General features: G+C 69.4%; 53 protein-coding genes and 2 tRNA genes. 24 read left to right on the top strand and 31 right to left on the bottom strand.

Annotated features, from left to right (window positions below; all coding sequences use genetic code 11):
• Positions 1-554: 554 nt before the first annotated feature.
• Positions 555-1,115: a TATA-box-binding protein gene (locus tag AC4NMM_RS11320; protein ID WP_049932645.1), complete on the top strand. Its 561-nt coding sequence runs from the start codon at positions 555-557 to the stop codon at positions 1,113-1,115.
• A 102-nt stretch (positions 1,116-1,217) separates the two neighbouring features.
• Here the strand turns inward: AC4NMM_RS11320 and AC4NMM_RS11325 are convergent, their stop codons facing one another.
• From AC4NMM_RS11325 to AC4NMM_RS11340, 4 genes are all read right to left on the bottom strand, one after another.
• Positions 1,218-2,423 (bottom strand): Cdc6/Cdc18 family protein, encoded by a 1,206-nt coding sequence (locus tag AC4NMM_RS11325; RefSeq protein WP_096392838.1) that lies wholly within the window; start codon positions 2,421-2,423, stop codon positions 1,218-1,220.
• A gap of 726 nt (positions 2,424-3,149) precedes the next feature.
• Entirely contained in the window at positions 3,150-3,965 is an 816-nt protein-coding gene (locus AC4NMM_RS11330) for a DUF7839 domain-containing protein (RefSeq protein WP_096392837.1), read from the bottom strand.
• A 66-nt stretch (positions 3,966-4,031) separates the two neighbouring features.
• The gene (locus AC4NMM_RS11335; protein ID WP_096396055.1) at positions 4,032-6,284 is read right to left on the bottom strand and encodes an NADP-dependent malic enzyme; all 2,253 of its coding nucleotides are present in this window, start codon (positions 6,282-6,284) and stop codon (positions 4,032-4,034) included.
• A gap of 160 nt (positions 6,285-6,444) precedes the next feature.
• A complete protein-coding gene (locus tag AC4NMM_RS11340; RefSeq protein WP_491924302.1) occupies positions 6,445-7,566 on the bottom strand; it encodes a DUF7544 domain-containing protein in 1,122 nt (373 codons plus the stop codon).
• 110 nt (positions 7,567-7,676) lie between these two features.
• Here AC4NMM_RS11340 and AC4NMM_RS11345 point away from each other — a divergent pair, with 110 nt between their 5' ends.
• The gene (locus AC4NMM_RS11345) at positions 7,677-8,537 is read left to right on the top strand and encodes a DUF7117 family protein (RefSeq protein ID WP_491924303.1); all 861 of its coding nucleotides are present in this window, start codon (positions 7,677-7,679) and stop codon (positions 8,535-8,537) included.
• 36 nt (positions 8,538-8,573) lie between these two features.
• Here the strand turns inward: AC4NMM_RS11345 and AC4NMM_RS11350 are convergent, their stop codons facing one another.
• From AC4NMM_RS11350 to AC4NMM_RS11395, 10 genes are all read right to left on the bottom strand, one after another.
• Positions 8,574-9,299, bottom strand: coding sequence for a fumarylacetoacetate hydrolase family protein (locus AC4NMM_RS11350; RefSeq protein WP_491924304.1), 726 nt, complete (start codon positions 9,297-9,299; stop codon positions 8,574-8,576).
• Between the two features lie 54 nt (positions 9,300-9,353).
• A complete protein-coding gene (locus tag AC4NMM_RS11355) occupies positions 9,354-9,875 on the bottom strand; it encodes a DUF8048 family protein (RefSeq protein ID WP_231899183.1) in 522 nt (173 codons plus the stop codon).
• The gene (locus AC4NMM_RS11360) at positions 9,875-10,267 is read right to left on the bottom strand and encodes a MoaD-like domain-containing protein (protein WP_096396046.1); all 393 of its coding nucleotides are present in this window, start codon (positions 10,265-10,267) and stop codon (positions 9,875-9,877) included. The genes AC4NMM_RS11355 and AC4NMM_RS11360 overlap by 1 nt, the downstream gene beginning before the upstream one ends.
• Complete coding sequence (locus AC4NMM_RS11365) at positions 10,264-10,545, bottom strand: ubiquitin-like small modifier protein 1 (RefSeq protein ID WP_096396043.1); 282 nt, start codon at positions 10,543-10,545, stop codon at positions 10,264-10,266. Before AC4NMM_RS11365 ends, AC4NMM_RS11360 begins: the two co-directional genes overlap by 4 nt.
• Positions 10,546-10,622: 77 nt before the next feature.
• Positions 10,623-11,006 carry a DUF7971 family protein gene (locus tag AC4NMM_RS11370; RefSeq protein ID WP_096396041.1) on the bottom strand — a complete coding sequence of 128 codons (384 nt, stop codon included), beginning with the start codon at positions 11,004-11,006 and terminating at the stop codon, positions 10,623-10,625.
• 88 nt (positions 11,007-11,094) lie between these two features.
• Positions 11,095-12,093 carry a phosphate signaling complex PhoU family protein gene (locus tag AC4NMM_RS11375; RefSeq protein WP_096396039.1) on the bottom strand — a complete coding sequence of 333 codons (999 nt, stop codon included), beginning with the start codon at positions 12,091-12,093 and terminating at the stop codon, positions 11,095-11,097.
• 191 nt (positions 12,094-12,284) lie between these two features.
• Positions 12,285-13,232 carry a D-2-hydroxyacid dehydrogenase gene (locus AC4NMM_RS11380; protein ID WP_096396037.1) on the bottom strand — a complete coding sequence of 316 codons (948 nt, stop codon included), beginning with the start codon at positions 13,230-13,232 and terminating at the stop codon, positions 12,285-12,287.
• Positions 13,233-13,308: 76 nt separating this feature from the next.
• Positions 13,309-14,517: a cystathionine gamma-synthase gene (locus AC4NMM_RS11385; protein WP_096396035.1), complete on the bottom strand. Its 1,209-nt coding sequence runs from the start codon at positions 14,515-14,517 to the stop codon at positions 13,309-13,311.
• A 107-nt stretch (positions 14,518-14,624) separates the two neighbouring features.
• A tRNA-Glu gene (locus AC4NMM_RS11390) sits at positions 14,625-14,733 on the bottom strand.
• Positions 14,734-14,860: 127 nt separating this feature from the next.
• Complete coding sequence (locus AC4NMM_RS11395; RefSeq protein ID WP_096396033.1) at positions 14,861-15,427, bottom strand: peptidylprolyl isomerase; 567 nt, start codon at positions 15,425-15,427, stop codon at positions 14,861-14,863.
• A 213-nt stretch (positions 15,428-15,640) separates the two neighbouring features.
• Here AC4NMM_RS11395 and AC4NMM_RS11400 point away from each other — a divergent pair, with 213 nt between their 5' ends.
• Positions 15,641-16,156, top strand: a complete 516-nt coding sequence (locus AC4NMM_RS11400) for a universal stress protein (RefSeq protein WP_096396031.1) — start codon at positions 15,641-15,643, stop codon at positions 16,154-16,156.
• A complete protein-coding gene (gene truA, locus AC4NMM_RS11405) occupies positions 16,153-17,079 on the top strand; it encodes a tRNA pseudouridine(38-40) synthase TruA (protein WP_096396029.1) in 927 nt (308 codons plus the stop codon). The genes AC4NMM_RS11400 and truA overlap by 4 nt, the downstream gene beginning before the upstream one ends.
• Before the next feature lie 36 nt (positions 17,080-17,115).
• Here the strand turns inward: truA and AC4NMM_RS11410 are convergent, their stop codons facing one another.
• The gene (locus tag AC4NMM_RS11410) at positions 17,116-17,649 is read right to left on the bottom strand and encodes an HTH domain-containing protein (protein WP_096396027.1); all 534 of its coding nucleotides are present in this window, start codon (positions 17,647-17,649) and stop codon (positions 17,116-17,118) included.
• Between the two features lie 421 nt (positions 17,650-18,070).
• Here AC4NMM_RS11410 and nadE point away from each other — a divergent pair, with 421 nt between their 5' ends.
• Positions 18,071-18,994, top strand: a complete 924-nt coding sequence (gene nadE, locus AC4NMM_RS11415) for an NAD(+) synthase (RefSeq protein ID WP_096396025.1) — start codon at positions 18,071-18,073, stop codon at positions 18,992-18,994.
• A 33-nt stretch (positions 18,995-19,027) separates the two neighbouring features.
• Here nadE and AC4NMM_RS11420 read toward each other — a convergent pair whose 3' ends face one another.
• Complete coding sequence (locus AC4NMM_RS11420; RefSeq protein WP_096396023.1) at positions 19,028-20,509, bottom strand: M28 family metallopeptidase; 1,482 nt, start codon at positions 20,507-20,509, stop codon at positions 19,028-19,030.
• Positions 20,510-20,625: 116 nt separating this feature from the next.
• Here AC4NMM_RS11420 and AC4NMM_RS11425 point away from each other — a divergent pair.
• A tRNA-Gly gene (locus AC4NMM_RS11425) sits at positions 20,626-20,696 on the top strand.
• A 58-nt stretch (positions 20,697-20,754) separates the two neighbouring features.
• Here AC4NMM_RS11425 and AC4NMM_RS11430 read toward each other — a convergent pair.
• Both AC4NMM_RS11430 and AC4NMM_RS11435 read right to left on the bottom strand, forming a co-directional pair.
• On the bottom strand, positions 20,755-20,925 hold the full coding sequence (locus AC4NMM_RS11430) for a hypothetical protein (RefSeq protein WP_157746005.1): 171 nt from the start codon (positions 20,923-20,925) through the stop codon (positions 20,755-20,757).
• 113 nt (positions 20,926-21,038) lie between these two features.
• Positions 21,039-22,481, bottom strand: coding sequence for a KaiC domain-containing protein (locus AC4NMM_RS11435; RefSeq protein ID WP_491924305.1), 1,443 nt, complete (start codon positions 22,479-22,481; stop codon positions 21,039-21,041).
• A gap of 148 nt (positions 22,482-22,629) precedes the next feature.
• On the opposite strand from AC4NMM_RS11435, the gene AC4NMM_RS11440 reads away from it, so the two are divergent.
• Together AC4NMM_RS11440 and AC4NMM_RS11445 are read left to right on the top strand one after the other, a co-directional pair.
• Entirely contained in the window at positions 22,630-23,457 is an 828-nt protein-coding gene (locus tag AC4NMM_RS11440) for an NAD(+)/NADH kinase (protein WP_491924306.1), read from the top strand.
• Between the two features lie 121 nt (positions 23,458-23,578).
• Positions 23,579-24,271, top strand: coding sequence for a VTT domain-containing protein (locus AC4NMM_RS11445; RefSeq protein WP_491924307.1), 693 nt, complete (start codon positions 23,579-23,581; stop codon positions 24,269-24,271).
• A gap of 342 nt (positions 24,272-24,613) precedes the next feature.
• Here the strand turns inward: AC4NMM_RS11445 and AC4NMM_RS11450 are convergent, their stop codons facing one another.
• The 3 genes from AC4NMM_RS11450 to aspS form a co-directional block, all read right to left on the bottom strand.
• Entirely contained in the window at positions 24,614-25,360 is a 747-nt protein-coding gene (locus AC4NMM_RS11450; RefSeq protein ID WP_096396015.1) for a DUF4382 domain-containing protein, read from the bottom strand.
• A gap of 1 nt (position 25,361) precedes the next feature.
• Positions 25,362-25,664, bottom strand: coding sequence for a hypothetical protein (locus AC4NMM_RS11455; protein WP_491924308.1), 303 nt, complete (start codon positions 25,662-25,664; stop codon positions 25,362-25,364).
• A gap of 215 nt (positions 25,665-25,879) precedes the next feature.
• Entirely contained in the window at positions 25,880-27,184 is a 1,305-nt protein-coding gene (gene aspS, locus AC4NMM_RS11460; protein ID WP_096396011.1) for an aspartate--tRNA(Asn) ligase, read from the bottom strand.
• Between the two features lie 574 nt (positions 27,185-27,758).
• On the opposite strand from aspS, the gene AC4NMM_RS11465 reads away from it, so the two are divergent.
• Positions 27,759-28,106, top strand: coding sequence for a hypothetical protein (locus AC4NMM_RS11465; RefSeq protein ID WP_096396009.1), 348 nt, complete (start codon positions 27,759-27,761; stop codon positions 28,104-28,106).
• A gap of 27 nt (positions 28,107-28,133) precedes the next feature.
• Here AC4NMM_RS11465 and larC read toward each other — a convergent pair whose 3' ends face one another.
• Positions 28,134-29,594, bottom strand: coding sequence for a nickel pincer cofactor biosynthesis protein LarC (larC, locus tag AC4NMM_RS11470; RefSeq protein WP_491924309.1), 1,461 nt, complete (start codon positions 29,592-29,594; stop codon positions 28,134-28,136).
• Between the two features lie 329 nt (positions 29,595-29,923).
• A complete protein-coding gene (locus tag AC4NMM_RS11475) occupies positions 29,924-30,115 on the bottom strand; it encodes a hypothetical protein (protein ID WP_096396005.1) in 192 nt (63 codons plus the stop codon).
• Between the two features lie 229 nt (positions 30,116-30,344).
• On the opposite strand from AC4NMM_RS11475, the gene AC4NMM_RS11480 reads away from it, so the two are divergent.
• The 6 genes from AC4NMM_RS11480 to AC4NMM_RS11505 all read left to right on the top strand — a co-directional run bounded on the left by AC4NMM_RS11480 (position 30,345) and on the right by AC4NMM_RS11505 (position 38,700).
• The gene (locus AC4NMM_RS11480) at positions 30,345-32,567 is read left to right on the top strand and encodes a CDC48 family AAA ATPase (RefSeq protein WP_096396003.1); all 2,223 of its coding nucleotides are present in this window, start codon (positions 30,345-30,347) and stop codon (positions 32,565-32,567) included.
• An 83-nt stretch (positions 32,568-32,650) separates the two neighbouring features.
• Complete coding sequence (locus AC4NMM_RS11485) at positions 32,651-32,875, top strand: hypothetical protein (RefSeq protein WP_096396001.1); 225 nt, start codon at positions 32,651-32,653, stop codon at positions 32,873-32,875.
• A gap of 81 nt (positions 32,876-32,956) precedes the next feature.
• Positions 32,957-33,490: a DUF5815 family protein gene (locus AC4NMM_RS11490; protein WP_096395999.1), complete on the top strand. Its 534-nt coding sequence runs from the start codon at positions 32,957-32,959 to the stop codon at positions 33,488-33,490.
• A 142-nt stretch (positions 33,491-33,632) separates the two neighbouring features.
• Entirely contained in the window at positions 33,633-33,857 is a 225-nt protein-coding gene (locus tag AC4NMM_RS11495; RefSeq protein WP_096395997.1) for a hypothetical protein, read from the top strand.
• A 238-nt stretch (positions 33,858-34,095) separates the two neighbouring features.
• Entirely contained in the window at positions 34,096-37,323 is a 3,228-nt protein-coding gene (gene carB / locus AC4NMM_RS11500; protein ID WP_491924310.1) for a carbamoyl-phosphate synthase large subunit, read from the top strand.
• A gap of 144 nt (positions 37,324-37,467) precedes the next feature.
• Entirely contained in the window at positions 37,468-38,700 is a 1,233-nt protein-coding gene (locus AC4NMM_RS11505; RefSeq protein WP_491924311.1) for an RNA-guided endonuclease InsQ/TnpB family protein, read from the top strand.
• A 12-nt stretch (positions 38,701-38,712) separates the two neighbouring features.
• Here AC4NMM_RS11505 and AC4NMM_RS11510 read toward each other — a convergent pair whose 3' ends face one another.
• Positions 38,713-39,306 carry a nitrous oxide reductase accessory protein NosL gene (locus AC4NMM_RS11510; protein ID WP_491924312.1) on the bottom strand — a complete coding sequence of 198 codons (594 nt, stop codon included), beginning with the start codon at positions 39,304-39,306 and terminating at the stop codon, positions 38,713-38,715.
• 105 nt (positions 39,307-39,411) lie between these two features.
• On the opposite strand from AC4NMM_RS11510, the gene AC4NMM_RS11515 reads away from it, so the two are divergent.
• Genes AC4NMM_RS11515 through AC4NMM_RS11525 form a run of 3 tightly spaced genes read left to right on the top strand, consistent with a single transcriptional unit; the run spans position 39,412 to position 43,177 of the window.
• Complete coding sequence (locus tag AC4NMM_RS11515; protein ID WP_491924313.1) at positions 39,412-41,490, top strand: NosD domain-containing protein; 2,079 nt, start codon at positions 39,412-39,414, stop codon at positions 41,488-41,490.
• Positions 41,487-42,317, top strand: coding sequence for an ABC transporter ATP-binding protein (locus AC4NMM_RS11520; RefSeq protein WP_491924314.1), 831 nt, complete (start codon positions 41,487-41,489; stop codon positions 42,315-42,317). The genes AC4NMM_RS11515 and AC4NMM_RS11520 overlap by 4 nt, the downstream gene beginning before the upstream one ends.
• Positions 42,314-43,177 (top strand): ABC transporter permease subunit, encoded by an 864-nt coding sequence (locus AC4NMM_RS11525; RefSeq protein WP_096395987.1) that lies wholly within the window; start codon positions 42,314-42,316, stop codon positions 43,175-43,177. Before AC4NMM_RS11520 ends, AC4NMM_RS11525 begins: the two co-directional genes overlap by 4 nt.
• 42 nt (positions 43,178-43,219) lie before the next feature.
• Here AC4NMM_RS11525 and AC4NMM_RS11530 read toward each other — a convergent pair whose 3' ends face one another.
• Positions 43,220-43,573 carry a DUF7471 family protein gene (locus tag AC4NMM_RS11530; RefSeq protein WP_096395985.1) on the bottom strand — a complete coding sequence of 118 codons (354 nt, stop codon included), beginning with the start codon at positions 43,571-43,573 and terminating at the stop codon, positions 43,220-43,222.
• A gap of 111 nt (positions 43,574-43,684) precedes the next feature.
• Between AC4NMM_RS11530 and AC4NMM_RS11535 the strand changes: the two genes are divergently transcribed.
• Together AC4NMM_RS11535 and AC4NMM_RS11540 are read left to right on the top strand one after the other, a co-directional pair.
• Positions 43,685-44,197 carry a winged helix-turn-helix transcriptional regulator gene (locus AC4NMM_RS11535; protein WP_491924315.1) on the top strand — a complete coding sequence of 171 codons (513 nt, stop codon included), beginning with the start codon at positions 43,685-43,687 and terminating at the stop codon, positions 44,195-44,197.
• A gap of 141 nt (positions 44,198-44,338) precedes the next feature.
• Complete coding sequence (locus AC4NMM_RS11540) at positions 44,339-44,995, top strand: DJ-1/PfpI family protein (protein WP_491924316.1); 657 nt, start codon at positions 44,339-44,341, stop codon at positions 44,993-44,995.
• Positions 44,996-45,019: 24 nt separating this feature from the next.
• Here the strand turns inward: AC4NMM_RS11540 and AC4NMM_RS11545 are convergent, their stop codons facing one another.
• A complete protein-coding gene (locus tag AC4NMM_RS11545; protein WP_491924317.1) occupies positions 45,020-45,484 on the bottom strand; it encodes a universal stress protein in 465 nt (154 codons plus the stop codon).
• Positions 45,485-45,621: 137 nt separating this feature from the next.
• Here AC4NMM_RS11545 and AC4NMM_RS11550 point away from each other — a divergent pair, with 137 nt between their 5' ends.
• Complete coding sequence (locus tag AC4NMM_RS11550) at positions 45,622-46,059, top strand: hypothetical protein (RefSeq protein ID WP_491924318.1); 438 nt, start codon at positions 45,622-45,624, stop codon at positions 46,057-46,059.
• 10 nt (positions 46,060-46,069) lie between these two features.
• Here the strand turns inward: AC4NMM_RS11550 and AC4NMM_RS11555 are convergent, their stop codons facing one another.
• The 3 genes from AC4NMM_RS11555 to AC4NMM_RS11565 all read right to left on the bottom strand — a co-directional run bounded on the left by AC4NMM_RS11555 (position 46,070) and on the right by AC4NMM_RS11565 (position 48,389).
• Positions 46,070-46,423 (bottom strand): DUF8062 family protein, encoded by a 354-nt coding sequence (locus tag AC4NMM_RS11555; RefSeq protein WP_491924319.1) that lies wholly within the window; start codon positions 46,421-46,423, stop codon positions 46,070-46,072.
• A gap of 57 nt (positions 46,424-46,480) precedes the next feature.
• A complete protein-coding gene (trmB, locus tag AC4NMM_RS11560) occupies positions 46,481-47,533 on the bottom strand; it encodes an HTH-type sugar sensing transcriptional regulator TrmB (protein ID WP_491924320.1) in 1,053 nt (350 codons plus the stop codon).
• 97 nt (positions 47,534-47,630) lie between these two features.
• On the bottom strand, positions 47,631-48,389 hold the full coding sequence (locus AC4NMM_RS11565) for a proteasome assembly chaperone family protein (RefSeq protein ID WP_491924321.1): 759 nt from the start codon (positions 48,387-48,389) through the stop codon (positions 47,631-47,633).
• Between the two features lie 141 nt (positions 48,390-48,530).
• Between AC4NMM_RS11565 and AC4NMM_RS11570 the strand changes: the two genes are divergently transcribed.
• The 3 genes from AC4NMM_RS11570 (at position 48,531) to AC4NMM_RS11580 (ending at position 51,917) form a co-directional block, all read left to right on the top strand.
• Positions 48,531-49,622, top strand: a complete 1,092-nt coding sequence (locus AC4NMM_RS11570) for a mechanosensitive ion channel family protein (protein WP_491924322.1) — start codon at positions 48,531-48,533, stop codon at positions 49,620-49,622.
• 44 nt (positions 49,623-49,666) lie between these two features.
• The gene (locus tag AC4NMM_RS11575; RefSeq protein WP_092924209.1) at positions 49,667-51,301 is read left to right on the top strand and encodes an MATE family efflux transporter; all 1,635 of its coding nucleotides are present in this window, start codon (positions 49,667-49,669) and stop codon (positions 51,299-51,301) included.
• A 154-nt stretch (positions 51,302-51,455) separates the two neighbouring features.
• Positions 51,456-51,917 (top strand): hypothetical protein, encoded by a 462-nt coding sequence (locus AC4NMM_RS11580; protein WP_157746001.1) that lies wholly within the window; start codon positions 51,456-51,458, stop codon positions 51,915-51,917.
• A gap of 632 nt (positions 51,918-52,549) precedes the next feature.
• Here AC4NMM_RS11580 and AC4NMM_RS11585 read toward each other — a convergent pair.
• On the bottom strand, positions 52,550-52,777 hold the full coding sequence (locus AC4NMM_RS11585) for a DUF7385 family protein (protein ID WP_491924323.1): 228 nt from the start codon (positions 52,775-52,777) through the stop codon (positions 52,550-52,552).
• An 85-nt stretch (positions 52,778-52,862) separates the two neighbouring features.
• Positions 52,863-54,065 carry a DUF418 domain-containing protein gene (locus AC4NMM_RS11590; protein WP_096395966.1) on the bottom strand — a complete coding sequence of 401 codons (1,203 nt, stop codon included), beginning with the start codon at positions 54,063-54,065 and terminating at the stop codon, positions 52,863-52,865.
• Positions 54,066-54,361: the final 296 nt, after the last annotated feature.

The raw sequence follows: 54,361 nt of genomic DNA on the forward strand, positions 1-54,361 counted from the left end.
GCTTGGATGACACCGAACGACCACGGCTCACATCAGATCACCGCTTACGCCGGAGCGCAGGGGGCGTGATCCTCATCGGATGAGTCGGACGAGCCGACTCTGCGAAACCGGGCCGAGTTGAACGGCCCGAGTCCGCGGTGCGTTCTTCGCGTATTGACCGAACGGGCTTGTACACTTAAGCACGTCGGAACGCTTCGACCGGCCGCGTCAACGGCCGGTCGGTGCCCCCTCGGCGGGGGCGCCTCGCATCTCATCGAATGCCCGGGTTGTACTTAACCCCGTCGAACTAACTACGCCACGTCATGCGGTTTCACGGAGCAGTTTACAACGAGTTGATCCGTCAACGACTGGCCGTACTCGGAGAGAGACGGCGTCATCGAGCGGTTGGAGTGAAACTCGCGATCGGACAATCTATCAGAATAATTTCATAGTGTTCTCGCACTACGTCGGGAGCTCGCGCGTACGCGGGGACAGGTAATATTTCGTTTCGGGACGAGCCGGTCGTTTATACCACGGGCGTTTATAAGGGAGGGGGACACATATAAAAGCGAACGATGACGAACCCTGCAGACTCGATCGAGATTCAGAACGTTGTTGCATCGACGGGTATCGGCCAGGAGCTCGATTTGGAGGCGCTCGCGGAAGACCTCCCGGGCGCGGATTTCAACCCGGACAACTTCCCCGGCCTCGTGTACCGGACCCAGGAGCCGAAAGCGGCCGCGCTCATCTTCCGCTCGGGGAAGATCGTCTGTACGGGCGCGAAGAGCATCGACGACGTCCACGACGCGCTCGGTATCATCTTCGAGAAGCTTCGCGGCCTCCAGATCCCCGTCGAAGACGACCCGGAGATCACCGTTCAGAACATCGTGTCGAGCGCGGACCTCGGGCACAACCTCAACCTCAACGCCCTCGCGATCGGGCTCGGCCTCGAGGACGTGGAGTACGAGCCGGAGCAGTTCCCCGGGCTCGTCTACCGGATGGACGAACCCGAAGTCGTCATCCTGCTCTTCGGGAGCGGAAAGATCGTTATCACCGGCGGCAAGCGGACCGACGACGCCGAGGAAGCGGTCGAGGAGATCGTCGAGCGCATCGAAGGGCTCGGCCTGCTCGGCTGAGGGTGAATCGATCGGTCTGTTCGGTTACCACCGCCTCGGTATGAGGCGGTAATCGGTGTCGAGCGGCCGTCAGTCAGTGTCGAGCGGGCGAGTACGGTTCGGCTACGTTTCGGCGTCGTCTTCGGTGAGGACCTCTTTGACGACGCTCGGATCCTCGAGGAGCTGGTGTTTGGTGTAGCTTCCCTCGGCGCTGCCGCCGCTGTGTTTCGACTGTTCGATGATGTCGAGGAACGCGTGTTCCTTCAGCAGGTCGCGGACGCGTCGCAGCGAGAGGCTGTCGGAGCCCTCCTGTCGACAGATGTTCTCGTAGATCTCGTACACGCGGCTCGTCCGGAACCCGTCCTGTCGACCGTTCGAGAGCGATAGCAGCGCGAGCGCCTGGAGCACGTACCGCGAGTGGGGTGTGGACCCGCGGATGAGCTCTCGGAACCGGTCGGTCTCGGCCCGCTCGCGCGCCTGCGTGACGAACTCCTCGCGGACGGTGGGCTCGTCGTTCCCCTGTGCGATCTCGCCCGCGTATCTGAGGATGTCGATGGCCTTCCGCGCATCACCGTGCTCACGTGCCGCGAGCGCCGCAGCGCGCGGGATAGTTGACGGGTCGAGAACGTCGTCGTGGAACGCGTCCGCACGCGCCTGCATGATCTCTCGTAGCTGATTCGCGTCGTACGGCGGGAAGACGAACTCGCGCTCGCAGAGGCTCGACTTGACGCGCTCGTCCATCCGGTCTTTGTACTGGATCTTGTTGCTGATCCCGACGACGCCCAGCTTACAGTCGGTGATCTTCCCGGCCTCGCCCGCGCGGGACAGCTGCATCAGGATTGCGTCGTCGTCGAGCTTGTCGATCTCGTCGAGCAAGATTAGGACGACGTCGTACCGCTGGTCGAGGATCCGCCAGAGCCGCTTGTAGTACGTGGAGGTGGAGAGTCCCTTGTCGGGGACGTTGATCCCGGTCTCTTCGGGGTCGTTGACGCCCTCGGCGATCGTCTGGACCGCCTGCGTCTCCGTGGTGTCCTGCGCGCAGTCGACGTAGGCGAACGTCGCCGTGACGCCCTCCTCGCTCGCGGTCGAGACGAGTCGCTTGGAGACGTACTTCGCACACAGCGACTTCCCCGTACCCGTCTTCCCGTAGATGAGTACGTTGCTCGGGCTCTGTCCGAAGATGGCCGGATTGACCGCCGTCGCCAAGTCGGCGATCTCGTCGTCTCGGCCGACGATTCGCCCCTCGCCCGGCAGGTGACTGATCTCGAGGAGTTCCTTGTTTGCGAAGATGGGATCCTCCCTCGTGAAGAGGTCGTCCGCTGCGTCCATGAGAGAGACACCGGGTTTCCGGTGAAATGCGTTCTGTTTCGTGGCCGGGTGTGGGGCGCGGTCGTGGGGGAGGTCGGGGGACGGGTTGGTCGGTCGAGACACACACCGTGTTTCCGGTGAAAGCGGGGATTGGGGAGAGGTAGGTCGGGGAGGAACGGGTTGAGGTGGTTTGGGGTAGGTCGGGGAGGAACGGGTTGAGGTGATTTGGGGTAGGTCGGGGCGAGACCCTCGGAGGAGCGAGGTCGACGCGATAAGAACGACAGAGAGAACGGACGACGAGAATAGGCACCGATCAGCGAGAGTGCGACAGGAGTGAGACGAGTGTGCCACAAGACCAACAACGGGGAGGCGATTGCCAGCCTATTTCACCGGAAACCCGGTGTTCGATGGAGTGTTAGACGACTCCATCACGAGGGAGACCACGTTTCCGATGAAACGGGCTGTATGGCTCGGCGAGCCTTCGCCAATGTGGCTTGGCGAGCTTTACTCTGGATTAGGTAATAAAACCTGTTGTTTTGAATCGGACAGGATGTTCGGTTTCTCGGACAAGATACCCAGCCCACCCAACAACCGCACCCAGCCAGACCCCGATTTCACCGGAAACACGGTGTGTCTCTCCGCTCGTATCGTTCACTACTCGTTTCGCCCCCGAATCGAACCCATCCCCACACGTGATTCTCCCCGCACCCGGTCTTCACGGCATCGCGCTCTGGCTTTGTGACCGACTCAGCGGTCGAGGGAGTCGCGAACCTCGTACCGAACGCCGTCTTCGCGCAGCCGCGTCGTGTGCCGAGAGAGTTCGTCGGTCGACACGAGCAAGAGCACGTCCAAGCCGCGAAGGGCGGCCTGTGAGACGCCCGTCGCCGATCCGAACCGGACGTCGGGCCGCAGTCCGGTACGGGTCACGAGCGCGTAGGCCTCGGTCCCACCGACCGCGACGAGGTCCGCCTCGGTGGCTCGATCCCTGATCACGTCCGGAGAAGGGGGCTCCCCCTCCGTCACGGCCGGAACGGGGACGACCGTCACCACGCCCGGGTCGTACTCGACGACGCCTTCGAAGTCGGTGACGCCGACGGCCTCTCCCGCCTCGCCGCCGGTGACGACGACCGCCGTCGCCGCCGCACCGCCCTCGGGGACGGCGTGTAACACCCCGTCGCGCATCTCCAGTCCGACGTCGTCCCCCTCTTCGAGCGCGTCGGTCGCCACCGCGGCGTCAACGTCGACGCTTCCCAGGACGTCGTCGGACACCCGAGAGACGAACTCCGAGAGGGCGTCGGTTCGCGTGATGATCCAGTCGACTCCCTCCTTCGTCACCTCGTACCGACCGCGACCGCGTTTCTCCACGAACCCGCCGTCGACCAGATCCCGGACGTAGTCGCTCACGGCCTGCGATGTCACGCCGATGACGTCGGCGATCTCCTCTTGGCTCACCGCCGGCTGTCGCGCGGCGATCTCGACGAGGACCCGGTAGCGAGTCGCGTCGCGCCTGTTGTCGAGCACTCGCGGCCCGGTCGCTTCGTCCGGATCCTCGCTCGGTCCCATGTCAATACTGTCGTAGTTGGAAACAAGTAAAATTGGTGTGACGAGCGCCGGGCTGCGGCCGACGAACTACTCTTGCGCGTCCACGACCGCGACGCTGGCGAGGTTGACGATGTCTTTCACCTCGTCGCCCCGCTGGAGCACGTGGACCGGCTCGTCCATGCCGACGAGCATCGGTCCGATGGCCTCGGCGCCGCCGAGCCGCTGGAGGAGCTTGTACCCGATGTTCCCGGCTTCGAGGTTCGGGAACACGAGGACGTTGCCGGCCTCGTCGAGCTGGGAGAACTCGTAGGTCCCGTTGAGGATGTCGTCGACGACCGCGGTGTCGGCCTGCATCTCCCCGTCGACCGGGAAGTCGACCGCGTCGTCGGACTGGAGGATGTCGACCGCGTCGCGCGGCTTTCGTGTCCCCTCGTTGTCGACGCTCCCGAAGTTGGAGTACGACAGCATCGCCGCGCGCGGCTCGACGTTGAACCGGCGCGCGAGGTCGGCGGTGTGTCGCGTGACCTCCGCCAGCGTCTCGGCGTCCGGGTCCTGATTGACGGTCGTGTCCGCACAGAAGATGACCCGGTTCTTGAACGTGAGCATGTACACGCCGGCGACGGTGTCGGTGTCGGCCGCGGATCCGACGATCTGGAGCGGCGGCCGGAGCGCGGACGGGTAGTGGTGGGTGAGCCCGGTGAGCATCGCGTCGACGTCGCCGGTCTCGACCATCACGCTCCCGAGGTAGTTCGTGTCCCGCTTCACCAAGTCGTCCGCTTCGCGCTTCGTGATTCCCTTGCGCTTCCGGAGCTCGTACAGCCGATCGCCGTAGTCGGAGACGTCCCGGTCGTCGGGGTCGACCACTTCGGGGCGGAAGGATAGGCCGAGTTCGGCCGCAGTCTGGGAGATGGTGTCGGCGTCGCCGAGCAACACCGGCTCCGCGATCCCCTGCTCGGAGAGCTGGTAGGCGGCGCGGATCATCTTCTCGTCGGTGCCCTCCGCGAGCGCGATCCGCTTCGGGTCGCTCTTCGCTTTGTTCAACACGACCCGCATCATCTCACGGGACTTCCCGAGCCGCGCTTCGAGCCGCTCCCGGTACTTCTCTAAGTCGATCTCGGCCCGCGCGGACCCGGACTCCATCGCCGCCTCCGCGACGCGCGGCGCCACCTCGAACAGCACGCGGGGGTCGAGCGGCTTCGGGATGACGTAGTCGGGGCCGAACTGGAGGGGCTCGTCGCCGTACGCCTTCACGACCGCGTCCGGGACGTCCTTGCGCGCGAGGTCGGCGAGCGCCTCCGCGGCGGCCGCCTTCATCTCCTCGTTGATCTCGGTCGCGCGCACGTCGAGCGCCCCGCGGAACAGGAAGGGGAACCCGAGCACGTTGTTCACCATGTTCGGGTAGTCGGACCGGCCCGTCGCCATGATCACCGTGTCGTCGCGCGCGTCCTTCGCGTCCTCGTAGGTGATCTCCGGGTCGGGGTTCGCCATCGCGAAGATGATCGGGTCGTCGCCCATCGAGCGGACCATCTCCTGCGAGACGATCCCCCCCACCGAGAGTCCGACGAACACGTCTGCGCCCTCCATCGCGTCCGCGAGGTCACCGCCCTCGACGGGCGTGGCGAACTGGCTCTTGTACTCGTTGACCTCGCCGGCCTCGACGCGCTCCTCGGTGATGATCCCCGAGGAGTCGCACATCGTGATGTTCTCCTTGCGCGCGCCGAGCGAAACGTAGAATCGGGCCGTCGCGATGGCCGACGCGCCGGCGCCCGAGAAGACGATATCGAGCTCTGAGAGCTCCTTCCCGGATATGTCGACCGCGTTCATCAGCGCCGCGCCGGAGATGATCGCGGTGCCGTGCTGGTCGTCGTGGAACACCGGGACGTCCATCTCCTCGCGGAGTCGCTCCTCGATCTTGAAGCACTCGGGAGCCTTGATGTCCTCGAGGTTGATCCCGCCGAACGTCGGCTCCATCGCCTTCACCGCCTCGCAGAACGGGTCGACGGAGTCGATGTCGAGCTCGATGTCGAACACGTCGATGTCGGCGAACCGCTTGAACAGCACCCCCTTCCCCTCCATGACGGGCTTCGAGGCGGCGGCGCCGATGTCGCCGAGCCCGAGGACGGCCGAGCCGTTCGAGACGACGGCGACGAGGTTCCCCTTCGCCGTGTACTCGAAGACGGACTCGGGATCGGCCGCGATGTCGCGACACGGCGCCGCGACCCCCGGCGAGTACGCCAGCGAGAGGTCTCGCTGCGTGTTCGTGGGCTTCGTCGTCTCGATCTCGATCTTTCCGGGCGGCTCCTGTCGGTGGTACTCCCGCGCGTCGTCGTCCAGTCCCATATCTCCCTCCATTCGTGAACGGAGTAAAAAGGTATCCTATGGTGTCGAATATGCGATTCGACGTTCGACGATCATCCGACGATCGCGATACGGTGCCGAGAGCCCTGACGCCGCACGACCACCGCCGAATCGCCTACAGTGACGCACGACCACCGCCGAATCACTCACTCACTGATGCCGATTCCTCGGGCGCGACGAGCGCCGGCGACAAGGGGGCCAAGTCGGGATCGATCCCGGCGAGCGTCGAGACCTCGTACGCGGTCAGGTACGTCCCCACGAGCAAGGTGACCGGGAGCGTCAGGACCACGACCGCGACGACCGCGCAACCCAGAACGGTCGCGAGAACGATCAGTCCCGCAGTCGTCCCGATCAGCGCCTCGACGCCGCCGAGGGGGACCGCCGCGAGGAGGAGCGCGACGAGACCCGTCACCGCGACGACGCCGCCGGCGAACGCGACGACGATGGCCTGAACGATCCCGACGCCCGCCGCGACGACGGCGTGAACCACGAAGTAGGCGACGACCTGCCCCCACGATCCGCGGAACGATGCCCAAACTGCTCGCCATCCGTCGAGCACGCCGACGTCGCGGGCGACCATCGCCGGCGCGACGAACTCGAACGTGAGTCGGGACGCGACGGTCCCGATCAGTGCGGTCCCGAGCGCAACCACAGCGAGCGCCCCGAGCGCTGCGGTCACGATCGTCGACGAACCAGTGAGACCGCCGAACGAAACCCCGACCGCGCGCAACGCCGCGGGGTCGACGGCGACGACGAACGCGAGTACGGGGACTCCGGTCGCGACCGCGAGGACCGCCGAAAAGGCGAGCAGTCCCAGCGCCTGCCGGAACCGATCGCGGAACGGCCGCCAGAGCGCGACCTCGGTCGTCGCGAGCGCGTCGTAGAAGACCAGCCGGAAGGCGATCGAACACGCGAGGAGCGCGACTGCGACGAGCACCGCACCGACCGCGATTCCGACCAGCAGCACGGCGTCGAGCCCGGCGAGCAGCTCGGCGGCCGTACTCACGGCGCGCTCGACCTCCGCCGGCACCGACTCAGATTCCGTGGCGGCGAACTCACTCCAGGCGCCGGCTCGGCCGGACGAGGCGCCGAACGACGACGAAGCGGCGCCCGGCACACCAACGCCCGACACTCCGGCGCCACCGCCCGCCATCACGAGCGCGAGGAACGCGAGCTTCGCCCACCGCACCGCCTCGAACGGGAAGAGAAAACGCCGCGTCGTGTCGACGGCGCGGTCGAGCGCGTCGACGGCGTGCCAGGTCATACCGACCGTTCGCCGGAGGGCGTGAAATATGCTGGCAACTGAACGATCGTCTCCCGAGCCCCCACCGCCGACCCGCAGTCGTTTAGGGCGGACGCGACGAACCGCCTCGCATGAAAGTCCGCGGCGAACGCGAGTGCCAGTCCTGCGGCGCGCGGTGGTCGTACTACGAGACGGGCTCCGTCGCGTGTCCGAGCTGCGGCGACTTACGCAGCGTCGGCGTCGACGACCGCACCGCACACACCGACGCGCCCGTCTCCCTCGACCTCTCCCCGCACCGCGAGCGGTTCGGGGACGCCCCCGAGACCCTCCCGCGGTCGGGGACCGACGACCTCCAGTCCGACCTCCGGGAGTACTGCCGGAAGCGCGGGTTCATCGACGGCGGCCGGCTCGCCCCGCTCGACGGAACGTACCTCGCGACCCGCGAACTGCTGGAGGCGGTCGACTGCTTCGAGCGACTGCGCGACCCGACCGATGCCGACCGCGAGTACCTCCTCGCGCTGCTCGCCGGCGCCGACGACGGCGACCGACCGGCGCCCGACGAGGTCCCGACCGCGCTCCGCGAGGCCCGGGGGATGGCGGCCGTGCGCGCGGTCGAGGCGTTCCGGAGCGACGCGCTCGACTTCCTCGACGAACTCGAAGCGGGCGCCGAGCGGAGCGAAACCGAAGACAGCGACACCGAAAGCGACGACGACAAAGACACCCACGACGACGCCCCGACGGTCACCGTCGACGGAGCGGATCCGGAGGACAGGATCGGTCCCGCCCGCGACGCCTTCGAACGCCTCCGCGACCGCGTCACGCGCGTCGACGCGCTCGGCGGTGACGTGCCGCCCGCGGCCGCGGACGCGCTCGTCGAGGCCGCCGACGCGCTCGGTGCGTACGTCCGGACCGGCGACGAGACGGATCTGCGGACCGCCGACGACCTGATCGACGACGCGAGCGTCGACGACCTCGACCCGGCGGGCGGCTGATCTCGGTCGACGCCCGCCCGGCTGAACTCGGAGACGCTACTCCGCGTCCGGCGCGACCACCGCGTTCGAGAGCGTGCCGACCCCCTCGTAGGTGATCTCGACGCGCTCGCCGGGCTCGACGAGGCCGGGGTTCGCCGGGCTCCCGAAGGCGACGCAGTCGCCCGGTTCGAAGGTGAACCGCTTGGAGAGGTACGAGACCACCTCGTGCGGGCCGAACAGCATCAGTTCGGTGTTCGCGTCCTGACGCGTCTCGCCGCCCACGGTCGTCTCGATATCGAGCCCCGTCGGGTCCACGTCGGTCTCGATCCACGGCCCGAGCGGCGCCGAGCCGTCGAACGCCTTGCGCGCGGTCCGCCCCTGCTGGTCGAGCGCGTCGACGTCGTTCATGACCGTGTAGCCGCGCACCGCGTCCGGGACGTCTTCGGGGTCGAGGTCGCGGCACCGCTCGTCGATCACGGCGACCAGTTCGCCGGCGTAGGTCAGCTCGTCGGTCCACTCCGGGTACCGGATCGGCTCGCCGTGCGCGAGCAGGCTCGCCGGGGGCTTTATGAAGAAGTCCGGCTCCTCGGGGCGCTCGTAGTCCATCTGGTCGAGCGTCTCGGCGTAGTTCCGACCGACGCAGTACAGCGCGCTTGGGTCACACGGCGGGAGCAGTCGCCCGTCGCGACCGACCTCGTAGCGGCCGTCGTCGGCGACGACCGCGCCGTCGTCGTAGCGGCCGGTGACGGATCCGTCCGGCGTGAGCAGTCGAGCGAGTCGCATGCGGGAACGTCCGCGCTGCGGTTCGAAAAGGCGTCGGTGACGGCAGGACTCGGATCAGTCGCCGTCCGCGTCCGCGTCGCGGTCTCTCTCCGCATCTGCGTCGCGGTCGCCGTCCCCCTCCTCGACGCCGATGACGACGCCGGACCGGATCTCCAGCGCGGCCTCGAACTCCTCCCGGCGACCGCTCCCGGAGCCGATCCGCTCGACCGCGGCCTCGTGGGCGCGGACCACGGCGTCGAACTCGCGCTCGTCGAGCCCGACGCGGTCGGCCACCGCCTCCCAGTGGTCCGGCTCGACGAGGAACGTCTCGCGCCCCGGTTCGGCCGCGATCCGCTCGTACCGGCGGCGGTACGCGTCGATTCTGGGGCCGAGATCGGCCTGGACGCGCGCGAGCAGCGCCGGCACGCGGGCCGCCGGCACGCTCGCGAGCGCGGCCGTCTTCACCAGCGCGGTGCCCTCGATCGGATACGGGCCCGGGTCCTGCTCGGCGGCTTCTGGGACTCCGGAGCCCCCGGTGCCGTCGTCGGGATCCGCAGTCGCGTCGTCGGGATCCGCAGTCGCGTCGTCGTCGGACATCACCCGCCGGCGCGCATGGCCTTCTGGCGGTACTTCGGCAGGAGTTCGGCGAGCGTCTCGGGGTCGCCCGCGAACTCCGCGGTCACCTCCGTGAGCTTGATCGCGGCCGCGGCGGTCACCTCCTCGGCGCGGAGGGTCACGCGCCAGCCGTCACCGTCCACGCGGGTCGCCTCCGCGGGGTCGTCGGTCCCGACCAGCTCGCCGCCCAGGTTTCGGAGGTAGTGGGCGGCCAGCCGCCGAGAGATACCGCGGTACGCAACCGTCTCGCGCTCCCATCCCTCGTCCGCGGGCGGAGGACCGGGCGAATCGTCGCTCGCGTCGCCGTCGGCCTCCTCGGTCGCCGTCGTGCCGTCGCCGCCACCGCCTCCGGCCGCTGACCCGTCGTCGCTCATGCGCCCCCCGCGACCGGCGGGAACACCGAGAGCCGGTCGCCGTCCGCCATCGGCGTGTCGAGCCCGTCGAGGTGAAGCACCTCACGGCCGTTCTTCAGAACGTTGATCTGCGGGGCGAGGTCGCCGTCGACGATCAGCCGGCCCTCCATCCCCTCGTACTCGGACTCCAGTTCGCGCAGAACCTCGCCGACGGTGGAGCCGTCGGCGAACTCCGCGTTCACCGTCTTCCCGCCGGCGGCCTCGCGAAACGTCGCGAAGAACCGCAGTTCCAGTTCCATACCCGTACGTCGTGTCGCGGCGGCTTAAAAGCGGCCGGCCGCGGAAGGTGACGGTCGGGAAGTCGACGGGTCGCCGACTACAGGTCGGAGAGGCGGATCCCGTCTTCGACCAGCCGGAAGTTGCGCTCGCGGTCGAGGTCGTCGGCGAGCCACTCGTGGTCGTACAGCTGGCCGATGAGTTCGAGGTAGAGGTTCCGCCACGCGATCGCGTAGATAGGCGACTGCCCCCACGCCCGCAGCTCCGGAACGAACTCGTGGTACGTGCTCGCCTGCGACTCCATGCGCTCGACCGCGTCGGCGACGACCTCGGCCGCCTCGTCCGGCTCCGCCTCGTCGAGCGCGTCGTTCAGCCGCGACTGGATCCCCGCGATTGCGCGTCGCATGTCGCGCTCGGCCGTCCCCTCTTCCTCCGGAAGCGACTCGACGACGCCCTTCGGCACGCCGAGTTCGATCTCTGGCATGCGATCCCCTCGGGGGAGCGCGGTCAAAAAACCCGTTCACGCGGCAACGAGATCGGGGACGAACGTCTCGATTCGAGCCGCGACCCGTTCACGGCGTCGGGGCGGCCTTCTGGAGGGCGGTCTCGGCGATGTTACCGCCGTAGTCGGCCGAGCGGAGCACGGAGTCGACGACGAGCCCCAGCAGCTGCGCGCGCGTGGGGTCAAGGTCGCGGAGGAGCTCGTCGATGGAGCGGACGCGCTCGTCGATCGCCCTGACCCCGGCCCGCGCCTCGTTGGCTCGCCGGGTCGCGGCGTCGGTGTCGTCGTCGAACAGCGCGTCCATCGCCGCGTCGATCACGTCGACGGCGTCCCCGTGGAGGTCGCTCACCGCCTCGACGACCTCCTCGGGCAGCGGCTCGTCGATGTTCAGCGTCAGGTGCGCGATCTTCGTCGCGTGGTCGCCGATCCGCTCCAGCTGGCGGGCGCTGGAGTGGTAGTCGAAACACTCCTCGCGGGGGAGGCCGAGCTCCTCGGCGGCCTTCGGCGTCCGCAGCGTGGCACGGAAGATCCGCGAGACGACGAGCCACAGCCGGTCGAGATCGTCGTCGCGGCCGATCACGTCGCGCGCGAGGTCGTGGTCGTGTTCCGCGAGCGCGGTGATCGCGTCCTCGAGCATCGACAGCGAGATCAGCCGCATCCGCGTGACCGCGTTGTGGATCGAAAGCTCCGAGGAGTCGAGGAGGTCCTGAACGACGACCCTGTCGCGCGTCTCCTCTAACACCTCCAGGCCGACGAGGCTCTGAACCGCGTCGCGGATCGTCGACCGCTGCTCGGTGGTGATCTCCGCGGCCGCCAGTTCGATGACGTCGAACCCGCTGACGTACATCGTCGTCACCGCGCGCTGGAGCGCCTGCCCGGTCAGGTCGGCGATGTCCAGCGACCCCCGCGTCCGCTCCTCGTCGGACCGCGGGGTGAGGACCAACGAGTCGCCGTCCGGGTGGAACTCGATCTCCGTCCCGGCCTCGACGTCGTTGTCGGTCGCCCACGTCTTCGGAATCGAGACCGTGTACGTCGAACCGCCGGTGACCTGGACCTTCCGCGTTTCCATACCTCATCCTCGGAGATGGAACACCTTAATTTTGATCAAAAATATATACTCCGACGTACATGTGAGGATTCGTCCGATGTCCGCCACCCCGGTCGCTACTTTTGAACCGTATCAGCTCCTCTATTAGGATAATATTAGCGCTATATACTTCTATATATTTTATACCGATTGCGGACCTCCCGGGTCTCGCCTCAGACGACCCGGTTCCGAAGCTCGTCGCCGGCGTCCAGCCGCGCGACGTTGTCTGCGAGGATGTCCGCGACGCGCTCGTAGTACTCGGGCGTGTGGCCGGCGTTGTGCGGCGTGATCGTCGCGTTCGACAGGCCCCACAGCGGGTGATCTTCGGGGAGCGGCTCCGGGTCCGTGACGTCGAGCGCGGCGCCGCGGATGCGGTTGTTCCGGAGCTCCGTCACCAGGGCGTCGGTGTCGACAATCGGCCCGCGCGCGATGTTGACGAGGACGGCGTCGGGCCGCATCGTCCGGAGCGCGTCGGCGTCGACGAGCCCCCGCGTCGTCTCCGTGAGCGGACACGCCAGCACGACGTACTCGGCGTCCGTGACGGCCTCGTGGAACTCGTCGAACCCGTACACCTCGTCGGTCGGCCCGCCCTTCTCGGGGGAGTAACGCACGCCGACCGTGTCGACGTCGAACGACTTCAGCCGGTCGACGACCGCCTGCCCGATGGCGCCGAGCCCCACCACGGCGACGGTCGAGCCGTACACTTCCGTCGTCTCGTAGGTGCGCCACTCGCGGCGGGACTGCTGGCGGTACGCCCGGTGGAACTGTCGCGCGTGCGCGATCATCGACCCGACGACGTGTTCGGCGATGTTCGGGCCGTGGACGCCGGAGGCGTTCGTCACGGCGACCCCGTGGTCGTCGAGCAGGTCGCGCGGCAGGTGACCCGTCCCCGCGAACACGCAGGCGAAAAGCTCCAGCTCCTCGGCGGCCGCGAGCAGCTCCTCGTCGATGGTGAGCCCGACGGCGACCCGAGCCGTCCGGATCAGGTCGCGCTCCTCGGCGGGCGTCCGCGCCCGCGCGACCTCCGCGTCGGGGAGCCGCTCGCGGATCGCCGCCGCCAGTTCGTCGGGGCCCAGTCCGTGGATCGTCTGCCGAAGCACCAGGACGTCTGGATCGCTCATGAGGGCAGTCTCGGCGGAACCGATAAAAATTGTGTCAGTCGTTCGCGGTGCGGGTACCTCTCGTCGGCCGAGCGGGTTACGACAGCGCCGCGTCGAACGCCGCTTGGAGATCGGCTTTCATGTCGTCGACGTGTTCGATCCCCACCGAGACCCGGATGAGGCCGTCGGTGAGCCCGGCCGCGAGCCGCTCCTCGCGCGGGATGGCCGCGTGGGTCATCGCCGCGGGCTGCTCGATGAGGCTCTCGACCCCGCCGAGCGACTCCGCGAGCGTGAACACCTCCGTCTCGCTCACGACCGTCGACGCCTCGTCGAGCGTGCCGTCGAGCTCGAAGGAGAGCATGCCGCCGAAGTCGTCCATCTGCTCGGCCGCAAGCTCGTGGTCCGGGTGCGACTCCAGCCCGGGGTAGTAGACGCGCTCGACCGCGTCGTGGCCCTCCAGCCACTCGGCGAGTTCCATCGCGTTCTCGCAGTGGCGGTCCATCCGTACCGGGAGCGTCTTCGTCCCGCGGAGGACGAGGAACGCGTCGAACGGGCCGGGCGTCGCGCCGACGGAGTTCTGGTAGAAGCCGAGCCGCTCGTCCAACTCCTCGTCGTCGACGACCAGGGCGCCGCCGATTGTGTCCGAGTGGCCGCCGAGGTACTTCGTCAGGGACTGGCAGACGACGTCCGCGCCGTGTTCGAGCGGGCGCTGGAGGTACGGCGTCGCGAACGTGTTGTCGACCGCGCAGAGCGCGTCGCCCTCGTGGGCGATCTCGGCGAGTGCGCCGATGTCGTTGACGTTCATCAGGGGGTTCGTCGGCGTCTCGACCCACACCAGCTCGGTCTCCTCGCGCATCGCCGCCCGGACCGCGTCGTGGTCGGTCGTGTCGACGAAGCTGGTCTCGACGTCGTACTCGTCGTACACCTGCGTTAAGATGCGGTGGGTGCCGCCGTACACGTCGTCGCCGGCGACGACGTGATCGCCCGCGGACAGGAGGTTGAGGACGGTGTTGATCGCGCCCATGCCGGAGGAGAAACAGCGGGCGTGGCTGCCCGACTCCAGCGAGGCGAGGTTCGCTTCGAGGTCGCTGCGCGTCGGGTTCCCGGTTCGGCTGTACTCGTAGCCGCGGTGGTCGCCCGGCGCGTCCTGCTCGTACGTCGAGTTCGCGTGGATCGGCGTCATCAGCGCGCCCGTCTCCGGGTCCGGCTCTTGGCCGGCGTGGATCGCACGGGTCTCGAAGCGGCGGTCGTCGCCGCTGGCGTCACCGGCGGCGTCGCCGTCGCGCTCATCGGGTCGGTCGCTCATACCCAACGCTCTGTTACCGACGGTCGTGATTCTTCCCCTTCGGACCGACCGGAGAACGGAACGGACGACCGGTGAACGAGACGCGTCGCTCGCGGTGTGAGAATGGATGCTCGGTCAGGGATTTGAACCCTGGTCGTCGGCTGACTTCCGAACCGGCGCCGAGGCGCCGCGTCCGCCGAAAGGCCAACATGATTGGCCGGACTACACCAACCGAGCGCGGACGGTGCTTACGTCGGGGACAATTTAACTCTTCTTAACTCCTCGCAGCGTGAGAGGGCGGGGCACGCGTCGAAACCGCTGGCGGAGCGCGGCCGAAATCTGACGCAGGTCGGAGTCGACGCCGTTACTCGTCGATATCGACTTTCTCGATCTCGACGGCCTCTCGGGGATCGTCGTTGCGCCCGGTCGGCACCCCGCCGATCTCCTCGACGACGTCCATCCCGTCGATGACCTGTCCGAAGACGGCGTGTTTGCCGTCGAGGTGCGGGGTCGCGTCGAGGGTGATGAAGAACTGCGAGCCGTTCGTGTTCGGGCCGGAGTTCGCCATCGAGAGGATTCCGGGCCCGTCGTGGGTGAGGTCGTCGTGGAACTCGTCGTCGAACTGGTAGCCGGGGCCGCCGCGACCGTTCTCCATCGGGTCGCCGCCCTGGATCATGAAGTCGTCGATGACGCGGTGGAAGACGATCCCCTCGTACAGCGAGTCGCCGCGCACTTCGCCGCTTTTCGGGTCCTCCCACGTGTTCGTCTCCGGCGCGGGCTCCGCGTCGGCCGCGGGGTCGTGGCGGGCTAAGCCGAGGAAGTTCTCGACCGTCTTCGGCGCGCGGTCGGCGAACAGCTCGACGACGATGTCGCCGTGGTTGGTCTGAAGCGTCACCTGCGGGTTGTCGGGGTCGGAAACCTCTCGTGCCATGTCCGCGAGGAGGGACGCGCGTCGGAAAACCCTGCCCATCCGTGCGGGAAGCTCGCGGACCGCGAACATCTCCCTTATAAACGAACGTCGCGGACGCGTCGACACAGGTCCGACCCCCGTTCTGTCCGTCGCCGCGTTCGGACCGCAACGGACCGAGGTCCGACCGCCTCGACGGCCGGTATCGTTTTCTGCCGGGCGAGAGCAGTATCACGTATGTACGACGACATTCTCCTGCCCGTCGCGCCCGGCGGCGAGGCGAACGACGCGATCCCGCACGCCGCCAGCCTCGCCGAGCGGTACGACGCGACGGTCCACGTCCTCTCGGCCGCCGACACCGCCGTCGACACGCTCGCGGGCCCGCGCACCGGCGTCTTCTCCGACCGGCTCGCGGAGGCGGCCGAGGAGCGCGTCGAGGCGGTGACCGCCGAACTGGAGGCGAGAGGCGTCGAGGCGGTCGGGAGCGTCGTCCGCGGCGAGCCCCTAGACGTCATCGAGAACGCGATCGACGACGGCGCCGACATCGTCGTCATGCCGAGCCACACCCGACGGGGGATCCGCCGGCTGCTCCTCGGTAGCGTCACGGAAAAGGTCGTCCGCGTCGCGTCGGTGCCGGTGGTGACCGTTCCGATGGCCGATCCCGACGAGGCCGGAGAAGAGGCGTATCCGGCCGATAGCGACGCGGACGCGGGCGACTCGACGGACGGCGGCGACGCGTCCGACGCGCAGTGACGGCCGCGCCGGGCGGGAGCGAGACGGTCACCCGCGCCTTCCGGGTCGCGTACGACGGCCGGGAGTACGCCGGCTTCCAGCGCCAGCCGCACGCCCGCACGGTCGCGGACGAGCTCCTCGAAGCGCTGGCGGAGCACGGCCTTGTCGAGCGCGGTGACGGCTCGACCCACGCCACGCCGCCCGGCTACGCCGCGGCGGGCCGGACCGACGCCGGCGTCTCCGCGGTCGCCCAGACCGTCGCCTTCGAGGCGCCGACGTGGCTCACGCCGCGCGCGTTCAACGGTCATCTGCCCGGGTCGGTCCGCGTGTGGGCCGCCGCCGACGTCGAGGACGGGTTCCACGCGACGCACGACGCGGTTCGCCGCACCTATCGGTACCACCTCTACGCGCCCGCGGCCGACGCGGCCGGCGCGGACGGGCCCGCCGCGTCCGCCCGACGAGATCCCGAACACGCGATCGACGACGACCGGTTCCGGGCGGCGCTCGCGCGGTTCGACGGCGAACGCGACTTCCACAACCTGACGACCGACGAGACGGGGACGGTCCGCGACCTCGACGCGCGGGCGACCCGCGAGGGCGACGCGCTCGTCGTCGAGCTCTCGGCGGACGGGTTCCCGCGCGCGCTCGTCCGGCGGGTCGTCGCCGCCGTTCGCGCGGTCGGCCGCGGAACGGCCGACCTCGCGTGGATCGACCGGCTGCTCGCCGCCGAGCCCGTCTCGGGACGGCGCGGCGTCGGTCCAGCTCCTCCGGAGCCGCTCGTGTTGTGGGACGTGGCCTACCCCGACGCGTCGTTCGCGGTCGACCGCGAGGCCGCGGAGAGCGCGCGCGTCGCCTTCGGCGAGCGACACCGGGACGCGCGCCACGCCGCGGCCGCCACCGGCGCGGTCCGCGACCGGCTGTGTTCCGCGATCGACGGGGAGTGAACCGGGCGTCCGGACGGCCGCGGCTCAGGCCCCCGCTCAGGCGGCCGACCCCCCCGTCGGCGTCTCCATGCCGTCGACGCGGACCAGGAGGCTGTTGCCGTCGACGTTGGTCGCGTCGACGACGCCCGAAAGCCGCAGTCCGGTGGCCGGCGTCGGCCCGACGGTCACGTGATCGCCCGCGTCGAAGGGGCCGACCGGGCCGCGGATCACGAGCTCGGCGCGGCACAGCTCAGGGTTCGCGACGCTCGAGAGATCGATCTCCGCGACGGTGACGTCCTCGACGGGGTCGCCCTCGCGCTCGACCGGCGTCGTCGCGGCGTCCTCCAGGCGCTCGATGCCGAGCGTGTCGTACGCCTCGTCGGTCGGAATGTAGCCGCCGTCCGGCCCGGCGACGCCCTCGACGAGACCGAGGGTGTTGAGGCTCCCCATGCGGTTCCGCACCGTCCCCGCGTTGCGATCGATCGCGTCGGCGATCTCGCGGCCCTGTACCGGCGCCTCCCGGCCCTCGGAGAGGTTCACGAGCGCGGTGAGCACGCGTTCCTGACTCGAACTCAGCTGAATCCGTGACATGGACGAAGCGAACCAAATCTAACTAATAAATGTTCGCGTATAACCACATTATATGCTTAGAACGATTGTTATTCGGCCAATTTCTTTCTAAACGTACTCAAATTAGGCGTTTTATTTCGGTACACAATGTATTTCCTCACACAGCAGTGTCGATATTCGTCTATCTCTAATTATTCCGATTACAATTATACGTCCGCTGTTCTTCACGAGTAACTACGCATCACTCGGGCATAACTATACCAATTCCTTATACGATCCACACCGCAAGTATTTACCAGCGCAAGCGGAAGCGGCGACCGACTGATGACGATCCAACGCGACGCTCGCGAACGACCGCAGAGACGCACCCGCGCCCCCTCACGAGCCGTCGACGGACGCCCGCACCGGGGAACGGGGCGGACGGCCCGCGCCGGAGGAGGAGATGGCTGACCGCGAGTCGGCGTTCGACTCGGACGGGGCCGCCGAGCGCTCGGCGGGAGCTGCCGCGTCGGACGGAGACCGTGGCGCTTCCCGGTCCGGACTCACCGCCTCGCTGCTCCCGGACCGGGACCTCGCGGTCGAACGCGACCGGGTCCGGTCGTTCGTCGCCGACCGTGTCGACGCCGCGGGCGCCGACGGCGTGGTGGTGAACATGAGCGGCGGGCTCGACTCGACGGTGACGGCCGCGCTCGCGGTCGAGGCGCTCGGCGCCGACCGCGTGTACGGGCTGATCCTCCCGTGTAACAAAATCGGCGCGCCGCACGCCCGCGACGCCGAGGCGCTCGCGGAGGCGTTGGGTATCGACCACGACACGGTCCACCTCCAGCCGCTGTTCGCGCAGTTCGGCGCCGTCGCCCCCGACCGCTTCGACCTCCACGACGAGCCGGTCCGCTCCGGCAACGCCGTCGCGCGCCTCCGGATGACGGTCGCCTACCTCGCCGCCAACGCGACGAACCGCCTCGTCTGCGGCACCGCGAACCGGAGCGAACTCCTCTTAGGCTACCTGACGAAACACGGCGACGGCGCGGCCGACCTGTTCCCGCTGGGTCACCTCTACAAGACCGACGTCCGGACGCTCGCGACCGAGCTCGACGTGCCGGAGTTCGTCGTCGAGAAGCCGCCGACCGCGGGGTTCCTGCCGGGCCAGCGAGACGCGGACGACCTCGGCGCGCCCTACGAGGTCGTCGATCCCGTCCTCCACCTCGGCGTCGACCGCGGGCTCGACCCGGCGGCGGTCGTCGAGCGGATCGGGGGGCCCGACGACTTCGACGTCGACCGCGAGCTCGTCACGGACCTGCTCGGACGCCACCGCGCGACGGCGCACAAGCGGCTCCCGCCGCCGACCCCGGACGCGGACGTGGAGTGACTCGGCGGTCCGCCCGGGTCGCGGCCGCCCCGCTCAGTCCCAGTCGGCCGGCCAGAGGTCGGCCGCGCGCATCCCCGTCTCGAAGTCGGCCTCGCGGAACGCGGCCGCGAGTTCGTCGCGGTCCAGTCGGGGCAGGTCCCGCTCGGGCGCCGCGAACTCGGCGACGAGCAGCGCGATCAGCATCGCGTGTTCGCGGACGTTCCGGTCGTCCACCTTGTCGCGGGTGTCCGCGTGGGTGTGGCCCCACCCCCGTCCGCGGTCACCCGAATCGCTGTGGAGTTGGAGCGCCGGCACGCCACGGCGAACGAACGGCCACTGGTCGGAGAACGGGTGCGGCTGCGCGTCGACCTCGATCGGCTGGCGCGTCGCGGTCGACACCGCCTCCGCGACCGACGCGGCCGCTGTGGAGGCGTGGGCCATCGCGACCAGATCGCGGAACCGCCCCGCGCCGTCGACGTTGATCACGCCCTTCACGCGGTCGAGGTCGAGGCGGTCCGCGAGGTGTTCCGCGCCGAGGAGTCCGACCTCCTCGGCGCCGACCGCGACGACGTCGACGCCGATCGGGAGGTCCGCCTCGGCGAGGATCCCGGCCGCGGTCGCGACCGTCGCGATCCCGCAGCCGTTGTCGAGCGCGCCCTCCGCGATGTCGTGGGCGTCGTAGTGGGCGAGCAGCAGGACCCGCTCGTCGGTGTCGGGGCCGGCGCGCCCGATCACGTTGCGGCTCTCGCCAGGCGTCGTCGACGCTTCGACGGAGAGCTCCGCCCGCGCGACGGACTCCGATTCGGCCGGCGTCCCCTGGCTCGCCGTGTCGACCGCGCCGCCGACGGAGCCGCGCTCGGCGCCGCCGACGGTCCCGCCGACCGCGTACTCGCGGAGCCACGCCCCGGTCTCCTTCGAGACGCCGACCGCGACCGCCTCGGCCTCCTCGCCGAACGTGAGCGACCCGGTGGGGGGCAGCTGGCCGTCGAGGTGGTTGACGAACACGAAGCCGACCGCGCCGGAGTCGACCGCGTAGCCGAACTTCTCCATGCGGTGGACGAACCGCCCGCCCTCGGGGGTTGTCGTCGAGGCGACCGCGATCCGCCCCTCGACGTCGCGCTCGTCGACCTCCGCCGGGGTGCCGTAGCCGACGTCGACGAGTTCGCCCGCGACGCTCCCAGACGGCGAGTACGGGAGCGCCAGCGCCTCGAACGAGCGCGTCGCCGGCTCCCCGTCCCGCCTCGAGACGGTCACGTCGAGCGACGCCGACCCGCGCTCCCAGGCCGGGAGCTCGAAGGGCTCCGTGTGAACGTCCGCGAGCCCGGCGCGCTCGAAGGCGTCGGCGACGAGGCCGGCGGCGCGGCGCTCGCCCTCGCCCCCGGCCATGCGGCTCCCGATCGCCGTGAGGTCGGTGAGAAAGCGCCACGGCTCGTCGTCGGTCCACGTCGCGCCGAGCGCGGGCGCGAGGTCGGCCGCGCGCTCTCGCACCCGGTCGACCGCGTCCGTTCGCGTCGCGTCTGCTGCGTCGTCGGTCATGAGCGTGCCTTCGTCGGCGGCCGCTTAATCGTGTGGCTCGCGGCACGCGTTCCGGCGTGAGGCTGAGCCCGGCGAAACGCTACGTTGAAGTGGGACGGTCGGGTACGTCAGTTCGAGCACCGTTGGTCCAGTGGTAGGACATTAGCTTCCCAAGCTAATAGCCCGGGTTCAATTCCCGGACGGTGCATTCCTGCGGCGAACAATCCGCGAGCCGCAGGTGCGTGAATTCGCCTGACGGACAGCTGCTACCCCGGACCGGTGTAGCTGTCGAGCTCGTCTGTCCGGTCCGGGTGTTCCTCCTCGACGTGCTGGTGGACGCGGTGCGTGGCCTGCTCGGGGGCGTTCTTGACGTCGTCGTGCGGGACGTCCGGTTCGAAATCACAGAACGGACATTCGGAGAGCGTGTCCTGTGACATGCGTCAGGGTTGGACTCGACGCCTGAAAAGCGATCCGTCGACCCGAAGCGGATCGCCTCGGACCGGGGCTCGGGTCGCCGTCGCGAATCCGACCTCGATCCCGACGGACGCGCTCAGAAGATGTTCGCCTGATCGTACACCGAGATTCCGGTGTCGGTGATGTCGTACGGCTTCGTCTCACGGGAGTGGTTCGCGTCGCGGATCTTCTGGATCTCGACGGCGAGGCGCGTCTCGCGGAAGTCCGACCCGCGGACGTACTGGAGGACGAACACGGCGTCGGTGAGGTACTCGACGATGCCGTGCCGAGAGGCGTACGGGTTCTCCTCGCTCGCCTCGGAGGTGAGCAGCGTCGTGACGCCGGACTCCTTCAGCGAGCGCGTGAACCCGAACACCTCCGAGCGCCGCTTCGCGGGGTGGTCGTACATCATCTCAAGCAGGGAGACCGAGTCGAGCACCAGCCGGTCGGCGTCGAACTCGGCGATGAGCCGGACGAGATCGTTGCGGATCGACGACAGCGAGTTGGCCATCTCGATGGGGTCGATGGCGACGACGGCGAGGCGGTCCTCCGCCGCGTGCTCGCGGAACGACCACCCCTTCTCGGTCGCGGTGTCGAGGATCGACTCGCGGGTCTGTTCGAGCGTGATGTAGATCCCCTTCTCGCCCGATTCGAGCGCGTGGTTGAGAAACTGGAGCGCGAACGTCGTCTTCCCGGTGCCGGCCCCGCCGATGACCGACAAAAGCGACCGGCTGGGAACACCGCCGAGGATCATGTCGTCGAGCCCCTCGATCCCGACGTCGGTCCGCTCGATCCCCGACTCGAACTCGTCGGGGTCGACGTCGAAGTCGGTCGTCCCGCCGGCGTCCGCGTCGCCGCCGAACTCACCGAACCCGAAGTCCTCGTCGCCCCCGCCCGCGCTCCCGCGGTAGCCGCCGAACGGGTCGCCGTCACCGCCCGGCGCTCCGCCGCCACTCGACCGGCCGCCGGACCCGCCATCCCCCCGACTCCCGCCGAAGGGGTCGTCCGTGCCGAACGGGTCCGCCCCCCCGCCATCGCCGCCGGAGTCCGTGCCGGCGCCATCTCCGGGGGCGGCGTCGGCGTCCCCCCCGCCACCGCCGCCGAAGGGGTCGTCCGCGCCGAAGGAGTCGAACCCAGCGCCGGCGTCGACGTCGCCGAACGCATCCGCCGGAACGCCGCCGCTCCCGGCGTCGTCGCCGCTCCCCGCGTCATCGCCGCCGAACTCACCGCCGTCGGGCTCGTCGCCCTCCCCGACGGCGCCGCCGAAGGGGTCTTCGTCGCCCACCTCGGCGTCCGTCTCGTCGCCGGCACCGCCGAACGGATCGGCGAACTCGGCGTCGCCGGTCACGGTCTCCGTTTCCCCCTCCGGGTCGTCCGCACCGGCTCCCGCGTCGTCCGCGTCGTCCGCGTCGTCTCCCGCACTGCCGGAACCGTCATCCGCACCGTTTGAACCCTCCTCCGCACCGCCCACCGGCGGCTCGTCGGACTCCTCGTCGGTCTCGCGCAGCGCGCGTTCGAACCAGTCGTCCTCCTCGCTCATCGTTTCCGCCGCCCATGGGGGGTCGACATGAGCCGAGCAACGCGGCCGAGCGGCTTGAAACTTTCCGGCGAGGTATCAGATTCCGAGAACTCGCGCGGCGCCGCCCGATGTCCGCACGCTTTTATCCGGGGATCGGGATGGATTCCGCATGGAAGTGGGCATCGTGGCGCGAAAGGGGAGCGAGCGGGCGGCGTCGCTCGCGGCGACCCTCCGAGACGTCGTCGTCGACGCGGGCGAGAGCGTCTGGCTGGACGAGGAGACCGCCGCCGCGCTCGACGCCGGCGACGAGGCCCGGCCGGTCGACGCGTTCGGCGACTGCGACCTCGTCGTCGCGGTCGGCGGCGACGGGACCTTCCTGTTCGTCGCGCGCAACGCGGGCGACACCCCGATCGTCGGGGTGAACCTCGGCGAGGTGGGCTTTCTCAACGCCGTCCCGCCGGCGGACGCCGAGACCGCGCTCCGCGCCGAGATCCGGGCGTTCCGCGGCGGCGGGCTGGACGTCCGCGAGGCCCCGCGGCTCACGGCTAGCGCCGGCGGCTGGACGTCGACGCCGGCCGCGAACGAGGTGGTGGTCCAAGGCGAGCGACGCGGGCCGGGCGGGGGGATCGACTACGAGGTCCGCGTCGACGGGTCGCGGTACGCCGGCGGCCACGCCGACGGGGTCCTCGTGGCCACGCCGACCGGGTCGACCGCGTACAACCTCTCCGAGCGCGGGCCCCTCGTCCACCCGGAGGTGGATGGCCTGATCGTCAACGAGATGGTCGCCGACGAGGGAATGCCCCCGCTCGTGGTGGACGCGGACGCGACGGTGACCGTCGCGGTCGCGGACGAAGCGGGCGCGACGGTCGTTAGCGACGGCCGCGACACCGCGACGCTCGACGGGCCGGTCGAGGTGACCGTCGAGCGCACGGCGCCGCCGATACGGGTCGCGGGCCCGCCCTCGGACTTCTTCGAGGCGCTCGGGAAGCTGTCGTGAGCCGGACGGGCACGGCTTCGGCTCCCGCCCGAACGAATCCGCCAAGGGCGCACACGCAAAGGGCGCCCCCACAAAGGGCGCACCCACAAAGCGTTTATCGGGCGCCCGCGGACTCGGCAGCGTGAATCGCCGGTCGACGCTCGGGCGGTACGCGGTCGCGGGCGCGGTCGTCGCCGCCCTGGCGGCGCTCGCGCTCGCGGTCTCTCCCGAGGCGGCGCTCTCGCGGCTCCGCTGGCTCGCGACCGATCCGCTCAGGTTCGGGGTCGCCGTCGTCGCGCTCGCCGCCGTGCGGCCCCTGCTCGCGTGGCCGACGACCCTCCTCGCCGTCGCCGTCGGGTTCGGGTACGGCTGGGTCGGGACGCCGCTCGCGCTCGCGCTCGTCGTCGGCACCGCCCTCCCGCCGTACGCGCTCGCTCGGGTGGGTCGGCTCCGGCTCGACGACGGGCCGGAGCCGGGTGCGGAACCGGGCGTCGCCGCCCGGTTCTGTCGGGCCGGCGAGCGCTTCGCGGCGGAGTCCGGGAGCGTGCGCGCCGTGGCCGGGACCCGACTGCTGCCGCTCCCCTCCGACGCGGTGACGGTCGGTGCCGCGGCCGCCGGCGTCGGGATGCGATCGTTCCTGGCCGGCACCGCGCTCGGCGAACTGCCGTGGGTCCTCTCCGGGGTCGCTGTCGGCGTCTCGCTCGACCGCCTCGCGGCGAGCGGCGGGTCGCTCGTCGACCCGACCGTGGTTCTCGGCACGGCCGCGGTCGGCGCCCTCGTGCTCGCCGGACCGCTGTACCGGACGTTCGTGCGGTCGGACGCGACGGCGCCGTAACTCGGTAGGGTACGAAAGGCGCGAAACGGCGAACGATCGGAGAAAGCGAAGACCGCCCGTGCGCGTCGTCGCGCGGGCGATCTGCGGGTCGTGTGCCTCTGACGGCGAACGTGTGCCTCTGACGGCGAACGTGTGCCTCTGACGGCGAACGTGTGCCTCTGACGGCGAACGTGTGCCTCGATTCGGGAACCGACCGCAGCGACGCGCGCATTCCCCCGGTCCCCGAATCCCGGGAACCGACCCAGCCCTGACCCCGAAGCCGCGGTGCGGGCCGCGCTCGCTCCGCGCGAGCGGCCGGACGCGACCGCGACTCCAACGGGGGACCGGGGGGATGCGGCGTCGCTACGAGCCGTCGGTCTCGTTGTCGCCGCTCGATCCGTCGGCTTCCGAGTCCGCCGACTCCTCGTACTCGACCTCGATGCCGCTCGGAACCGGTCGGAGGAGGTAGCGGCCGTTCCCGCGCAGCACCGGGGCGAAGTCCGCGGTGAACGTCGTCCGGGTGTTCTCGCGGATCTCGAACGCCTCGTTGAACTTCAGCGGCGCGTTACCCGGGAGGTCCACGGTCGCGTCGCTCCCGTCGGTGAGGGTCCCGTCCGCCGACGACACGTCGAGCTGGAGGTACGGGTACTCCCCCGTCCGGAGCTCGCGCTCGTCGATCAGCTGCGTCTCGCCGTTCTGGAGCTCGACGAGGTCGGCCTCCTGCGGCTCGTCGAACTCGAAGTACTCGCGACCCTCGGCGGCGTCCTCTTCGTCGTCGGTATCCTCGCCCGCGTCCGTCTCGTTGCCGTCCGCGGACCCGTCGTCGGTGTCGGCGTCGTCGCCCCCGCCGTCCGTGTCGGTCTCGTTGCCGTCGGCGTCCTCGGCGTCGGTCTCGGCGCCCTCCGGCCCGAGCCAGAACCCCTCGACGGTGACGACGAGCGACTCGAAGTCGCCGATGTCGGCGGGCTGGTCGGTCACCTGCGTCGCGAGCGTCCCCGTCGCGCGGCCGACGCAGCCGGCGAGTCCGGCCGCGCCGAGCGCGGCGGCGCCGGTCGCCCGAAGGTACGTCCGGCGGTCGAGCGCGACGCGGTCGGACGTGCGGTCCGTCACGTTAGGCCCCCTCCTCGTCGGCGTCGGTTCCGTCGTCCGCGTTGCTCTCGCTGCCGCCGTTCCCGGCGATATCGCTCACAGTCTCGCCGAGGTCCTCGACGCCGCCGTCGAGGAACTCGTTCACGCTATCGAGGACCCCGCTGACGAAGTCCGGCACCTGGTCCGGGAGGTCGCTCGGCGGGCCCGCGTCGCCCGAGGCGTTGTCCGGGCCGGGCGTCGCCGCGACGGCGCCGGCGGCCGCGCCGGTCCCGATCAGTACCACCGTGGCCAGCGCCACGAGCAGCGTCGTTCGGAGTGCGTTCATAGCAACTCCCCATCGGGGTCCTACACTCTTTAATGGCGCAAGCCGTTCAGCCGAATTACGCCCAATTTAACTCGCTTTAACCGCCGAGAGAGGGCTCAAAAGTCGGATTCCGTCGATCCGGCGGATAGTATATAAAAGGCGGCGCGGCAAGCCGACCGATCGTCGCTCGCGCGACGGGGTGGACCTCGCCCGCTCGGCGGGTCGGAGCGGTCCCGCTACGGCTCCAGCCGGTTCGGGTCGCGCGGGAACATGATCGCCTCCTTGATGTTGCTGAGGCCGGCGACCTTCTGGACGAGGCGGTCGATGCCGAGCCCGTAGCCGCCGTGCGGGGGCGTGCCGTAGCTCAGCGCCTCGATGTAGAACTCGAAGTTCGCGGTCTCGACGCCCTCCTCCTCCATCACTTCGACCATGCGCTCGACGTCGTGTTCGCGCTGGCCGCCCGAGGAGAGCTCCTGTCCTTTATAAATCAGGTCGAACTTCCGGGAGGCGATCTCGTCGCCTTCCACGTCCTGCATGTAGTAGAACTTCTCGTCGGGGTAGCCGACGACGAAGAACGCGGGGTGACCCTGCTCCTCGAAGTGCTCGCCGAGCAGCTTCTCCCCTTTCGTGTCGAGGTCGGTCGGGTCGTCCGGGAAGTGCCCGAACTCGGTCTCCAAGATGTCGAGCGCCTCGTCGAAGGTGATCCGCGGGAAGTCGTCCTCGGGCACGTCGAGGTCGACGTCGAGCAGGTCGAGCTCGCGCTCGGCGTTCTCCGCGACCTCGCTGAGCGCGTAGCGCAGCGACTCCTCTTGGACGTCCATCACGTCGTCGTGGTCGTCGATGTACGCCAGCTCCACGTCGAACATCGCGATCTCGGAGACGTGCCGGGAGGTCGCGAAGTCCTCGGCGCGGAACGCGGTGCCGGTCTCGTAGACGGCCTCGTAGCCCGAGGCCATCAGCATCTGCTTGTACAGCTGGGGGCTCTGCGAGAGGAACGCGTCCTGGTTGTAGTAGAGGATCGGGAACAGCTCGGCGCCGCCCTCGGCGCCGCCCTTCGAGATCAGCGGCGTCTTGATGTCGACGTACCCCTCGTCTTCGAACCACTCCTCCATCGCGGTGATCAGCTCGGAGCGGAGCGTGAACACCGCGAGCGTCTCCGGCTTCCGGAGGTCGAGCGCGCGGTTGTCGAGCCGGGTCGAGAGGTCGACCTCGATGTCCTTCGAGATTTCGAGGGGGAGCGGGGAGTCGGCCTCGTCGATGACCTCGTACTCGGTCGGGGCGATCTCGACGCCGCCGGGCGCCTGGTCGCTCTCCAGCGGCTCGCCGACGACGCGGACCACGTCCTCGGCGCCGACGTCCTGGACGGCCTCGAACAGCTCCGGCTCGCGCTCCTCCTTGAAGACGATCTGGATGAGTCCCTCGCGGTCGCGCACGATGAGGAAGACCAGTCCACCGAGGTCGCGGATCTCGTGGACGTGGCCGGCGATGGCGACCTCGTCCGCGTCCGGTTCGACGTCCGACGTGTGAATGCGCTCGATCATGGCGGTGACTGCTTACGCGCAACTGGTCGGGCGGCCGGCATAGGCCTGTCGTCTCGGCGTCGACGGAACGGCTCGCCCGCGGCCGCTCCGGCGGGTTCTCGGCGGCTTCCGGGCCGAATCTGCCATGGCATGCGGTCGCATAACTAACATAATTTTAATACGAAACCGATACAGGAGGCTGGTAACGGCGCGCCCCGCGCCGCGGAGACCGACCATGACCCGTTCCACCACCTCGACGCTCGCTCGGTCCGCGAGCGTCGCGTTCCTCGGGTGGATCGGGATCGGGTATTCGGCTCCGAACCCACGGTCCGTCCGCCCGACCGCGTGACGCGCGTCGGCTGGGGAGAGTTCCCCGCGGGACGGACCATTTCCCGTTCTCTCCAGCCGCCGCTGTCCGTCATGCGCGTCGAGCCGGGCGGCCGTATCCCTCGCGAGCGTCGCCGTCGGTGGCCCCGCTGGTGACCCCAGTCGGTGACTGCGCCGGCGGCGCGTTCGAGGACGCGGACCGCTCGCCCCCGGCCGTGATCCGGGGACCGCGACGGTCCGCGCCGCGTTCGACTCGCGGCGAGGGCGTATGGCGGCAGCCATCCACACGCCGTCGGTCGAGGCCACGGTGACCGTCCGCGTCTCGCAGGCGGCCGCCGGCGACCTCGCCGCCGGCGCCAGGGCACAGATCGAGCGAATCGACGGCCTCAGCGTCGAGGAGCTGGAGATAGCCGGCCTCCGGCCCGGCCTCAACGACACCACGGTCGAGGCGGTCGCGACCCTCGCGGTCGACGAGGAGGCGGTCTCGCGGGCCGAGTTCGACGCCGCCGGTGTCGACGCGGCCGAGGAGTTCGTCGTCGACCGCGTCCGCGAGCGGCTCGCCGACGGCTTCGGCGTCGACCCGGAGCGCGTCGAGCGGGTCGACCCGCCCGACTGACGGGGTCCGGGACCGCGGTGTTCCAACCTAGTCGCCGTCGAGCCGCTCCCGCACCTCGGCCTCGGCGCGCCGCAGCACCTCCCGGATCGGGAGGCCGGTCGCCTCGGCGACCGCGGCCGCGTCGTCGTACTCCCCGCTGACGTCGTAGGCCTCCCCGTCGGTCGTCGACGCGACCTTCACGGCCACCTCGTGGGCCGCCCCGTCGACCCGGAGCGTCGCCGTCTCGAACTCGCGCTCGGCGATCCACCGGTGGGTCGCGCCCGACTGGCGCACCCCGAGCGTCCCCGTCTCGCGGGCGAGCCGCTCCGCGACCGCCTCGGCGTCCTCGGGCTTACAGATGGCCTTCACGAGGTGGCCGGGGCGGGACTTCTTCATCGTCGTCGGGACGATCGTCACGTCTCGCGCACCGGCGCGTTTGAGCGTCTCCTGAAGCCCGCCGAGGACCTCGGGGGCGGCGTCGTCGAGGTTCGTCTCCAGGACGGCGATGTCGTCGTGAGCGAGCGCGCCGTCGGAGGCGTCCGCGTGAGGCGCGCCGTCGGAGGCGTCCGCGTGAGCGCGGTCCGCGTGCGCGTCGCGTCCCCCGTCGCCGACGAGCGCGCGGAGGACGTTCGGGTGGCGATCGAAGTCGGCGTCGCCGGCGCCGTAGCCCGCGCGATCGACGGCGAGGTCCGGGACCGCGTCGACGCCGTCGGCGATCGCCGCGAGGATCGCGGCGCCCGTGGGGGTGAGCAGTTCGCGGTCGATCGGGCCGCCAACGATCCGGAAGTCGGCGCGGGTCGCGATCTCGGTCGTCGCCGGGGCGGGGACCGGGTACGTCCCGTGGCTCATCTCGACCGTGCCGCCGCCGGCGGCGACCGGCGTGGTGAGAACGCGGTCGGGATCGAGGTCGGCGAGCAGCAGCGCGGCGCCGACCACGTCGGCGATCGCGTCGTCCGCGCCCACCTCGTGGAAGTGGGTGTCGTCGAGGTCGGTGCCGTGGACCGACGCCTCGGCGCGGCCGAGCAGTTCGAAGGCGTCGAGCGCGGTCGACTCGACTCCGTCGGGGAGGCCCATCGACGCGACGAGATCGACCACCTCGCGGTAGGAGCGGTGAACGCCCGCGCCCTCGGCCGGTTCGGCGGCATCGGAGGCATCCGATTCGTGGCCGTGGTCGTGATCGTGGCCGTGGTCGTGGTCGTGACCGTGGTCGTGGTCGTGACCGTGGTCGTGGTCGTGACCGTGGTCGTGGCCGTGGTCGTGATCGTGGTCGTGATCGTGACCGTGGTCGTGGTCCGCATCAGTCTCGACCGCACCCTCGCCGTCGTCGACGAGGACGTCGACGGTCGTCGCGCGGATCCCGTTCTTCTCCGTCTCGTCGACCTCGTACCGGATCGGGAGCGCGTCGCTCACCGGGGAGAGGGACTCGGGGTCGGCGCCGGCCGCGATCAGCGCGGCGCAGACCATGTCGCCGGCGGCGCCGGTCCGACCGTCGAAGACGAGCGTTCGCATGGTGCGTCCGAGGCGACTGCCGGACAAATACTCCCGGATCGGCGTCGTGGACTCGACTGAACCGTCGTTTATAAATGCCGTGTGGTTGCCGTCTTCTATTTATAAATGGGCGGTGACGCTGCGGAGAACACCGGCAAAGTCCCGGCCGCTCATTATAAACGGCTGTCGATGTATCGACCGCGAACACCTCCAAAGCCCCAGCCCTGAGTCCCGCCCCGCACCGCTCCGCACAGCACCTCACGCCTCCCCAGCCTCGCGGTTCGCGCTCTCCGAGCGCTCACCGCGTCCCTCGCGGGCTGGCTCGCGCCACCGCAAGTCGTCGTTGCCATTTATAAATGCTCCCCGTCGGTCGCGAACAGATACAGCTCGCCGACGACGATGAACGCGACGGCCGCGAGCGCGACGGCGAGGAAACCGCCGATGTCGAGGGCGTACAGCGCGGTGCCGACGAGGGCGCCGGCGACGAGAAAGGCGAGCCGAGAGAGGAGCGACCGCATCGGATCCGAGAGAGAATCGAACACGCCCGAACGTCGCCGCGAGCGGGCAAAAAACGTCCCTCGCGACCGCCCGCGACTCCACGGCGAAAACGCACGCTTACGACGGGGTTTTAAGAGCGGACTCCGTACCGTGCTATATGATGACACAGTCTGTCGCGGCCGTCGGCGGCTCGGACGGAATCGACGGCCCGGAGACGGGCAACAGGCTTATTCCCGGACCGGGTCCAGATACGACCATCCCCCGCGAGGAATCATGAACGAAGTCCAACTCGAAGTGGCGAAGGCGTACCCGAACGACTCGGGGCGCGGCATCGCCCGACTCGACCCCGATACCCTGCTGCATCTGAAGCTCTCGCCCGGCGACATCATCGAGATCGAGGGCGCGGAGACCACCGCGGCGAAGGTCTGGCGCGCGGACCGCCAGGACTGGAACACCGACACCGTCCGCGTCGACGGCTTCACCCGACAGAACGCGGACGTCGGCATCGGCGAGCGCGTCACGATCCGGAAGGCAGAGGCCGAGAAGGCCGACAAGCTCGTGCTGGCCCCGCCCGAGGAGGCGTCGGTCCAGTTCGGCTCCGACGCCGCCGGCATGGTGAAACGCCAGATCCTCAAGCGGCCGGTCGTCGAGCGCGACATCGTCCCCGTGATGTCGTCGACGAACCACCCGTTCATGCGGTCGCCCGGGCAGGCGATCCCGCTGATCGCGGTCGAGACGGAGCCGGACGGCGTCTGTCTCATCACCGAGGACACCGAGGTCGAGCTGCGCGAGGAGCCGATCTCCGGGTTCGAGAAGACCGGTGGCGGAATCACCTACGAGGACATCGGCGGGCTCCAGTCGGAGATCCAGCGCGTCCGCGAGATGGTCGAGCTGCCGATGAAACACCCGCAGATCTTCTCGAAGCTCGGCATCGAGCCGCCGCAGGGCGTCCTCCTCCACGGCCCGCCCGGCACCGGGAAGACGCTGCTCGCGAAGGCCGTCGCCAACGAGACGTCGGCGTCGTTCTTCTCGATCGCCGGCCCCGAGATCATCTCGAAGTACTACGGCGAGTCCGAACAGCAGCTCCGCGAGATCTTCGAGGACGCGAAGGAGGAGTCGCCGTCGATCATCTTCATCGACGAGCTGGACTCGATCGCGCCCAAGCGCGAGGACGTCACCGGCGAGGTCGAGCGCCGCGTCGTCGCCCAGCTGTTGACGATGATGGACGGGTTAGAGACCCGGGGGCAGGTGATCGTCATCGGCGCGACGAACCGCGTCGACAGCGTCGACCCCGCGCTCCGCCGCCCCGGCCGGTTCGACCGCGAGATCGAGATCGGCGTCCCCGACGAGGTGGGCCGCAAGGAGATCCTCCAGATCCACACCCGCGGGATGCCGCTCTCGGACGACGTTAGCTTAGACCACCTCGCCGACGAGACACACGGCTTCGTCGGCGCCGACATCGAGAGCCTCACCAAGGAGGCCGCGATGAAGGCGCTCCGTCGCTACCTCCCGGAGATCGATCTCGACGAGGAGGAAGTGCCCCCGAGCCTCATCGACCGGATGATCGTCAAGCGCGACGACTTCTCGGGCGCGCTGAACGAGGTGGAGCCCTCGGCGATGCGCGAGGTGCTCGTCGAGCTCCCCAAAATCTCGTGGGACAACGTCGGCGGGCTCGAGGACGCCAAACAGCAGGTTCAGGAGTCGGTGGAGTGGCCGCTCACGTCGCCGGAGAAGTTCGACCGCATGGGCGTCGACGCGCCGAAGGGCGTGCTGCTGTACGGCCCGCCCGGCACCGGGAAGACGCTGATGGCGAAGGCGGTCGCCAACGAGACGAACGCGAACTTCATCTCGGTGCGGGGGCCGCAGCTGCTCTCGAAGTGGGTCGGCGAGTCGGAGAAGGCGATCCGGCAGACGTTCCGGAAGGCCCGGCAGGTGAGCCCGACGATCATCTTCTTCGACGAGCTCGACAGCCTCGCGCCCTCGCGCGGGCAGGAGATGGGGAACAACGTCTCCGAGCGCGTCGTCAACCAGCTCCTGACGGAGCTCGACGGCCTCGAGGACATGGGCGACGTGATGGTCATCGGCGCGACCAACCGCCCCGACATGATCGACCCGGCGCTGCTCCGCTCCGGCCGGTTCGACCGCCTCGTGATGATCGGTCAGCCCGACCAGGAGGGCCGCGAGCAGATCCTCGACATCCACACCCGGGACACGCCGCTCGCGCCCGACGTGAGCCTGCGCGAGGTCGCCGAGATCACCGACGGCTACGTCGGCTCCGACCTGGAGGGGATCGCCCGCGAGGCCGCCATCGAGGCGCTGCGCGACGACGACGACGCCGAGGAGGTCGAGATGCGGCACTTCCGGCGCGCGATGGAGTCGGTGCGGCCGACCATCAACGAGGACATCCTCGCGTACTACGAGGACGTGAGAGAGCAGTTCAAGGGCGGCGGCGGCGAGTCGCTCCGCGACACGGGCGGTCGGATCGGGTTCCAGTGAGCGGCTGAGTCTCCGGGCCGCGGACCGATCCGTCCTGGCTCGGCCGACCGTTTTTGCGTTCTCACCGCGAAGGAGCGACCGGTATGTCCGACGACGTGACCGTCGACGTGGAGGTCGAGGTGGAGGTCGACCGGGACGAACTGGAGATCGAACGCGACGACGCCGAACTGATCGAGGCGACCTACGAGGCGAACGGGATCGAGATCGAGGTCGAGGCCGAGGTGGAGACGCACGGGGGACCGGACGACGAGCACGGGGCCGGCGACGAATCCGAGGAGGACGAGTCCGGCTACGAGGACTTCGAGTAGCGGGCGGCGAGGCCCCCGGCCCGCCCGCCGCCGAGCGAGCCGTTCCGCTCCTTTTAACCTCGACAGCGACCAAGCGGGGCCATGTCTCAGCCCCGCGTCCCCGGCGGCGACGAGAACGCGCTGGAGCTACCCTGCGGGGAGACGATCGGCGTCGGCGAACTGGACCTCGGGATGCGGGAGTACGAGTGCGCCTGCGGCGAGACCCACGCGGTCGTGATGGACGTCCATCCCCCCGAGCGGTTCCTCCCAGACTTCCTCGTCGAGGTCCTCCGCGAGGCGATCGACACGACGAGCGAGGAGATGCCGGAGTTCGACACGCCGCACCTGCTCGGCGTCGTCTTAGAGGAGTTCCCGGAGGCGGTCGTTTCCCACGACGCCAGCGAGAACGCCGACGTGGGGTACGCGATGGTGTGGGTAGCACAGTTCGACTCCCGCCGCCTCCACGAGGTCGTCGTCGAGCTCGTCGTCGAGCTGATGGAACACGCCGTGAGCCACGCCGACGACGACGAGGCGCTGTCGGCGTTCGAAGAGGAGATGGTCGAGTTCGACGTGAGCGAGTTCGTCGAGCAGTACCGCGCGGAGCGCGACCTCGAAGCCGAAGACCCCTACGCGTGACGACGGGAGCGGGCCCCTATCCGATCGCTTTCTCTCGAACCTCTCAAACCCGGGAAAACACGCGTCTCACGGCTCGTGTCTGACAACCGTCCGACTCCTGTCTCACTGAACCCTATATGTTCGGAGACCCTACGTAAGACGTATGAGCGCCGGCGAATACGACCGGTACGACCGGATCCGCGGCGTGCTCGCCGAGGCCGACGAGCCGCTGACGGCGCGGGAGATCCTCGCCTTGGTCGAGGAGTGCGACGAGTGCGAGGAGATCGACAGCCCGCACCGGGTCGCCACCGTGCTGGGGCGCCGCGCCGAGCGCGGCGAGGTCGAGGTCATCGCGGGGCAACCGTACCGGTACCGGCTCGAAACCTGACGACGGTCGCCTCCCGAGAGACCTACGATCCCGGTCAAGGCGTCGTCGACGCATGCGCGAACCTCCCTTAGCCGGTCTCCGTGGTGTGTAACGCAGTCGACGAGCGATACCACACGGACTACCGTGGTGTCCTGTAACAACCACCGTGACACTCGATCACTTGCGAAAATCGCAAACTCGCTGCGAGATTCGTACTCTACCGCCGACCTTATTACGATGAGCGTATTCCGTCCGCGTAATGAGCGAGGACCGGACGATTCTCCTTATCGGCAGCGGACCGATCCAGATCGGACAGGCGGCCGAGTTCGACTACTCCGGCGCGCAGGCGTGTCGCGCCCTCCAAGAGGAGGGCGCCCGCGTCGTCTTGGTGAACTCGAACCCCGCGACGATCATGACCGACCCCGAGACGGCCGACCGGGTGTACATCGAGCCGATCACGCCGGAGGCCATCGCGGAGGTCATCCGCATCGAGGAGCCCGACGGCGTCATCGCGGGGCTCGGCGGCCAGACCGGCCTCAACGTCACCGCCGAGCTCGCCGAGGAGGGGATCTTAGAGGAGCACGACGTCGAGGTGATGGGGACGCCGCTCGACACCATCTACGCGACGGAGGACCGCGACCTCTTCCGCCGGCGCATGGAGGACCTCGGCCAGCCGGTGCCGAAGTCGACCACCATCTCGCTGGACGACGACGAGTCGGTCACCGACTTCGACGAGGAGTACTTCCGCGAGCGCGTTCAGGACGCGGTCGACGCGGTCGGCGGCCTCCCGGTCATCGCCCGGACGACGTACACCCTCGGCGGCTCCGGCTCCGGCGTCGTCGACGAGTTCGAGGAGCTCGTCGAGCGCGTCCGCAAGGGGCTCCGCCTCTCGCGGAACAGCGAGGTGCTGGTGACGGAGTCCATCTCCGGCTGGGTCGAGTTAGAGTACGAGGTGATGCGGGACGCGGACGACTCCTGTATCATCATCTGTAACATGGAGAACATCGACCCGATGGGGATCCACACCGGCGAGTCGACGGTCGTCACCCCCTCGCAGGTGATCCCCGACGACGGCCACCAGGAGATGCGCGACGCGGCGCTCGAAGTAATTCGGGACCTGGGCATTCAGGGCGGTTGCAACATCCAGTTCGCGTGGCACGACGACGGCACCCCCGGCGGCGAGTACCGCGTCGTCGAGGTGAACCCGCGCGTCTCCCGTTCCTCCGCGCTGGCGTCGAAGGCGACCGGCTACCCGATCGCCCGCGTCACGGCGAAGGTCGCCCTCGGCAAGCGCCTCCACGAGATCGACAACGAGATCACCGGCGAGACGACGGCGGCCTTCGAGCCCGCCATCGACTACGTGGTGACGAAGGTGCCGCGCTGGCCAATCGACAAGTTCGACGACGTGGACTTCGAGCTCGGCACGGCGATGAAGTCCACCGGCGAGGCGATGTCGATCGGCCGGACGTTCGAGGAGAGCATGGTGAAGGCGCTGCGCTCCTCGGAGTACGACCCCGCGGTCGACTTCGACGAGGTGGACGACGACGAACTGGAGTCGGAGTACCTCGAACGCCCGAGCCCGGACCGCCCGTACGCGATGTTCGAGGCGTTCGACCGCGGCTACGCCGTCGACGACGTGATCGACCTCACCGGCATCCACCGCTGGTACGTCGAGCGCTTCGAGAAGATCGCCGACGGCACCGCGGCGGCCGCCGAGGGCGACTTCACCGAGGCCGCGATGGTCGGCCGCACCGACGCCGAGATCGCGGCGACCGCGACCGCGGGCGGCGTCGACGCCGACGTGGGGCGGGTCGAGAGCGAGGTCCCGGACCGCACCTACAAGCAGGTCGACACCTGCGCGGGCGAGTTCGAGGCCTCGACGCCGTACTACTACTCCGCGCGCCTGCCGGAGTTCCTTCAGGGCGCCGACACCGCGGGCGCGGCGGACGAGGTCCGCGTCGACCCGGACGTGGAGAGCGTCGTGGTCGTCGGCGGCGGCCCGATCCGCATCGGGCAGGGCGTCGAGTTCGACTACTGCGCGGTCCACGCGGTGCGCGCGCTCCGCGAGCTCGGAATCGACGCGCACGTGATCAACAACAACCCCGAGACGGTGTCGACGGACTACGACACCTCCGACGGGCTGTTCTTCGAACCCATCTCCGCCGAGGAGGTCGCCGACGTGATCGAGACGACCGGCGCCGACGGCGTGATGGTCCAGTTCGGCGGGCAGACCTCCGTCAACGTGGGCGAGCCCCTCAAGGCGGAGATCGACCGCCGCGGGCTCGACTGCGAGATCCTGGGCACGAGCGTCGAGGCGATGGACCTCGCGGAGGACCGCGACCGGTTCAACGTCCTGATGGACGAGCTGGGCGTCGCCCAGCCCGAGGGCGGCACCGCGACGAGCGAGGCGGAGGCGCTGGAGCTCGCCCACGGGATCGGCTACCCCGTCCTCGTGCGCCCCTCCTACGTGCTCGGCGGCCGCGCGATGCGCGTGGTCGAGGACGACGCCGAGCTGGAGGAGTACATCGAGGAGGCGGTGCGCGTCTCTCCCGACAAGCCCATCCTCGTCGACCAGTTCCTCGACGACGCGGTCGAACTGGACGTCGACGCCGTCGCGGACGGGGAGGACGTCCTCCTCGGCGGCGTGATGGAACACGTCGAGAGCGCGGGCGTCCACTCGGGCGACTCCGCGTGCATGATCCCGCCGCGCTCGCTCGGCGAGGAGACGCTCGGTCGGGTCCGCGAGGTCACCGAGGACATCGCCCGCGCGCTCGACACGGTCGGCCTGCTCAACGTCCAGCTCGCGGTGACGGGCGTCGGCGACCCCGACGCCGAAAGCGAGGTGTACGTGTTGGAGGCGAACCCGCGCTCCTCGCGCACCGTCCCGTTCGTCTCGAAGGCGACCGGCGTCCCCATCGCCAAGCTCGCGGCGAAGGTGATGACCGACGACCTGACGCTCGCCGACCTCGACGTCGACGAGCAGATCCCCGAACACCGCTCCGTGAAGGAGGTCGTCCTCCCGTTCGACCGCCTGCCGGGCTCCGACCCGCGGCTCGGCCCGGAGATGAAGTCCACGGGCGAGGTGATGGGCACCGCGACCTCCTTCGGCAAGGCGTACGACAAGGCGCAGGACTCGACCGGCAAGCCGATCCCGGAGTCCGGCACCGCCGTCGTCGACCTCTCTGCGGAGGAGTTCCCGGACCCGGGCACCGAGGCGGGCGAGGCGCTCGTCGCGGGGTACGCGGAGCACTTCGAGCTGAGCGAGGCGACGGACCTGATCGAGGCCGCGAGGCGCGGCGAGCTCGACCTCATCGTCTCGCGCCAGCGCGACCTGCTGGAGGTCGCGGTCGAGGAGGAGATCACCTACTTCTCGACGCACGCCTCGGCGAAGGCGGCGCTCGAAGCGCTCGACCACGCGGGCGACGACCTCGACGTGATGGCGGTGTCCGACCGCCCGAAGCGCGTCGAGCAGTGGGGCGGCGAGTAGGCGGAACAGGCCCGAACACGGCCGCGTTCCGCGGTCTATTTATCAGTGGACAAGGCGAATACCCCGAGGCTTGACCTCGGGGATGAAGCCGACAACTCGTGGTACAAACCATTAAGTCAACATATCTATAATCACACGACAGCGATGGAACACAGTCACCGCTATCACGCCTACCCGACACAAGAGGTAGCGGAAGGACTGCAACACCATCTCAACGTTCATCGCCAACTGTACAACCACGTCCGATGGGATTACACGAACAGTCCCGAAGACGACAAACCGAGTGAGTACGACCAGAACAACAAACTCCCTGAGTGGAAGCGCAAATGGCCTGTGTTCGCGGAACTGTACTCAAAGGCCGCGCAAGCCACGGTCGCACGTTTCCACCGCAATCTCTCAAACCTTCGCAAGAAGAAAGAGAAGGGATACAACGTCGGTCGGCTCAAGCGACAAGCATCCACCGACTACCGAAGTGTGACGTACAACCAGAGCGGTTTCGACCTCGATGAAAAGAGGGGCCGTGACAGGTTCGCTTACGTCCGCTTCAGTAAAATCGGCTGGGTGAAAATCCGCTACCACCGACCAATTCCCGACCGTGCCACGATTAAAGAAGTCACGTTCAAGAAGGAGACGACTGGTGAGTGGTTCGTCTCCTTCGGATTGGAAACCGACGACGCCAACCTACCCGAGAAACCCGACGTGAACTCTTTGGACGCGAGCAATAGCGTCGGTATCGACCTCGGCATCCTCAACTACGTCCACACCAGCGATGGGAAGACCGTGGATTGGCTCGACCTCGAAGACGCGTACGAGCGTCTTCAGCGTGAGCAACGCGAACTCTCACGCAAGGAGAAGGGGTCGAACAACTACGAGAAACAACGCCGGGAAGTGGCGAAGGTGAAGCGTCATATCAAGCGGAAGGTTCTGGACTACCAGCACAAGATAACGAGGTGGCTCGTCCGCGAGTACGACGCGGTGTTCGTTGAAGACTTGGACGTAAAGGGAATGCTTGAGCAGTCGCACAACGCCCGGAACAAGCAGGATGCGGCGTGGCGGCAGTTCATTACACTCCTTGAATACAAGGCTAAGTTGTACGGTACTCACGTCGTTCAAGTCGAAGCCCGAGGAACAACGAAAGAGTGCGCCTCGTGTGGTGTGGAAACAGAGAAACCCATCTGGGTTCGGGAACACTCTTGTCCGTCGTGCGGTTTCGAGTGCGATCGTGATGCGAACGCAGCGATGAATGTCCTGCAACGCGGCTTTGCTGAGTTAGGGCTGGGATGGCCCGAAGATACGCCTGTGGAGACTGCGCTCCCTACGGACACCATTCAGGTGTCTGCAAAGCGCGTCGTGGAAACAGGAAGCCTCGGGGCTTGACCCCGAGGCGATTCACAAGGCCTCCAGCGTCGCGCGGTCCACCTCGGTCGCCGGCATCGCCTCGCCGCCGTACTCCGCGACGAAGTCGTCGACGTCGCCCTCCTCGCTGAACGGGATCAGGTCCGGTCCCATCGCGCCGATCACCTCGCTGCGCGCGACGACCGTGAGGGCCGGCTCGCGGGCGAACGCGTCGCTCTCGACGTGCGAGGAGAACATCGTGTCGCCGCCCTCCTCGAACACCTCCTGATCGACCGCCGAGTAGTCGGTGAGGAAGGTCGCGACCGGCGTCCGTCCGGCGTTCTCGGCGTCGAAGCGGTACGTGTACGTACAGGTGGCGCTACAGAACTGCGCCGGGCGGCCGCCCTCCGGTTCGGCGTCCTCGAAGTGGACCTGCCCGACCGTCCCGGGGTGATCCGCGACGATCATCCCGCACTGGTCGCAGGCCTGCTCGTCGTCGATCGAGACGGGCGATATCGAGTTCGATCCGCCCCCGGCGCAGCCGGCGACAGCGGCGGCACCGGCGGCAGCGACCCCGGCGAGCAGGCGTCGCCGGGGGACGCTCGCGCGTCGGTCGAGTGCCCTCGTCGGCGGGTGGTCGCTCGTCATGATCGAACGTTGGGAGACCGGCCTCTTAGCCCCTCTGGACGCGTTCAACGGCGCGTTCGAGGAACGAACCAGACGGGCTAAGTCGCGGCCGGACGAAGCGTACGCGTGGCAGTTTTCGACCCCGACTCGTCCCGGTCGCGTCGCCTCCGCGTCGCGCTCGTCGCGCTCGTCGCGCTCGCGGCCGTCGGGACCGCGGGCGCGTTCGCCGCCGACCCGAGCGAGTCGGTCCCCGAGCCGGTTCGGTTCGAGGACGCCGTCGAGCTCGGGCTCTCCTCGGAGACGGACGCGCTGATGGCGGGCGACGCGACCCTCCCGCGGGTCCAGGTGTTCTACTCGCAGCTCCAGTACGTCGTCGGCTACAACGGGGTCGCCTCGTTCGTCGACTCGCAGCGGGACGGTCGGACCGAGCGGCAGTTCGGCTACCCGCTCGTCGCGTACGTCGAGACGTTCGACCACAGGGACCCGGGCACGACCGAGTCGGGGCTGTTCTCGGCGAGCGGCGCCGGCGGGTGGACGCCGGTCGGGAAGGCCCGGTACGTCGTCGGCAGCGACGCCGAGGGCCCGTCGGGCGAGGTCGTCGTCCCGTTTCGGGACCGCGAGGCCGCGGCGGCGTTCGCGGACGACCACGGCGGGTCGGTCGTCGGCTGGGAGGCGGTCCGGAGCCGGTCGTTCGACGTCGACACCGCGGCGGTCGTGCGCTCGCTCGCGCCGGAGCGCTGGCGGACGGCGGACGAGCGGTTCGCGGCCGCGGAGCGGCGCGCGGACCGCCCGGTCTCCGTCGTCGTCGGCGAGGACGCCCCCACGATCGACGCCGCGGTCGCGGCGGCGCCGCCGAACACGACGGTCCGCGTCCCGCCCGGGACGTACGAGGAGACCGTGACGGTGAACCGGTCCGTGACGATCGCCGGCGCGGGCAGCGGACGGGACGGGGCGGGGGCGAACCGCGCTCCGGGGAACGAGACCGAGACGACGCGCGTCGTCGGGAACGGAACCGGGTCGGTAGTCACCGTCCGCGCGCCCGACGTCGCGCTCACCGGGCTGCGGATCGCGGGGACGGGGAACCGCACCCGCGACCCGGAGGCGGCCCGCGAGTCGAGCGATCCCGAGGGCGAGGCGTGGGACACGAACATCCAGCTCGGCTACGGCCACGGCGACGCCGGGATCAAGGCGGTCGGCGCGCCGGGGCTCGTCGTCGACGACGTCGCCGTCGACACGAACGCGAGCGGGCTCCTGCTCCGGGAGGGCTCGCACGCGACCGTCAGCGAGCTCGTCGTCAACGGGACCGAGGAGTGGCAGGCCGGGTTCATGGGCATCACCGGGATGGAGTCGCGCGTGACCGTCGACGACAGCCGGTTCGAGGGGGGCCGCGACGGGATCTATCTCCACCGCGCGGACGGCTCGATCGTCCGGAACTCGACGTTCGTCGACAACCGGTACGGGATCCACCTCATGTACACCGGCGACGCGCTGGTCGCGGACAACGCCTTCCGGAACGAGCTGTTCGCCGGAATCACCGTGATGACGCGGCCGGCCGGCAACGCGATCGTCGGGAACGACGTCCGCAACTCCAGCGCTGGGATCCAGGCGTCGGGGACGCGGACGTACCTCGGCTACAACACGCTGGTCGGGAACGAGCTCGGCTTCTCCACCAGCGCCCGCGGGTCGCTGTACGAGCACAACGTCGTCGTCGGCAACGAGCTCGGCGCGCGCGCGACGACCGTGGTCCCCTCCAGCCGGGTCGTCGCGAACGACTTCGTCGGCAACGCGGACCACGCGGCGGCCGGGGCCGGGGCGCTTCGCGTGTGGGCCGACGGCGATCGCGGGAACTACTGGGAGGGGGCGAACGTCGGCCCGCTCGCCGCCGGCGACCGGGCGTACCGCCCGACCTCGCCCGTCGACGGCGCGCTCCACCGACACCCGAGCGCGGTCGCGGTCCGCGAGTCGCCCGCGGCGCGGCTGCTCGACCGGCTCCGCGGGACGGTCCCCGGCGCCCGCTCCGGGAGCATCATCGACCCGGTGCCCGCGGCGGCGCCGTACCACCCCGACCGGATCGACGCGGTCACGGGTGCGAACGCCGGAGCCGGACCCGTTCGGACGGACTGGCGGTCCGCGCTCGCGCCGGGCGGGAACGCCAGCGTGACGCCTTCGGTGCGCTCGACGGCGACCGCGGAGGGGGCGGAATGAGCGAGCGCGCGCTCGCCGCGGTCGACGGCGTCACGCGCACGTACGGCGGCGTCCCGGTCCTCGAAGGCGTCTCGCTGTCGCTCGAGGCTGGAGTCACGGCCGTCGTCGGTCCCAACGGCTCAGGCAAGTCCACGCTCCTCGGCGTGCTCGCGGGTGCGGTCGAGCCCACCGACGGGACCGTTCGGTACCCCGGCGGCGGCCCGCGCTCCGGGTCCGAGAAGCGCGTCGGTTACCTCCCGCAGCGGGTGCCGTTCAGGGACGGGTTCACCGCCCGGGAGACGCTCGGGTTCTACGCGGCCCTCTGCGGCGGCGACCCGGACGCGGCGCTCGCGGACGTCGGGCTCGCCGACGCGGCGGGAAAGCGCGTGGAGGATCTCTCGGGCGGGATGCGACGGCTGCTCGGGATCGCGCAGGCGACGCTCGGCGACCCGGACGTCGTCGTCCTCGACGAGCCGACGAGCGGGCTCGACCCCGAGATGCGGGAGCGGGCCTTCCGGGCGGCGGCCCGCGCGGGCGACGACGCCGCCGTCGTCGTCAGTTCGCACGACCTCGACCTCGTCGACGCCCACGCCGACGCCGTCGTCGTCCTCCACCGCGGTCGCGTCGCCGCGTCAGGGCCCCGCGACCGCCTCCTCGACGGACACGGAGTCGACGACGTCGGCGAGCTGTACCGCGCGGTCGCGGGCGGCGTCCCCGCACCGGCCGCCGCGGACGAGGCGGAGGGCGGGCGGTCCGGCGGCGGGGAGCGAGACCGGGAGCGCGGCGAGGCGACGAACGACCGGGACGGAGAGGGTTCCGTCCACGTTCCGGGGGTGTCAGACCGATGAGTACCCCGTTCGACGGCGTCTGGACCGTCTTTCGCCGGGAGCTCGTCACGGTGCGACGGACGCCCGGCTACGCCGTCCTCGCGGCCGGGCTGCTCGCCGTCCTCGGCGGGCTGGTCGCGGTCGGCGGCGGGGGCGCGACCGGGTTCGTGCCGGCCGTCGTCGACCTGCTGTTGCCGACGGAGGTCCTGGTGCCGCTGCTCGCTGTCGTGCTCGGCTACCGCGCGCTGTTCGCCGACGTCGCGAGCGGCGAGCTCGACGTGATCCGGACGTACCCGGTGAGCGCGGCCGGGTACGTCCTCGGCGTGCTGCTCGCGCGGACGGCCGCGCTCGTCGCGCTCGTCGGCGGGCCGTTCGCGCTCGTCGGCGCGTACGTGTGGCTCACCGCCGCGCCGGACACGGGGATCTTCGCGACGCACTCCGGCGTCGACTCGCCGGTCCTCTTCGTCCGCTTCGTCGCGCTCGTCGTCCCGTTCGGCGCGGCGTATCTCTCGCTGTCGGCCGCGGTGTCGACGGTCGCGACGAGCCGGCGGAGCGCGGTCGCGCTCGCGCTCCTCGCGCTGCTCGGCGGCGTCCTCGGCGGCGACCTCGCGGTGCTCGGGTCGCTGTCCGCCGGGGCGTCGCCGAGCGGGATCGGGGGAGCGCTCGCGCTCTCTCCCAACGGGGCGTTCAGGGGGCTCGTCTTCGAACACGTGATCGGCGTCGCCTTCGCGCCGGAGGGCGGGTTCGTCGACACCGGCCGCGCGGTCGCCTCGCTCCTCGGCTGGACCGCGGCCGGAGCCGTCGCGGCCGTCGTGAGCGTCGCGTTCGGTCCGCGCGTCGACGTCGCGGTCGAGGGGCTCCGCGCGAGGTTCCGTCAGTAGGCGCTCGGGACCCCCGACGCTCGCTCCGCCCGTGGCGTCCGATCAGTCGGAGGCGGCGTCGTCACCGATCGCACCGGGGGCGTGGGCGTACACGGCGTAGAGGACGAGCGCGGCGATCAGGAAGTCGAGGCTGTGCGCGAGGAGGTGGTGGACCGGCATCGGCACGACGCCGAGGACGGTTCCGGCGCCCACGACCGACCGGGCCAGGAGCGCGCCGACCGCGATGGCGATCAGCCGGTACTGCGCCCGGCGGCGGCGGCGGTACGCCGCGAGGCTGACGGCGAAGAGGAGCGTCGTGCCGATCCCGGCGACGACCACGACCGCCAGGATCGGGAGCGACCCCTCTACCGACCACCCCGCGAGCGCCGGGAGCGACCCCCAAAGGGACTGCGTCACACTCTCCTTTAGGGAGCGACGGATAAGAAGACGTTCCCGTTCGCCGTTCCCAGACGGGGAGACCGCACGGGCGGCTTTTATCCCGCGGACGGGAAGGACGGACAGCCACGAATGTCGGACACCAGAGCCCGGATCCGACGCCACGTCCGCGACACCCCCGGCGTCCACTTCAACCGGATCGGCCGCGACCTCGATATCGCGACCGGGCAGGCACAGTACCACCTCCGCCGGCTGGTTCGGGACGGCGAACTCGCGGTCGAGCGGATCGGCGGCCGCGCGCACTACTTCGACCCGACGGTCGACGCGTGGGACCGGCGAACGCTCGCGTTCCTCCGACGGGAGACGGCCCGCGAGATCGTCGTCCGGCTCCACGCCGACGGCCCGACCCGGCCGGCGGCGCTCGCGGACGACCTCGACCTCGCGAAGAGCACGGTGTCGTGGCACGTCTCGACGCTCGCCGACCACGGGATCGTCGAGAAGTCGCCTGACCGGCCGATGACCGTCGCGCTGGCCCGCCCGGAGCGGACGGCGACGCTGCTCAACGAGGTGTCCCCGTCCCTGCCCGACCGGCTCGTCGACCGCTTCGCTCGCACCGTCGACTCCCTCTTCGACGCCGAGGGGTGACGCCGTCGAGCGCCCCGTGTCGGCGTTCGCCGACGAGTGATCAGAGGAGCGCGGCGACCGGTTAGGCGGCACCGACCACACCGGCGTCGCGGCGGCGTCGGGAGGGGAACGCACAAGCCGTTTGCCCCCCTCCGGACCGGTGTGAACGTCGATATTCTGCTGTACGACGGGTTCGACGAGCTCGACGGGATCGGCCCCTACGAGGTGTTCGACTACGCGCTCGGCTACGCCGCAGAGGAGGGAGACGCGGGGGACGACGCCCCCGAGGGGTCCGGCCGCGCCGGGCGCGTCCGCTACGTCACGCTCGACGAACGCGAGGCGGTGACCGCGAGCCACGGGACCCGCGTCGGGGTGGACGGGAGGCTCCCCGACCCGGACGCCGCCGCGGCCCCGGACCTGCTGGTCGTGCCCGGGGGTGGGTGGAGCGCGCGCGACGAGGACGCGAGCGCGTGGGCGGAGGCGCGGAAGGGCGACGTGCCGCGCGCGCTCGCGGCGCACCACGAGGCCGGCACGCGGATCGCCTCGGTGTGTACCGGGTCGATGCTGCTCGCGGAGGCGGGCGTCACCGACGGGCGGCGGGCCGTCACGCACGCCTCGGCGATCGACGAGCTCCGCGAGTCCGGGGCGGAAGTCGTGGACGCGCGCGTCGTCGACGACGGCGACCTGCTCTCCGCCGGCGGTGTCACCTCCGGGATCGACCTGGCGCTGTACGTCGTCGAGCGCGAGTTCGGCGAGGCGGTCGCCGAGCGCGTGGCGACCGTCATCGAGTACGAGCGACGGTACGCGGTCGCGGAGTAGACCGGACCGCGCCGCCGCGGGGACTCAGTCGTCGTCCTCCGGAAGGGGCGCGGCGTCGTCGTCGACCTCGTTCGTCGTGGTCTCGCCGTCGGCGTCGACGGTGATCACGGCGCAGTCGAGCTCGCCGCGGAGGAACGAGTCGATGTCGGGGTCGGAGAGCAGCTTCTGGACCATCCGCCGCCACCGCCCGGCCTGCTTCGAGCCGATGACGACGACGTCGGCGCCCTCGGCGACGATCTCTTCGAGGATCGTCTCCTCGACGAGGAAGCCGCGGCGGACGACGTAGCGCGCGCGGTCGATCCGGCCGATCCGCTCTTCGACGGCGCGCTTGAGGTCGCTGCGCGAGACGCCCCCCGAGCGCTGGTATAAGTCGACGTGGAGGATCGTGAGGTCGGCGTCGCGCTCCTCGGCGATGCGAGCCGCCTCTCGAAGCGTCGCCGCCGAGTGCGACGAGGGAGGGAATCGGACCGGAACCACGACGAGCGTCATGTCGGACCGGTGGGACCGCCGGCGTAAATACGCTGTCGGTGTGGCGGGCCCTCGCGATCCCCGTGCGGTGACGGCGGCCGGCGACGATGTTCGGGACCGGAGGACTCGTCTCTCTGGAACGCCACGGGTTCAGAACGATGAGGGACGACGACGAACGATACGAGACGCTCTGTCGGGTGTTCAACGAGGCGCTCGCGGACGGGGAGGACGGGCCCATCGAGATCGAACTCTCCGCGGACGAGCGGGAGGTACTGGCGTCCGCGCTCGCCTACCACAGGGAGCTCACCGCTCCGTACTCCGGCGACGCGGTGGGTCGGACCGAGTACGAGTGCCCGGGCTGCGGGGGGGAAGCCGAGTTCCGAGCCCGAGACGAACAGGTCGACGTGGAGGCAGAACACCCCGAAATCGGCGTCGAGGTGCGCAGATACCACGGGATAGCGCAGTGTCGAGCGTGTCGCGTACTGACTGAACTCACGCGGTTCGAAGCGGTCCGAACCGACGGGTTCGACGAGGCGGCGTGGGAGGAGCTGTACGAAACGGTCTACCGCCCCCGAGAGCGCGCGGAGCAGCTGTGAGCACGTCGATTTACGACCGCTCTACAGACTCCCCGGCCGAGACGACCTCGACATCGCCCCTCGGGAGGTCGAGGCGCACGTCGTGGCGCGTGTGCCGCGCGTGCGTCTCCGCCCAGCGCCGCGCGGGCCGCTCGGCGAGGAACCGCTCGCCGTCGGGACAGCGGTCGCACCGAGCGATCCACGGGGTCACCCCGTCCGGGTAGTGGCCGGTGTGGCGCTCGTGGTCGAGCGCGAACTGCTCGATCGCGTGGCTCCCCGGATCGAGGTCGTCGACCTCGCGGTCGAGCTCCCACTCGCGGCCGCACCGCTCGCACGAGACGGTCGGTACCTCCCGGTCCTCGTCGGAAACGGTGTCGTCGGTCACGGGGTCGCTTCGGGCCGTGCGTACTTCAACGCCGATCTCCGGGGCCCGGAACCCGGCTCAAAGCGCGGGCGGCTCGTCGCGGCCGATGACGATCTCCTGGCCCTCGACGTCCTCCAAGGCGGCGACGCGGCCGCCGATCTCGACGCGGCCGTCCTCGGTCTCCACGACCAGCGACGCCACCTCCTCGGTGTCGACGAACGCGACGTCGACGACCTTGCCGCGGACCGTCACCTCCTCGCCGGTCTCGATGTCGCGCCCCTCGACGGTCGCGTAGAACTCCTCGCCGTCGAACTCGCGGACGTCCTTCACGGCGCGGCGGATCGAGGCGTAGCGGCGCGGGAAGGGCCGTTCCTCCCCGTCGGCGGCGAGCGTCTCCGCGGTCGTCCACAGGACGGTCCCGAAGAAGCCGGAGACGAGGAAGCCGAGCGCGGAGCGGTTGAAGATGACGCCGTAGCGCTCGCGGTCGTCGCGCAGCGCGTCCTGCGTGGCGTACACGGAGTACTCGCCGTCGCCGACCGCGAGGACCGGCGTGGTGATCCCGCGTCGCGCGCGGGCGATGGTCGCGACCTCCAGGTAGTCGAACTCCGCCGGGTCGGGCGCGTTCGACGCGGGCGTGACGAGCAGCTCGACGCTGACCCCCTCGGCGACCTTCGCGGCGAGCTCGTCGCGGAAGCGGCGGAGGAGCCCGGGCGTGAGCGACAGGGCGAGCTCGTACTCCGCGTTCGCGATCACCTCTTCGAGGTACCGGAGGATCGTCGAGCGCGACTTCACGAGCGACACCGCCTCGGTCTCGCGGGTCGGCGCGGTGTAGCGCGCCTCCAGCTCGTCGACCATCTCCGCGAACGACGAGCGGAGGTCGCCGAACGCCTCGTCCGGATCGACCGCGACGATCTTCATCGGCCGCGACTCGCGGAGTTCGACGAGCCCGCGGTCGGAGAGGCTCCGGACGGTGTCGTACACCCGCGGCTGCGGGATGTCGGTCCGGTCGGCGATGTCGCTCGCCGTCAGTTCCCCGTGTTCCAACACCGCGAGGTACGCGTCGATCTCGTACTCGCCGAGGTTGAATCGGTCCCCGACGCGGTCGAGGGTGTCCCGGAGATCGTCTGTCATGGGCATAAGAAGGGGGGCGGGGATTATAGCTTTTTACTATGAGTCGAGTTGTACGCGTTTTCGGAGCGTGGTCCTCGCCCCGGCGACCGCCGACCGGTCACATGTACATGCGATCGTAGCTCCCCTCCGGCTCCCGCTCTTCGATCCGCTCGGCGAGGTCCTCGTACCGGCGGCGGATCGCCTCGGCGAACGCCTCCAGCGGGGCCGCGTCGACGCCGAGGTCGTAGATCGCGTCCGCCGTGTCGACGAGCCGCACCGCGGCGTCGACGTCGGGCGCCTGCGCGTGGACCGGCGTGACGAACACCCCGACGCCGAGCGGCGAGTCGATGCCGCGTTCGAGCAGGCCGGCGTTGGCCCCGTCGAGGAACCCGGACTCCATCGCGGGGACGTCGACCCCGTCGCCCCCGCCGTCGAGGCGCGCGGTCAGGTAGTCCTCCGTGGCGACGTGGAACGTGCGGTGGGCGTCGGGGCCGTGCGGGACCGGAACGCCCGACAGCACCGCGATCTCCCCGACCCCGTTCGCCTCGGTCCAGTCGAGGAGCGCGTCCGCGAGCAGCTCCCCGAGCGCCGGCGGGAGGAACTGCTCGGCGACGAGGACGGTGACGTCGCGGTCCGGGGCGGTGTACAGTCGGATCGGGTGCCGCGGCGTCCCCTTCGTGAACGGCGTGATCGACGGAGCGCCGTCGATTCGGACGTGACCGGTCTCCTCAAGGTCGAGGTCGTCGACGAGGTAGTCGACGGCCGTCAAGCCGGCGAGCCCGAACGACGAGAACCCGACGATCAGCGTCTCTCCCGGCCTCGTCTCGTGCTCGACGTCGAATCTCGGTGCCGTGGGATCCGCGGGGGGTCGCGACATACCTCCCGTTCGCTCAGCCGCGTCATAGTGGTTGTCCCCGGCGGGCGCGTCCGGAGCGCCGTCGGCCGCCGCGCCCGCGTCCCCGCGGCCCCGGCCGGCGCGGGGAGAAACCCTTTTTCGGATGGCCGACGGCGGGTTCCCATGGTCTTCCCGGAGGGGACGCCGATCGATGGGGTCGTCTCGCGGCTCGCCGGCCTCGGCTCTCAGCTCGCGGGCCTGCCGGGAGCGGGCCTGTTGACCGTCGTCGCGGCCGTCGCGGTGGGCGTCCTCGTCGCCAACTTCCTCGTCCGACTGATCGGTCGGCCCGTGGCGCGCCGCGTGTCGCGCCAGAGCGTCGCCCAGACGATCGTCCGGGGCGTCCGGGCGGGGACGATCGGCGCCGCGCTCCTCGTCGGTCTCAGCGCGGCCGGCTTCCAGTTCGAGGAGCTCCTCCTCGGGACCGCGGTGTTCTCGGCCGTCATCGGTATCGTCCTCGCGCCGCTGGTGGGCAACTTCATCAACGGCGTGTTCGTCCTCGCCGACCAGCCGTTCGAGATCGGCGACATGATCGAGTTGGAGGACGGGACGGCGGGGTTCGTCGAGGACATCACGATCCGGTACACGAAGATATTCACCCTCGACAACACCTTCCTCGTCGTCCCGAACGGAACGATGCGCGAGCGCGACGTGACGAACCTCTCGGCCGAAGACGAGCGGACCCGGCGCTCGATCGACGTCCTCGTCACCTACGAGAGCGATATCCCGGAGGCGCGCCGCCGTATCGAGCGCGCCGCGCGCGACTGCGAGGCCGTCATCGACGGCGGGCCCGACATCCGAATCGGCGTGGCGCGGTACATGGCGGGCCCCGACTGCCGGCTCCACGAGTTCGGCGACAACGGGATCCTCCTGCGGCTCCGCTACTGGGTGAAAAAGCCGTACAAGCTGGCGAAGGTCCAGTCGGACGTGAACACGAAGATACGCCAGCGGCTCGGGGATCCGGAGGCGAACGTCACGATGGCGTACCCGCACCGGCACCTCGTCTTCGACGACACCTCCGGCGTCGCTCGCGTCGAGGCCGGATCCGGGACGTCGAAGGGCGTCGATCCCGACGCGTCCGCGGCCGCCACCCCGGACCTCAGCGACGACGACGCCGCGGGCTCGGACCGGCCCGGAACCGACGCTTCCGCCCCGTCGAACGATGACGGCGCCCGGCACGACCGGGACGACCGGGGCGGCGGCGGGGCGGGGCGGTGATCGGATCGGAAGCCTGATAGAAGGCCCCCGGCGTTTGTACGGCAGTGAGCGACGAGCCCGCTGCCGACCCCTCCGATCCGTCGGACTCCTCCGACGGGCCCGACGACACGTCCGCTGACGCCGCCGACCGCCGCGAGGCCGACGAGCGCAGCGACGCGCCCGGCGACGACGACGGCCCGCTCGACGACGAGTCGATCACCGAGGGGAGCCTCCTCCGACCGCTGTTCCGCTTAGCGTGGCCGATCGTCGTCATCCAGCTGTTACAGGTGACGTACAACATCGTCGACACCCTCTACCTCGGCCGGCTCTCGGCGGAGGCCGTCGGCGCGATCAGCCTCGCGTTCCCCCTCATCTTCCTGCTGATCGCGGTCGCCGGCGGCTTCACGACCGCGGGCGCGATCCTCGTCGCGCAGTACACCGGCGCCGACGGCGACGGGTCCGCGGGGCTCGTTGCGGGACAGACGATCTTCACCGTCTCGGTGCTGTCCGTGTTCATCGGGATCGGCGGGTACTTCTACACCCGACCCGCCCTCGAGGTCCTACCGAGCGACGCCGAGACCGCGGCGACGGTGATCCCGCTCGCGGCCGACTACATGGAGGTGATCTTCGCCGGGATCCCCCTGATGTTCGGCTTCTTCGTCTTCTCGGCGCTGATGCGCGGCTACGGCGACACGCGGACGCCGATGGCGGTCATGTTCGTCTCCGTCCTCCTGAACGTCCTGCTCGACCCGTTCTTCATCTTCGGGTTCGACGGCAACCCCCTGTTCGAGTGGCTCGCCGCGGTGCCCGGCCTCGCCGCGCTCGACCCGGTCGCGCTTGAGGCGACCCTGCTCTCGGCGACGGGGGTCACCGGGATCGGCATTCAGGGCGCCGCGCTCGCGACGATCCTCTCGCGCGGCGTCGCGACCGCCATCGGGCTCTGGATCCTGTTCGGGACGGGCTACGGCCCCGACGTGACGCTCGGCCACCTCGCGCCCGACCTCGACTTCATCCGGGACATCTTCCGGCTCGGGCTCCCCTCCAGCGTCGAGCAGACGACGAGCGCGCTCGCGATGATCACACTCACCGCGATGATCGTCACCTTCTCGCCGCCCGTCGTCGCCGCCTACGGGCTCGGCAACCGCCTCATCTCGCTCGTCTTCCTCCCCGCGATGGGGCTCGGCCGCGCCATCGACACGATGGTCGGGCAGAACCTCGGCGCCGACCGCGCCGACCGCGCCGCCAAGGCGGTGAAGTTCGCCGCCACGACCGGCGCTGGCGTGATGTTCCTCGTCGCGGTCGTCGCCGTCGCGTTCACCGAGCCGATCGTGGGCGCGTTCCTCGGCGACGTGCCGGACGCGCCCGAGACCATCTCCTACGCGGTCGAGTACGTCCGGATCCGGTCGGTGGAGTTCGCCTTCATCGGCGTCTCGCAGGTGATCTTGGGCGCGTTCCGCGGCGCCGGCAACACGAAGACCGCGATGGTCATCTCGATTCTCACCCTCTGGGTGGGCCGAGTCGCGAGCGTGGGGTACCTCGTGTTCGTCGCCGGCTGGGGCGAGACCGGCGTCTGGGTCGGCATGGCGCTCGGGAACGTCCTCGGTGCCGTCGTCGGCGTGGCGTGGTTCTCGCGCGGCACGTGGACCGAGCGCTACATCGAGGACCCCGACCCCGGCGTCGACCCGCTGGGCGACGACTGACGCCCCGGATCAGTTGCGATCCGTCACGAGTGAGATATTCCGACCCAATCGCGCTCAATACAGTCGATCTAGAGACTGGTACTAGAGATTCGCATAGTATCACAATAGATACCTAGGCCGTTAGTTCAATACGCAATAGCACCGACTCCCAAATATGTATCACCAGAAACCCGTCAAAATTGGTGCCGGCATCGGAGTATTCGGCGCGCTGTTTCTTCTGCTTACCACTATCTTGCTTTTTGTTGTTCCGCAAGAATTGATGTCTCCAACGGCAAGCACCGCCTACATAGAGACATGGTCACAACCGATAATGACCGTCGGAGGGTTCGTCTTTTCCGTCGGGATTCCCCTTGCTTGTGCAGTAATCGCGTATTATCTGACGACGAGAGAGTACACACCGGGAAGCGTCGTCATGGGGTTTTTCATCGGAGGGATCGTCTTTACCATCGGAAACGCAGTTCTTGGAGTAGTGGTGACTAATCTCTTTGTGTCTGGTAGTGGAGTAGAACGGTCGTTGTTTGGTCATATACAGAATAGTCTGCCTCACGCAATGCGACTATTCGTTGGGGGACTCATCGGCGTTGCTAGTGTGCTCGTCGTCAAAGAGTACTGCTAGATTTTCACAGTGAAATGATTAGACCGAGACAAGTGGTCCCGATTACTACGTTTTGAGACAACTTCCTCGGGTTCGCGGTCAATACAGAGGTAGCAGTGAGCGATCAGTTATCGCGGTGGCGCGCCGGTGAGCGGTCGCCTGTGGCGACCGCGAACCGCCCGCGAGGGAGTCGACCGGCCGGAGCGAAGCGGAGGACGGTCGACGAGGCTGGGGAGGCGTGAGGTGCGGGGCGGTGCGGGGTGGGACTCAAAGGGGCAGTCGCGAGGGCGAAGCACGCCGCAGTAAGCACCGCAAGGAGCGAGTGAAACGAGCGACTGAGGAGCGTGGTTCGAGACGCCGGCGGCGTCTCGTCATCACGAAAGGCGCGACGCGCCTTTCGAACGACAGCAAGGCGCGCGAGCCGTCGCGACTGGGGCTTTGGAGATCCTCACCGCAGTAGCGACGGTCACTTATAAACAGCCGACAGCAACACCGCTCTTCTCTTTATAAACAACTACGCCATTACACTGAGCGACGTACTCCCGCAACCGATCAAGAAGCACTCTTCAGCGACCAGCCGTTTCAGGCGAACATACCTCTGAAGAAGGGATTTCAACGGAGCCGACGCTCGGTATACCCGATCGCCTGTGCGCTCAGTGCCTGAACAGGTAGACCGCGTCGCCGTCGCACAGCAGGCAGAACCGCGCGCCGTCGTTCTCGGGGAACGTCGTCCCGCTCTGTCGGGTGACGAACAGCCTTGAGAAGGCGTCGTCGCACACCGGACACGCCATCTCCTCGCGGTTCTCCCAGAGGCTCGTCGCGCCCGAATCGCGGAGCTGTTTCAGCTCGTGGCGGTGGTCGTGGACGTCGAACCCGGTCATACGCGGGTGTTCGGCGGGAGGGTGTTGAACGTGTCCACGCGAGTCTCAGTTCGGAGAACGCGACGCGGGTCGGCGGCCCGCGAACTCAGCTCTTCAACCGCAGTGGCTGCTTCTCCCCGTAGGTGAGCGTCCGCCACACCCACTCGACGGGACCGAACCGGAAGTAGCGCAGCCAGAGCACCGAGAGGACTATCTGGACCGCCCAGATCGCGACGACGATCCCCATCGCTTCGACCCGGCTGACGTAGCCGAACAGCCCGAGCCCGTGCCCGTAGAAGATCGTCGTCGCGATCACCGTCTGGAGCAGGTAGTTCGTGAACGCGGTCCGGCCGACCGCGGCGAGCGCGCGGGTGATGACGCCCTCGCCGCGCCACCGGACGAACAGGGTGATCAGTCCGACGTAGCCGCCGGCGACGAGGAGGCTCCCGACGTAGTTGAACTGCCGCCAGTACAGCGCGGCGCCCGCGCTCCAGTCGTTCGCCTCGATGTACGCGACGCCGGCGACGACGATTCCGACGCCGACGGCGCCGCCCGCGACGAGCCGACGGTAGAACGCGGTCGACCGCTCCCCGGTCAGCACGCCCCGCTTGTACAGCGCCATGCCGAGGAGCATGACGCCGCCGACCCGCCAGAAGCTCGACCCGATGAAGCCGGACGTCTGCCGCTGGAACGAGGAGTCGACGCGGTGGCTCATCTGGTCGAGCCAGCCGCCGCGGTAGGTGGCCACCTCCTGTCGGATCGCGGCCTCCGCGGGCATCCACTGGCCGGCGAGCGCCTCGCCGCCGATCGAGATCGCCGCGAACAGCTCGACCGCGGGGATAAAGAGCAGGAAGACTCCGGCCAGCCCGGCGAGCCGACGCGCGTCGAGGTCGCGGACGAACAGCAGGAAGATCCCGGTGAGCCCGTACGTGACGAGGATATCCCCGTACCACAGCAGGTAGGCGTGGAGGAGGCCGATCGCGATCAGCACCGCGGTCCGCCGGAGGTGGAGGCGGACGGCGTCTTGCCCCTTCTCCTCCTTGCTCTCGATGAACATGAGAACGCCCGCGCCGAACAGCGCCGAGAAGATCGTGATGAACTTCGACTGCGCGAACACGTGGCCGACGAACCACGTCCAGTAGTCGAGCCCGGTGAAGTCGCCGTAGACGTTCGGGTTGAGCAGGGTCTGCTCCGGCATCGAGAAGACGCGGATGTTGATGACGAGGATGCCGAGCAGCGCGAACCCACGGAGCGCGTCGAGGCTGGTGATACGTTCGGAGGGCGGCGTGGGGCCGGGATCGCTGGTCACGAGTTGTCCGCGGAAACGGCCCCCAGCACCGAATAGGTTCCCATCGCGGCGGGCGTCACCGACGGTCGGGGCGTCGTCGCTGACAGATTCTCACCTGTAACAGTCGATCGATGACCGGTGCTTCCCGATCGATACCGGGAGTACGTGTAGTACGTCGTGAGTGTTGTCGTTTATAAGTCGGAGCGCGGTGTTGCTGTCTGCTGTTTATAAATATTCGACCGGGTTGCGCTGACGACCTCCAAAGCCCCAGCCGCGACGGCTCGCGCGCCTTGCTGCGCTCCTCGCTCGGTCGCTGT

This window comes from Halorubrum sp. SD41 (genome assembly GCF_058630335.1).

What these genes read in the sequence shown, in the direction of transcription:
- AC4NMM_RS11410 (WP_096396027.1), bottom strand. Translation starts at nt 17,649, where the DNA reads ATGTCACGGATTCAGCTGAGTTCGAGTCAGGAACGCGTGCTCACCGCG.
- AC4NMM_RS11495 (WP_096395997.1), top strand. Translation starts at nt 33,633, where the DNA reads ATGAGCGCCGGCGAATACGACCGGTACGACCGGATCCGCGGCGTGCTC.
- AC4NMM_RS11465 (WP_096396009.1), top strand. Translation starts at nt 27,759, where the DNA reads ATGGCGGCAGCCATCCACACGCCGTCGGTCGAGGCCACGGTGACCGTC.
- AC4NMM_RS11520 (WP_491924314.1), top strand. Translation starts at nt 41,487, where the DNA reads ATGAGCGAGCGCGCGCTCGCCGCGGTCGACGGCGTCACGCGCACGTAC.
- AC4NMM_RS11400 (WP_096396031.1), top strand. Translation starts at nt 15,641, where the DNA reads ATGTACGACGACATTCTCCTGCCCGTCGCGCCCGGCGGCGAGGCGAAC.
- AC4NMM_RS11360 (WP_096396046.1), bottom strand. Translation starts at nt 10,267, where the DNA reads ATGAGCGACGACGGGTCAGCGGCCGGAGGCGGTGGCGGCGACGGCACG.
- AC4NMM_RS11320 (WP_049932645.1), top strand. Translation starts at nt 555, where the DNA reads ATGACGAACCCTGCAGACTCGATCGAGATTCAGAACGTTGTTGCATCG.
- trmB (WP_491924320.1), bottom strand. Translation starts at nt 47,533, where the DNA reads ATGACAGACGATCTCCGGGACACCCTCGACCGCGTCGGGGACCGATTC.
- nadE (WP_096396025.1), top strand. Translation starts at nt 18,071, where the DNA reads ATGGCTGACCGCGAGTCGGCGTTCGACTCGGACGGGGCCGCCGAGCGC.
- AC4NMM_RS11350 (WP_491924304.1), bottom strand. Translation starts at nt 9,299, where the DNA reads ATGCGACTCGCTCGACTGCTCACGCCGGACGGATCCGTCACCGGCCGC.
- AC4NMM_RS11485 (WP_096396001.1), top strand. Translation starts at nt 32,651, where the DNA reads ATGTCCGACGACGTGACCGTCGACGTGGAGGTCGAGGTGGAGGTCGAC.
- AC4NMM_RS11430 (WP_157746005.1), bottom strand. Translation starts at nt 20,925, where the DNA reads ATGTCACAGGACACGCTCTCCGAATGTCCGTTCTGTGATTTCGAACCG.
- AC4NMM_RS11440 (WP_491924306.1), top strand. Translation starts at nt 22,630, where the DNA reads ATGGAAGTGGGCATCGTGGCGCGAAAGGGGAGCGAGCGGGCGGCGTCG.
- AC4NMM_RS11335 (WP_096396055.1), bottom strand. Translation starts at nt 6,284, where the DNA reads ATGGGACTGGACGACGACGCGCGGGAGTACCACCGACAGGAGCCGCCC.
- AC4NMM_RS11330 (WP_096392837.1), bottom strand. Translation starts at nt 3,965, where the DNA reads ATGGGACCGAGCGAGGATCCGGACGAAGCGACCGGGCCGCGAGTGCTC.
- AC4NMM_RS11550 (WP_491924318.1), top strand. Translation starts at nt 45,622, where the DNA reads ATGAGGGACGACGACGAACGATACGAGACGCTCTGTCGGGTGTTCAAC.
- carB (WP_491924310.1), top strand. Translation starts at nt 34,096, where the DNA reads ATGAGCGAGGACCGGACGATTCTCCTTATCGGCAGCGGACCGATCCAG.
- larC (WP_491924309.1), bottom strand. Translation starts at nt 29,594, where the DNA reads ATGCGAACGCTCGTCTTCGACGGTCGGACCGGCGCCGCCGGCGACATG.
- AC4NMM_RS11340 (WP_491924302.1), bottom strand. Translation starts at nt 7,566, where the DNA reads ATGACCTGGCACGCCGTCGACGCGCTCGACCGCGCCGTCGACACGACG.
- AC4NMM_RS11505 (WP_491924311.1), top strand. Translation starts at nt 37,468, where the DNA reads ATGGAACACAGTCACCGCTATCACGCCTACCCGACACAAGAGGTAGCG.
- AC4NMM_RS11525 (WP_096395987.1), top strand. Translation starts at nt 42,314, where the DNA reads ATGAGTACCCCGTTCGACGGCGTCTGGACCGTCTTTCGCCGGGAGCTC.
- AC4NMM_RS11325 (WP_096392838.1), bottom strand. Translation starts at nt 2,423, where the DNA reads ATGGACGCAGCGGACGACCTCTTCACGAGGGAGGATCCCATCTTCGCA.
- AC4NMM_RS11580 (WP_157746001.1), top strand. Translation starts at nt 51,456, where the DNA reads ATGTATCACCAGAAACCCGTCAAAATTGGTGCCGGCATCGGAGTATTC.
- AC4NMM_RS11385 (WP_096396035.1), bottom strand. Translation starts at nt 14,517, where the DNA reads ATGAGCGACCGACCCGATGAGCGCGACGGCGACGCCGCCGGTGACGCC.
- AC4NMM_RS11370 (WP_096396041.1), bottom strand. Translation starts at nt 11,006, where the DNA reads ATGCCAGAGATCGAACTCGGCGTGCCGAAGGGCGTCGTCGAGTCGCTT.
- AC4NMM_RS11375 (WP_096396039.1), bottom strand. Translation starts at nt 12,093, where the DNA reads ATGGAAACGCGGAAGGTCCAGGTCACCGGCGGTTCGACGTACACGGTC.
- AC4NMM_RS11455 (WP_491924308.1), bottom strand. Translation starts at nt 25,664, where the DNA reads ATGAACGCACTCCGAACGACGCTGCTCGTGGCGCTGGCCACGGTGGTA.
- AC4NMM_RS11365 (WP_096396043.1), bottom strand. Translation starts at nt 10,545, where the DNA reads ATGGAACTGGAACTGCGGTTCTTCGCGACGTTTCGCGAGGCCGCCGGC.
- AC4NMM_RS11585 (WP_491924323.1), bottom strand. Translation starts at nt 52,777, where the DNA reads ATGACCGGGTTCGACGTCCACGACCACCGCCACGAGCTGAAACAGCTC.
- AC4NMM_RS11345 (WP_491924303.1), top strand. Translation starts at nt 7,677, where the DNA reads ATGAAAGTCCGCGGCGAACGCGAGTGCCAGTCCTGCGGCGCGCGGTGG.
- AC4NMM_RS11565 (WP_491924321.1), bottom strand. Translation starts at nt 48,389, where the DNA reads ATGTCGCGACCCCCCGCGGATCCCACGGCACCGAGATTCGACGTCGAG.
- AC4NMM_RS11480 (WP_096396003.1), top strand. Translation starts at nt 30,345, where the DNA reads ATGAACGAAGTCCAACTCGAAGTGGCGAAGGCGTACCCGAACGACTCG.
- AC4NMM_RS11545 (WP_491924317.1), bottom strand. Translation starts at nt 45,484, where the DNA reads ATGACGCTCGTCGTGGTTCCGGTCCGATTCCCTCCCTCGTCGCACTCG.
- AC4NMM_RS11380 (WP_096396037.1), bottom strand. Translation starts at nt 13,232, where the DNA reads ATGAGCGATCCAGACGTCCTGGTGCTTCGGCAGACGATCCACGGACTG.
- AC4NMM_RS11570 (WP_491924322.1), top strand. Translation starts at nt 48,531, where the DNA reads ATGGTCTTCCCGGAGGGGACGCCGATCGATGGGGTCGTCTCGCGGCTC.
- AC4NMM_RS11395 (WP_096396033.1), bottom strand. Translation starts at nt 15,427, where the DNA reads ATGGCACGAGAGGTTTCCGACCCCGACAACCCGCAGGTGACGCTTCAG.
- AC4NMM_RS11435 (WP_491924305.1), bottom strand. Translation starts at nt 22,481, where the DNA reads ATGAGCGAGGAGGACGACTGGTTCGAACGCGCGCTGCGCGAGACCGAC.
- AC4NMM_RS11355 (WP_231899183.1), bottom strand. Translation starts at nt 9,875, where the DNA reads ATGTCCGACGACGACGCGACTGCGGATCCCGACGACGCGACTGCGGAT.
- aspS (WP_096396011.1), bottom strand. Translation starts at nt 27,184, where the DNA reads ATGATCGAGCGCATTCACACGTCGGACGTCGAACCGGACGCGGACGAG.
- AC4NMM_RS11535 (WP_491924315.1), top strand. Translation starts at nt 43,685, where the DNA reads ATGTCGGACACCAGAGCCCGGATCCGACGCCACGTCCGCGACACCCCC.
- AC4NMM_RS11420 (WP_096396023.1), bottom strand. Translation starts at nt 20,509, where the DNA reads ATGACCGACGACGCAGCAGACGCGACGCGAACGGACGCGGTCGACCGG.
- AC4NMM_RS11510 (WP_491924312.1), bottom strand. Translation starts at nt 39,306, where the DNA reads ATGACGAGCGACCACCCGCCGACGAGGGCACTCGACCGACGCGCGAGC.
- AC4NMM_RS11490 (WP_096395999.1), top strand. Translation starts at nt 32,957, where the DNA reads ATGTCTCAGCCCCGCGTCCCCGGCGGCGACGAGAACGCGCTGGAGCTA.